Source organism: Lysobacter antibioticus HS124 (genome assembly GCF_000336385.2).
GTDB classification, from domain to species: Bacteria; Pseudomonadota; Gammaproteobacteria; order Xanthomonadales; family Xanthomonadaceae; genus Lysobacter; species Lysobacter firmicutimachus.
The window spans coordinates 1-47939 of record NZ_HG424474.1 but is presented as its reverse complement, the minus strand read 5'-3'; the positions used below and the strand labels follow the sequence as shown (position 1 = coordinate 47939).

Below are 47939 nucleotides of genomic sequence, written 5' to 3'. Positions count from 1 at the left end.
CCCTCCCCCCCCCCGCCGCCACACGCTCGCGTACAGTCGCCGGCCTCAGTTGACCGTGCAGCTCAGCGTGACCGTCACTGTCGCACCGTTGGCCAGGGCGCCCAGCGCCACGCCGCTTTCCAACTGCGCCAGGGTCAACCCGGCCGGACAGGCCGCACCGGTGCAGACCGGCGGCGCGGTGCAGCTCAGGCCGCTGCGGCTGCCGGGGGGGTCGACCAGGATCGCGCCGGCGACCGTGTCGGGGCCGTTGTTGGTGACGACGATCGTGTAGGTCGTGCTCGCGCCGCGGGTCAGGGTGTCGCCGGCCTGATCGTTCGGGCCCGAGCCGGGCGTGTTGGTCTTAGTGATCGACAGATCGGCGATCGGATTGCGGGTATTGGTGAACGTGCAGCTGAGATCGTCGCCGGCCGCGGCGGTCAGGTTGAACGTCGTGCCGCTGCCGCTCGGCGCCTGGCCGCCGGCCAGGGCATTGGTGCAGGCATAGGTGCCGGCGTAGTTGGCCAGATCGGCGCCGGCGGCGGCCGCTTCGGAGAAGGTGTAGGCCGCTCCGATCGCGCCGGGGTTCAACGTCGCCGCGCCGGTCGCGGTGGTCCCGCTGCCGGTGGTGGTGACGCTCGCCGGACCGCCGCTGCCGGCGATGCTCAACGCGAACTGGTCGGCGGCGACGAAGCGGCCCAGCGGCAACGCCTTCTGCAAGCGCAGGACCGGCAGGCGGCCGTTGGTGTAGGTGCAGGTGACCGTCTCGCCCGAGTCGATGTCGATCGTCGCCAGCCGATTGGTCAAGTCGACGACGGTGCCGTTGTCCGGATCGCTGCAGCTCAAGGCGGTCAGGCTCCAGCCGGCGGTCACGGCCTCGGTCACGCCGTAGCTGCCCGGTTCCAGCCCGGTGAACGTGCGCGTGTTCGGCAGGGTACCGTCGGCATCGTCGTCGAGGCTGAACGCGCTCAAGCCGGTGCCGGTGGTGGTGAAGGCGAAGTCTTGAGCGTCGTTGGGCACCGCGTCCTTGACGATCACGATCGTGCCGGTCGGCGTGTCGGTATCGGTGGCGCTGTTGTTGCCCGGCGTGGCGTCGCTGGTGCCGGCGCCGGCCGCGATGTTGGCGACGTTGGTCAGCGCGCCGGTCGCCCCGGCGGCGATGGTGCCGGTCACGGTGAAGGTGACGCTGCTCGACGTGTTGCTGCTGTACGGCAGCGACGGAATCACGATGCCGCCGCCCTGCATCAACGCCACGGTGGTGTTGGCTACGCTCGGGCAGACGCCGCCCCCGGTCGGGCTGCCGCAAGTCACCGAGCTCACCGTGAAGTTGGCGATCGCCGGATCGGTAAACACCGCATTGGCGGCGCCGAACGGTCCGGCGTTGGTGACCACGACGGTGTAGGTGCGCGCCGTGCCCGGCGTGTAGCGGTCGTTGGCCAGATCGTTCGGCCCCGAGGCGGGCGTGTTGGTCTTGGTGATCTGCAGGTCGGCGCCGAAGGTGATGTTGGCGGTCGGACAATTGGAGCCGTCGTTCGCGCTGGAGCCCGGCGCGCCGCTGATCAGCGTCGCCGCTCCGGTGGCCAGGTCGAACTTATAGAAACCGCTGGGCGGGTTGTTGCCCGAACCGTAGAGGCCGTTGGGCGCGCCGTAGATCGCGCCGAAGAAGCCGGCCGGCAGCCCGTTCGGCGCGCCGATGCTGGTCACCGCGCCGGTGGTCGGATTGACCGACACCAGTTGGCCGCCGTTGGTCACGCTATAGAGCAGGCCATTGACCCAAGCCCAGTCGGCAATGTTGATCGCCGTACTGAGAGGAATCGCGGTCGCGGTCAACGTGGTCACGTTGATCGCGTACATGGTCGTGCCGGCGGCGACGTTGTCCTTGACGTACAGGATGTTGCCGGCGGTACCGAACGCGCCGCTGATATAGGTCGCCACCGGCAGGCCGCTGACCGCGCCGAGGCTGATTGCGCTGCCGTCGGCGCCGATCTTGACCAGGGTGTTGGTGTTGGTCGTCACCAAGCCGTACTGATAGTTGTCGCTGGGGTTGTAGCCCACTGCGTTGTACAGCAAGTTGGCAGCGCCGATCGGCGTGAATGTCAGTGGATTGGCGTTGGTGTTGATCTGGTACAGCGTGGTCGGCGTCGGCGCGCCCGGCGACTGCTCCAGCCACAGCCGCGAGTCGCACACTCCGAAATTGGGCTGGGGAGTGTCGGTGTCGGACGCGGTATTATTGGCTGGAGTGCTGTCGACACCGCCGTTCGGCAACGCGATCTGCGCGGTATTGGTCAAATTGCCGGTCGCGTTGGAAGCCACGGTTCCGGAGACGGTGAAGGTAACGCTACCTCCCGTGGGCAGGGATGGAATGTTCACCCCGCTTCCTTGCATGTTCGCTATCGACAGCTGTCCGGGTGCGCCTCCTACCGCGGGGCAGACAGCACCGCCTACCGGGCTGGCGCAGGTCACGCCGGTGACGTTGAAGTTCGCGATGGCCGGATCGGCGAAGACCGCGTTCGTCACCGCTGCGGGACCGGCGTTGCTCGCAACCAGTACATAGCTGATCGACTGGCCGGGCGCATAGATCGTCTGATTGTTGGTCTTGCTGATGGCCAGATCGGCGCAAGCCACCGTAAAAACGGCGCTTGCGCTGTTGTTATTGACGTTGATATCGGAGAAGCCGTCCGTCGCGGAGAAGTCCGCCGTCGCCGTGTTGGTGACGGTCGCGCCGCAAGTTGCGGTGGCGGCAACCGTGCCCGTGATCGTGAATGTCAGTTGCCCGCCGGTGGCCAAGGTGTAGCCGCCTGCGATGGCGATGTTGCCGGTACCGCTGGCGGCGGGGCAGGTCGAGCCGGCGGAGGCGGCGCAGGTCCAACTGACGCTCTGCAACTGGGCCGGCAAGGCGTCGGAGATGTCCGGCGCGTTGGCGGCGTTGATCGGAGGCGACTGGTCTCCCGGATCGACGGGATTGATATCGTTGTTGCGCACGACCACAGTGTAGGTCTGCGTCTGGCCGCGAAACAGCGTGGCGGAAGCGACAGTCTTGGTGACGGCGATGTCCGCCGGCACCGAAGCCGTTACGTTGCGGATTTCGTGGATATTGGTTTCATCGCCGGTCGCACTGGCAAAGCCCATGCGCAGATTCGTCGGTGCTGCGTACGGAAAGTTCAGATTGCTCAGTACGTTGACGATGTTGGTCGCCGTCGTGCCTAGGCCGACGCTCACGCGATATCCCCCGGTACCGTTTGGAACCAAGGCGACCCGCACGCGATTGATGCTGGGGCGGGCCAAGACTCCGGGGTCGTCGATGCCCGCTGCGAGCGTTTGTCCACCGACATAGGGATTACCGCTGGAAACAGGGCCTCGTACCGCCACGCTATCTGGAACGTATCCAATGCCGGTAGCCGATGCGCACGAATTGCCGCCCGTGTTGGAATAGTTGCCCCATTCGTCCAGCCCGATGCCGAGATACCCGCCGGCTCCGGCGCAATAGCCCAAGGCCCCGCCGGTACCCGCGCCGGCCATGTTCGAAGCCGCATCGTAGAGGAAGAAACTCAGACCGTCGGCGCCGGTTCCGCCCCAACTGACGTAGTCGAACTCGGCGACAACGCCTTGCGTCGATGGAAAGGTGGCGCCGGTGTACAGCGCCGTACCGGATTGATTGACCTGGTTGGTCGAAAGGCGCAACCAGCCGTTCCCAACCGGGTCGTTGACATTGTTCGGAATCGCACCGTAGCCGCCGGTCAGGATGCCGCTGTCGTCGGTGCCTACGTTGTTGGTACCGGATATGGTCCAGCCAGGCTCGGTAGCGTTCCTGAAGGTCGCTCCTACCTTGAACTGGGCGTTCGCGTCGCCGACGAAAGCTAAGAAAAGCGCGGAGCAAATCGTTGCGAACGTCCGAATTCGGGACGGTGCCGCACCTTCGCCGATAAGTTGCTTCATAGGCACTTTTATCCCCCTGACCTTCAAAGTGCTTTGCCCAAAGAACTGCGATTGGCTAGTCGTCGATTCCGTTCGTCTTGGCGTGCGTTGGCCGCGATAATGATCTCAAGCACACTAGCGCACGCCGTGGTGAATAGCAGACCGGAGCGGGACAATCGCGAGTCAAACGGCTTTCCGATCGGATCTCCGCCTGCTTTTTATGCGACTGAACTCTAATCATAAATGTGATTGATATCACGATTTTTTACAAAGTAACCCAAAAAGACTCCGGATAGATCTCAGTCCGGCCGGGCACCCGATGTGAGGTACCGTGAGTCCCGACGGGCGGTAAACGGACTCAGCGGGCCTTCTCTCTTGTTCTTGCCTGTATTCCTATCGAATAAGGCTTTTGAGCCAACTCCAAACCACTCTCATACGCCAACGAACCCAGAGCGCGCTAATCGGCCCACAGGAACCGCGTAGGATCGGTCGTCGGCGTTCGATCACGAGCAGTGTGCTTTTCCGGCTTGATGAGTGACGAATCGACAGGTGACCGCTACATCGCCCTGTCCAAGTTAGGCCGACTTCGGCATGCAGTTGCGCCTGCGGCCTGCGGGACTATCAGTTCCGCAGCCTACGGCCGCGCCGGCCGCAGAGTGTCGCCTGCGTCTTGCCGGCCTTCGCTCAGGCCAGCCCCAGTGCCCGGTCCCACTCGGGTTCTTCGCCGAAACGTTCGACCAGGAAGTCGAGGAAGGCGCGCACGATCAGCGGCATCTGCCGGCGCGACAGGTACACGCCGAACACGCCCATCTCGTCGGGTGCATAGTCCGGCAGCACCCGCACCAGTTCGCCGGCCCGCAGCATCGGCGCGACCAGATAGGTCGGCAGCAGGCCGATGCCGGCGCCGGCGCGCACCGCCTGGGCGATCAGGGTGGCGTCGTTGGCGCTGATCGAACCTTCCACCGCGACCGCGTCGGTCTGGCCGTCGCGATGCAGCGACCACAGGCTCTTGCCGACGTAGTGATGGGTGAGGCAATTGTGCGTGGCCAGATCGGCCGGCCGGTGCGGCAGGCCGCGGGCGGTCAGATAGGCCGGCGCGGCGCACAGCACCGAACGGCAGACGGTGATGCGGCGCGCGATCAGGCCCGGCTCCAGGCTGCGGCTGATGCGGATAGCGACGTCGATGCGCTCTTCGACCAGGTTGACCGCGCGGTCGGCCAGGACCACGTCGACCGCCGCGCCCGGATAGCGGCGGACGAAATCGGACACGGCGCCGGCGAGATGGCTGAGCCCGAGCGAGGTGCTGCAGGTCAGCCGCAGTTGTCCGTGCGGCACGCCTTCGGCATCGGTCAGCGCGCTCTTGAGTTCGTCCCCGACCGCGAGCATGCGCCGGCAGCGGTCCAGCGCCACCTCGCCGGCCGGGGTCAGGCTGAGCCGGCGGGTGGTGCGGTGCAGGACGCGTGCGCCCAGCCAGTCCTCGAGCGCGGCCAGATAGCGCGTGGCCATCGCCCGGGACATGTCCAGGGCCTCGGCGGCGGCGGTCAGGCTGCCGCGTTCGGCGACCTCGACGAAGACGGTCATGGCGGTGATCCGGTCCATATCTGCGCGATTCGATCAACAAATATTTCGCTTGTACGGCATTTTTTGCGCCGTTTCACTCAACTATCGTGCACTCCTGCCCGGCAGCGGCGACCCGCCGCCGCCCAAGCCGCCACGCGGCCGACATCCAGGATCTGCCATGACCACCGCCCCCGCCACGACCGCGCCGGTCGCCCGCCTGCACTACCTTTACGATCCGCTGTGCGGCTGGTGCTACGCCGTCGCCCCGCTGATCGCCACCGCTGCCCGTCTGCCCGGGCTGGCGATCGAACTGCACGCCGGCGGCATGATGGCCGGCGCGCAACGCCGGCACGTCGGCCGCGACTGGCGCGAGTACGTGCTGCCGCACGATCGCCGCATCGCCCAGCTCAGCGGCCAGCCGTTCGGCGAAGCCTACTTCGACGGGCTGCTGCTCGACGAAGCGGCGCTGCTCGACTCCGAACCGCCGATCGCCGCCGTGCTGGCGGCGCACACCCTGGGCGGGCGCGGCCTGGAATTGCTGCAGCGAATCCAGCGTGCGCACTACCAGCACGGCCGGCGCATCGCCGAGCCGGCGACCCTGCGCGCGCTCGCGCTCGAACTCGGCCTGGACGGGGACGCCTTCGATATCGCCTTCGCGGCGCAGCTCGGCGCGCCGAGCCAGGCCCACATCGAGGCCAGTCGCGGCCTGCTGCGCCGGCTGGGCGGTCACGGCTTCCCGACCGTGGCGCTGGAGGTCGGCGGCTCGACCGCCGCATCGCTCGACATCGGCCGGTATCTGGGCCAACCGGAGGCCTGGCGCGCACATCTGCTCGAACGCCTGGCCGGCCTGCGCGCCGCGGCGCCGGCCGCGTTCGGCTGCGCCGCCGACGGCTGCGCCCTGCCCGCCTGACCTTCGCTGCCCGCTGCATCGCCATCGAGGAAACGCCATGCCCACCGCTCATGCCCGAATCGCCAGCGCCCAGGCGCGCAAGCTGTTGCGCACGCTGTGCAATCACTGGCGGCACAAGTTCGCGGTCGAGTACGCCGACGACCGCGCCCGCATCGTGTTCGACGCCGACGCCCGCCTGGACGCCACCGCCGCCGATGAGCGCCTCGAGCTCGAACTCGCCGCCGCCGATGCGGCGCGCCTGATTTCATTGCAAGGCGTGGTGCTGGAGCACCTGCAGCGCTTCGCGCGCGAGGAGGCGCTCACTGCCGAATGGCGGTAGCGGCGCGGATGACGGCGGGTGGGTAAAGCGGCGCGTCCCCAAGCCGTGATGCCCGCGAAGTCGGGCATCCAGGGAATGCCGGGCCATGCCGCGATACGCCCTCGACCGGCCCAACGCCGCGATGATTCAACGCGGGCCGGCAGGTGCGGTCCGGGCGGCCGGGCCCTGCGCCGCCGGGGCCGGGCCGGCCTGGCTGCGGCTGGCCAACAGCGCGGCGACCACCGCCAAGGCAGTGGCGCAGACCAAAGCGATCACCGAGGCGCGCGAGGGTTTGCGCCCGCCTTCGTCGTCGTCCGGCTTTTTGGAGGTCCATCGGCCCACCGGGGGCCTCGCTGCGAGCATTATTCAGTGACAATGGTCACAAAAATCATGCCATCTGCGGAAGCCTTGCAAACCGGGGCCCAGGGCCGGCACGGGCAGATGAAACACTGACGCAGAGCGAACAGGGGCACACTTCTGCGTCACATCCTGTCGTGTGCCGACAGGCACAACGCTACGGATTCAGGCCATCGGTTCAGCCCGTTGCGGCAGCGCTTCGCACGGCCGGCTCAACCGCGCCGGGACGAACGCCGGCGGGTCGAAGCCGGCAGGCGCAACTCGGCGACCTTGCGCTCGCGGCGCCAGGCTTGCAGTCCCGGCTGGCGCAACAAGCCCTTGCTGTTGAAGCCGTGGCTGCGCACTTCGACCACCAGGCGCGGGTTGCACCACACCGCGTCCTCGATCGGATCGACGTCAGGGCCGAAGGTGACCCGTCGCCGCGCCGCCGCGACCAGCCGCGGCAATAGTTCGCGTTCGAATTCGCTGCCGGCCTCGACCGCGACCCGGCCGACATAGCGCCAACCGGTCTGGCCCTTGGGCCGGCCGAGCAGCAACGTGGCCGGCCGCCGCGCCGCCGGGTCGGCCGGCGTGTAGCCGACGATCGCGAACTGGCCGAACTGGAGCAAGCCGATCCGCCGCCAGTCCGGGCTCGGCCCCTGCACGTGACGACCGAACGCGCGCTTGCAGATCACCCCTTCCAGGTGCTGGCTCAGCGCCAATGCCAGGGCGGCCTTGCCGCTGCCGAGGATGTGGGTGCCGTATTCCAGCCCGCGCGGGGCCTGGCGCAGCATCAGCTCGAGCACGGTCTTGCGGTCGACCAGGGGCGACTGCTCGATGTCGACCCCGTCCACATGCAGCAGGTCGAACAGGATCAGGGTCGCCGCCGGCCGCCGTTCCAAGCCCGCCGTTGGAGCGGCGGTGCGGTAGCGCTCGCGCAGGCCCGGATCGGCGATCAGCACGCCGTCCAGGTGCGCCTGCTGCAAGCCCAATTGCTGCAGGGTCAGGACGATGCCCGGGTAAGCGTCGCTGCGTTCCTCGCCGTTTTCGGCCCACAGCCGGGCTTCGCCGTCGACGATCAGCGCGCTCAGGCGCTGCCCTTTCCACAGGATCTCGTGCAGCCAGCGCGGCCCCGTCGGCATCGCCCGGCCGAGCACTGCCTGCTGCGCCGGCGCCGGCGGCCAGATCAGGCCGGCGCGGCGCGCGCCGAGCAGGGTCGCGGCGATTTCGCTCCATTCGACTTCGCCGCGAGAACGCGCCAACGGCGCCGGTCGGGCACCGGCCACGCGCCGCGGCACGGCCTGGGTACGCAGGCGGCTTTGCGCCGCGGCCCGCGCGCGCGGCGGCGGTGAGTGGGTTTCGAAATCGGCAGGCCGTCCGTCGCCGTCGCCGGCGGTCTGGCGCGGGTCGTCCGGTTCCAGTCGGTCCAGTGCTCTGCGCAAGCAACGCCCCCGGATGCTTGTCTCTTGCGGCCGCATCGACCGCAGTCCGTCGGCTACACAATGCAGCGCCGGCGAGCTTGCGTTCGTGACGGCAATCGCAAGGCGGCGCAGCGGTGGGCGAGCCGGACGCGGGCAGCCAAGCTGACTCGTTCAGCTCGGGGCGGCCGTGCGGACCACGCGTCGATCACGTTCGGAATCGAAAGGGTTTTCACGCTTCACCCACATCGCCGGCCCGATGGACCTCACTGGCCGAAGCCGTGTTTGTCGGCCAGCCGGCTCAGGCCGACCGCGCTGCGCAGGCCGAGCTTGCGATAGGCGCGCGAGCGCACCGTGCGCACCGTGCTCTCGTCGACGCCGAGCAGTTCGGCGATGCCGCGGGTGCTGTAGTCCTGCACGGTCAGCAAGGCGACTTCGCGTTCGCGTGCGCTCAAGCGCCGGAACGGCGACAGACCGAGCAGCACGCTGCGCGGCAGCGAGGCGTCGATGTGGTCGTGGCCGCCGGCGACACGACGCAGGGCGTAGACCAGGGTGCGCGCATCGCAACCGCGCGCGAGGTAGCCGTGCACGCCGGCATCCAGCAGCGCCGCAGGCACCGCCACGTCGGCGGCGGCGAAATAGACGATGCGCAGATTCGCGCGCAATTGCAGCAATCGGCGCACCGCGCGCACGCCGTCGCTGTCGCCGCGCTCCAGCGCGCACAGCGCCAGGTCGGCGTCGATCTGCGCCGGAATCAACGCATTCAACCGTTCCGGCGCGATTTCCGCGGTCGCGGTCAGGTCCGGTTCGCGGTCGAGAATCGAGCGCAGGCCACTGCCGAGCAAGGGCAGGTCGACGACGATGAGGACTCGGATCATGGCTGGTTCGCTGCGCGATGCTCGGATGGAGCGAAGCGGTCGCGTTGCCGTCTCGCCGCGGCGGATGCCGCATCCGTGTCGCGTGTTGGGGCGCGGATTGTGGGCCGACAGCGCGCAGGAATCAAAATGTTTATCGCCGCACATTCGTTGAGCGCGGTGACGGCATGCACGCGCGCGAAACCTGCAGTAGCGCTATCGGCGCGAACGGCCACGCGCGTGGACGCGTGCGTGCGGTCCGCGCTTGCGCGCGCGGCCGCAGTGCGCGCCGCACGTGCGATAGTCGTGCGCAGCGTCGCCGCATCGGCAACGACCTACCAGCGCCTTGCGCATCGAAAGGAATCGCCATGCCTGCTTCCGCACGCCCCGTTCGCCGCCGTCTTGCTCGCCTGCTGCTCGTCGCGTCCGCGGCATCGTGCGCTCACACCGCGACGGCGCAGATGCTGGTCAGCGACCCCGGCAACCTCAGCGCCCAGATCCAGCAGACCGGCAAGGACGCGATCGAGTTCGGCAAACAGGCGCAGCGCTGGCGCGAGACCGTCGCGCATTTCCGCCAGCAACTGATCGGCCTGCGCCGGCTGAATTTCGCTCCGGCGCAGATGCGCGACGACTTCGCCGCGCGTCCGGACGACTACGGCCTGGAGGATTTGTGTCCGAGCCGCAGCGGCGAAGTGCGCGAACGCCTGCCGAGCGTGCTGCGCCAGGCCGCGCCCGACTTGAACGGACCGATCGCGCGCCAGCAGCTGGCGATCTGCCAGCGCCTGGTGCTGGCCGAGAACGCGCGCTACAACGAGTCGGTGCGCATGCTCAAGACCCTGATCGAACGCGGCCGGCAGTTCCAGGACATCGAGCTGCAACGCGCCGGCGTGCGCGACAGCCCCGGCGATCTCGCCGCCAATGACAACGAGGCGCAGCGTTTCCTGGTCCGCAGCGCGATGGAGCTGGATTACTGGCAGGCGCGGATGAAGGCTTACGAGGACTACATCGCGGCACTGAAGTGGGACCAATCGCGATTGGCGCGACGGGCGATGCGCGGCCCGCCGGACACGGGTCCGGGCGGTCGCGCCGTGCAGGCGGTCGCGCTCAGTCTGGCGTTGCGTCGCTGAGCGGCGCTGCGCTCAGCGACAGGCGGTCGCCGTGCAGACGGGCCCGGTAGGCGGCGCCGTCGGCGAGGAAGTCCCACACCGGCCGCAGCACCGCCTCGGCCTTGAGCAAGACCTCGTCGAACTCGGCCTGCGCGTCGGACAGGTAGGTGATCGCGCCGCCGGCGCCGAACGCGGCCTCGCGGCCGTCGTAGGACAGGGTGCGGATGCCGATGTTGAGGTCGGCGACGCGGTGGTAGCCCAGGTAGCCGATCGAACCGCAGTACACCCCGCGCGGGCTGCGTTCGAGCCGGTCGATGATCTGCAGGGTACGCAGCTTGGGCGCGCCGCTGATCGAGCCGCCCGGGAAGGTCGCGCGCACCAGGTCGATCAGGCTGCGGTCCGGGCGCAGTTGCGCTTCGACCGTGCTGACCAGCTGGTGCACGGTGCGATAGCTCTCGACCACGCGCAGCTTGGGCACTTCGACCGAGCCGGGCTGCGCCACCCGGTTGAGATCGTTGCGCATCAGGTCGACGATCATCAGGTTCTCGGCCCGGTCCTTGGGCGAGTCGGCCAGCTTGCGCGCGTACTCGGCGTCGCGCTGCGGGTCGGCGGCGCGGCGGATCGTGCCCTTGATCGGCTTGGTCTGGATCCGGCCCTCGCGGTCGACGCGCAGGAAGCGCTCCGGCGAGGTGCTCAGCACGCTGTACGCGCCGCTGCGCAGGAAGGCGCCGAACGGCGCGGCATTGCCGCGGCGCATGCGCCGGTACAGGGCATAGGGATCGAACGCGGCGGCGAAGCGGAAGTGATTGGTCAGGCACACCTGGTACGACTCGCCGTCGACGATGGCGGCACGGCACTCGCCGATCGCCGCCAGGTAGTCGTCCCGGCCGAGGTCCATTGCGACGTCCAGCTGCGTCGTCGTGGCGGCGGCAGACTCGGCGACGGCCGCACCGCGCGTGGCTTCCGCCGCGCGCGCGGTCGCGTCCAGCCAGGCCTCGGCGTCGGCCGGATCTTCGCCGGCGTCGGCGACCGCCACCGCCCAGGCGGCGCCGCCGGCGTGGTCGAAGGCGACGAAGCGGCGCACCCGCATCCACAGGGCGTCGGGCGCTGCGGTGCCGGCGCGGCGCTCGCCGCCGAACAATGCCTGCATCTCGTAGCCGAAATAGCCGACGAAGCCGCCGCAGAACGCGAACGGCAAAGTTTGCGCGCCGTCGACGCGGGTGCGTTCGAGCTCCTCGTCCAGCCGCGCCAGCCAGGCCTGGCCGGCGCTGCCGGCCGCGTCGTCGTCGGCCACGCGGTAGGCGTAGACCTCGCCGGCCTCGGCTGCGCCCATGAACGAATGCTCGGCGGCTTCGTCGGCGCTCTGGCTGTCGAGCCAGAACGCATGCGGGCGCGCGGCGTACAGTGCGCCGAACACCGACTGCGGATCCAGCCCCGGCGCCAGCGCGCGCCAGCGCAGTTGCGCGGCGGGCTCGGGCGCGGCGCGCGCCTGCGGCTCGGCGGTTCCGTGTGTGGCGCCAGCTTGCGACTCGACGGTTTCGTGCGTGGAGCGCGCGCCGGGCGCGCTCCACGCACGACCGCGCGCGCGCGCGGCCAGGTCGCGGAAGTTGCCGATCATCGCCAGACCGTGTTCGGTCAGGATCGACTCGGGATGGAACTGCACGCCCCACTGCGGCCGCTGCCGGTGGCGCAGGGCCATGATCAGGCCGTCTTCGGTGTGCGCGGTGGCGATCAGCGCCGGCGGCAGCGGCGCGGCCGCGATCAGCGAGTGGTAGCGGATGGCCTGGAACGGCGTGGGCAATCCGGCGAACAGTCCGTCGCCGTCGTGATGCACGGCGCAGGCGCGGCCATGGAAGGGCTCGGGCGCGTGCACGATGCGGCCGCCGGCGGCGTGGGCGATGCCCTGGAAGCCCAGGCAGACGCCCAGCAGGGGCAGCTCGGTTTCGGCGATGGCCTGGGCCGAAACGTGGAAATCGGCTTCGTGGGTCGGGCTGCCGGGGCCGGGCGAGATCACCGCGCAATCGAAGCCGCGCGCACGCAGCTCGGGCCAGCGGTACTCGTCGTTGCGCACCACGACCGGGGCTTCGCCGAACGCCCTGCCGATCAGATCGGCCAGGTTCCAGGTGAAAGAGTCGTAGTTGTCGATCAACAGGCAACGCATCCGCCCATTGTCGTACAGATCGGCGCCGCCGGGCCGGGACCGGCCGGCGGCGGGCCCTCAGCCGCGGCGCAGCACGCAGGCCACGGTGCGCACGTCCTCGCCGTCGAGCAGATAGTCGACCGCGAACCGGTCGCCCTCGCGCACCGTCGCCGCCAGGGTCTGGGTAGCGGCGAACTCGATCCGTCCCGGCTGCAGCCCGGCGATGCGCATGGCCTCGAAGCCGAAGAACTCGCCGACCTGCGGGAACAAGGCCTTGAACAGGCTTTCCTTGGCCGAGAACACGGTCGCCAGGCCCTGCACCGGGTCGGCGAAATGGGTCTCGATCGCCGCCGACTCGGCCGCGTCGACGACCTCGTTGCGGATGTCGGCGGCCATGCCCGGCGGCAGCCGGCCCTCGATGTCGATGCCCAGGCCGACGACCTGCGGGTCGGCGCTGGCCAGGCAGACGGCGCGGTCGCCGGCGTGCGAGATCGAGGCGATCACCCCGGCCGGCCACACCGGCTCGCGGTCCGGCCCGATCGGCACGTCGACCGCGCCCAGGCCGAGCGCAATCAGCGCGCGCCGTGCGCAGATCCGCCCGGCGAGGTAGTCGCTGCGCCGCTTGACCACGGCGCGGTCGAGCTGAGACGGCCAGGCGATCGCATAGGCGGCGAACAGATCGTCGCGGTAGCCGTCGCTGCGGAAGCGGCAGGCGTAACCGGTGAGGTCGCGGCCGGCGGCGACGCAGGCGAAGGCGCCGGCGTCGAACACGAAGCCGTCGTCGCCGGAGCGCGGATCGGCCGCGTCCACGGCGGGCTCCAGCGCGGCGGCATCGGCGCTCATCGCCGCCCTCCCATCGTGCGGCGGCGCTCGGCGGGCGGACAGGGCGAACGGAAAGCGGGCGGACAGGGCTGGCTCATGCGGGTCGGTTCGTTCGCGCCGGGGGTCGCGTCGGATCGGCCCGGCAGGATCGCATAGCGCAACACCGGCTGCAGCGTCTGCGCCGGGTTTCGCGCTTACGGACCGCGACCGCGCGCACGCTTGCGGCGCCGCGCAAGGTTTCCGTCGCCGCACGGCGGCCCGCCGCAGCGGGCCGCCGCATCCTCGGCGGGGTCGCGGCTCAGTTGACCGCGGCCGCGCTCCAGGCCCGCGCCACCGCGGTCTGTTCGGCCGAACCGGCGCCGTACAGCTCGGCCGCGGCGGCCAGGGTCGCCGCCCGCGCCTGCGGGTAGCTGGTGCTGGAGGTGAACTTAGTGGTCAGCGCGCGATACCAGATCTTGCCGGCCTTATCGCGGCCGATGCCGGCGATCGCGGTGTCGCCGTTGCACACCAGCTGGGCCGGGGTCAGGCCGGAGCCGGCCGGCACCACCGCGCCTTCGGCGAGCAGATAGAAGAAGCGGTTGCCGACCCCGGACGTGTAGTGCGGGTCGTGCGCGCCGCCGGCGCCCTGGCTGGGATCGAAGCCGCCGGGGATGTAGCAGTTGAACGACTTGCCGTCGGCGCCCTGGTTGTACATGTCGCGGAAGGCCAGCCCGCCGCTGCGCATGATTTCGCCGATGCGGTAGTCGCCCGGGTCGTTGGGGTGGTTGGCGTAGAACTCGACCAGGGTGCCGAAGATGTCGGAGTTGGCCTCGTTGAGGCCGCCGGCGTCGCCGGAATAGGCCAGGTTGGCGGTGGCGGCGTTGACCCCGTGCGACATCTCGTGGCCGGCGACGTCGATGCCCACGATCGGGCCGAAGCCGCGCGCGGCGTCGCCGTCGCCGTAGAACATCACCTTGGTCAGGGCGAAATACGCGGCGTTGACCCCGGTGGTGCTGCCGTCGGCGCGCTTGAAGTTGGTGTGGGCGTAGCTCTTGATGCCGACGCCGTCGTTGTACAGGCCGTTGCGGCCGTGCACGTTCTTGAAATAGTCCCAGGTGGCGCCGACGCCGTAGTGGATGTCGGTAGCGACGGTGGCGCGGTCGCTGAGCGCGTTGTTGCCCCAGGTGTTGTCGGTGTCGGTGAACAGGGTCGCGCCCCAGGTCGCGAACAGGATGTCGAACAGGTTCGAGATCGCCGCGCCCTTGGCGTCGTAGACCGCGCCGTTGCCGCGGGTGGTGTCGATCAGGTCGAACCTGGTCGCGCTCTTCTGGTCGGTGGCGATGCTGAGGTTGCCGTAGTAGTAGGTCTTGCCGGTGCCGACCGCGGCCGCGGTCTGCAACTGGTCCTGGGCGTCCAGCACCTTGCCGCTCGTGGCGTCGACGTAATAAGTGACGAAGCCGGAGTGCTTGCGGGTGTCCTCGCCCTGCAGGGTGACCTCGTACGCCAGCACCGGCTGCGCGCCGCGCGCGTAGATCACCAGTTCGTTGCGGTGGACCTGGACCAGCTTGCCGTCGAAGCGCGCGCCGGCCTCGACCGCGGCGGCCTCGCGGCCGATCCGCGCGACCAGCGACGGCCGCTGCGCGCTGCGCAGGGTCAGTTGGGCCGCGCGCAGTTGCCCGCGCTGGGTCTTGGCGACGACGTCGCCGCCGATCACGCGCAGGCCGCGGTAGCTGCGCTCGAAGCGCACGTGCCCGGTGCCGTCGCGGTCGACCACGGTGTCGCGCACCTGGAAAACGTCGCCGGCGTCGGCCTGGAGCGTCGCCAGGTGCTGGCCGATCAGGCCGCGCGCCTGCGCTGCGGTGGCGGACTTGAGGTCGGCGGCCTGGGCGCTGCCGGCGACGCTCAGGGCAGCGGCGATCGCGAGGGCCGTCGCGAGGGGGGTCGGCTTGGATTCGAGTCGCATAGCTTCCTTACTCCCGAGATTAGAATCGAGGCGCCGGTCCGCGATGCGGACGCGGGCGGGCCGCCCGGCCCGCTCTGGGATCATCGATACATCCAGGGATCGCGGCCCGGGCTTTCACGGGCGCAATCACGGCCAAACTGGGCCGCAGTGCGGAATTCGCTCAATCCACGCGCCGGCGTATGGACGGCCGCGAGGCGGCCGTCCCATGCCGCGCCGAAGCGCTCAGTCTTCGACGATCGCGTGCGGCAGGAAGCGCGAGCTGTCCTGGGTGATCGGGCCGGCGTCCTCGCGCAGGCCCATGCCGGCGGCGACGTCGGCCACCACCCAGCTGCCGATCAGCGGGTAGTTCGGCGCACCGTCGGCGCCGTCGAAGCGCGGCAGGGCGTGGTGCGCCTGGCGGACGGTCGGGCCGTCCCGATAGGGGCCGTCGCTGCTCAGGCGCTGGCCGTCGGCGATGACCAGCTCGATGTTGGCGCCCTCGCGCGAGAACAGCGGCTTGCGCACCCAGCCGGCCGGCAACGGCGCCGCGGCATCGTCCTCGAAATGCGCCTCGAGCAGGTTGGGATGGCCGCGGTGGCGCTCCCACAACAGCGGCAGTACGCCCTTGTTGCTGAGGATCGCCTTCCACGCCGGCTCGATCAGTTGCACCTGCGAGCCGGCGAGCTTGGCCCCGTACTCCTCGGCGAACATCCATTCCAGCGGATACAGCTTGAACAGGGTGCGGATGACCCGGTCGTCGGCGTCGGTGAACCACCCCTCGGCGCTCAGGCCGATGCCTTCGATGCTCAGCTCCAGGGTGTCGACGCCGGCCTGCTCGGCGCAATCGCGCAGATAGCGCACCGTGCCCTGGTCCTCGGCCGAGCCCTCGACCGCGGCGAAATGCACCGGGGTGACGATGCGCTTGTCGCGGGCCAGGCTGCCGAAGGTTTCGATCAGCAGTTCCTGGATGCGGTTGTACTGGTCGGCGCCGGCGCCGAGCGTGCCGGCGGCGATGCCCTGTTCCAGCCACAGCCACTGGAAGTAGGCCGCCTCGTACAGCGAGGTCGGGGTGTCGTAGTTGAGCTCGTACAGCTTGGCCGGGCCGCGGCCGTCGTAGGCCAGGTCCATGCGCCCGTACAGATGCGGCTCGCGGCGTTGCCAGGACTGGGCGATCCAGTCCCAGTACTGCGGCGGAATCGCCAGCCGTTGCAACAGTTCTTCCGAGCCGACCACCTCGTCGACCAGGCCCATCGCCAGGTCGTGCAGGTCCTGGGTCGGCTGCTCGATGTCGTCCTCGATCTGGCGCAGGCTGAAGGCGTAGTACGCCGACTCGTCCCAGTACGGCGCGCCGTCGATGGTATGGAAATGGAAGCCCAGCGACTGGGCCTGCTCGCGCCAGTCCGGGCGCGGGGTCGCGGCGATGCGCTTCATTCGGTGCGGTCGTCCGTGGTCGGTCGGATGCGGTTCGAGATGGGGGCAGCGCTCAGCCGCCCCAACCGCGCGAGCTGCCGCTGCTGCGGCTGCCGCCGAAGCCGCCGCGCGCGGCGGCGCTGGAGCCGAAGCCGGCGCGCGACACGGTCACCGCGCGGGTCGGCAGGGCGGTGTCGCCGTACTTGCCGCGGACCATGCCGCTGCTCTTGCCGACGTATTCGCCGCCGGGGCGCAGGTAGCCGCCGCCGCGGTAGTCGCGGTACAGCGGCGAGACGCCGCGCACGCCATAGTAATAGCCGCCCCCGCCGCTGTTCATCGCCTGCGAGACGGCGTAGCCGATCAGGAACCCGGCCATCGGCGGCATGAAGCTGTTCTGGTTGCCGTTGGCGTACTGCGGCGGCACCGGCTGGCAGGCGCCGAACTGGTCGTTGCACTCGCGCTCGCTCTCGAAGCGCGGCGCCAGCTTGGCGTGGTCGGCCAGCGCCTTCTCGTAGGCGGCCTGGCAGTCGGCGACCGAGATTTCGGTCTGCACCGCGCATTCTTCGCGCGCGGTCAGGATCTTGCCGCTGGGTTCGTCCTCGCAGCCGGTCAGCGCGGCCGGCACGGCCACCGCCATCAACACCAGCCGCAGCTGGCGCGAACGCTTGCTCTGGGTCGGATTCATGGCATCGCTCACGGGGTCATCGCGGCGGCGTTGATCAGGCCGACGCTGATCGACACGCCGGCGGAGAAGATGCCGGCGGCGGCCTGGTTCAGGCTGATCTGCTGCGACAGCTTGGGCAGGACCAGGCGCGCGAGCAGGAAGGCGAGCAGTTGCACCACCACCGACACCGCGCCCCAGATCGCCGCGTCGATCAGGCTGACCGAGTTGGAAATCGCCGAATGCAGCGGCAGCGCCAGGCCGATCAGGGTGCCGGAGAACGCGGTCGCGGCGGCGACGTTGCCTTCGCGGATCAGGCTCAGCTCGCGATGCGGGGTGATCAGCAGCACGGCCACCGCGGCGGCGATCAGCACGCCGATGCCGGTGCCGGCGTAGGCGAGGAAGTTGAGGAAGCTGTGGGCGGTGATCGGGGCGTCCATGGTGATCCTTGAGGCGAAAGAACGAGCGGCGCGGCGCTCAGGTGATGTCGAGGTCGGCCGTGGTCAGGTCCAGGCCGATCGCGTAGGTGACGACGAATTCGCTGGGGCCGTAGTCCTCGGCGGTGACCAGCAGGAATTCCTCGCGCTCCGGCTCGGCCACCTCGCGGCGGTAGAGCATGGCGTAATGGGTCAGGTCGTCGTCGCGGCGCGGCGGGTCGTGGCGGTACAGGACCTCGTCGTAGACCACCGCCGGCACCTTGGCCGCGGCCTCGCCATCGCCGAACTCGCGGTACCAGGTGCGGCCGGCGTATTCGATCCGGTCCGCGCCCAGGTGCGGATGTTCGTGGATGAAACGCTGGAACGCGGCCTGGTTGGGCGGGTTCACCGTTTCCTGGAACATGAAGGCCTTGATGCCCTCGATCTGGCCGCTGGCGGTGCTGACCTGCAGGTAGGCGTCGTCGTCGAGGTAGAAGCGGTGCAGCGCATGGCCGCCGCCGAGGTCGATGTGACCGTAGCAGGGAATCCCCTGGTGGCCCTCGGGCAGCTGCGCGCTCCAGGCCTGCGGGTGGGCGCGGTACATCATGGTGTCGAACGCGACCCGGCCGTTGATCCGCAGCCCCAACGGCAGTTCGTGCGCGAACGGCAGCGCCGGCTTCGCGGGCGCCTTGTCGTTGCCGCCGAACAATCCCTTCAACCAACTCATCGCCTGCCCTCGTCTCGCATGGCCCGGTATCGCCGCACTCGCCTCAGCCGGCCGCCAGCGCGGCCCAGGGCACGCGGCGTCCGTCGATGCGGGCGTCGGCAAGGTAATACAACAATGTGCCGGGCGCGATCTCGACATGATCGGGCGGGTTGAGCACCGGCGCCGCGCTGCGGCCGTCGCGGTAGCCGACCCACAACGCAGCCTGGGCGCGGAACGCGCCGGCCAGCTTGCCGGCCTGGACCGGCGCGGCGTCGGCCGGCACCTGCAGGCTGAACTGGGTCGGGCCGCCGGCGCCGAGCCATTCGCCGGCGACCAGCGAACTGCCGGCGTCCTGCGCTGCGCGCGCGATCACGTCGACGTGCAGCGGGCGCGTGCACTCGATGTGCGGGTAATGGCTGCGCACCAGATCGGCCGCGGCGGCGGCGTCGAAATGCGCGACCACGTGCGCCGCCGGTCGGTGCGACATGACCGCGAACACCGCCGCCAGCGAGCGGTCGTCGTCGGCCGCGTGCACGATCACCCGTGCCGCGCCGGCCAAGGCGGCGCGCGTGTACTCCCCGCAGTCGGCATAGGAGTCGACCGCGACGAAGCGGATCTGGTCCGGCATCGGGTTCTCGGTCAGGCCTTCGGCGAGCAGCACGATGCCCTCGTCGTCGGTGTGGGTGTCGGCCAGCAGCAGTCGCACCAGGCGCTCGGATTCGCGCCCATGCCAGCCGATCAGCACGGTGTGGCCTTGCAGGTCGTCGTAACTCATCTTGCCCATTTGGTGGCGTTTCCAGAAATGCAGCAGGCTGGCGCTGGTCTTGGCCAGCACCGAGGCGAACAGGGCGATCGCGCCCGGCATCACGAACAAGGCCACGACGTAGCGGCCGGCGGTCGAGCCCGGCGACAGGTCGCCGTAGCCGATCGTGCTGGCCGTGGTCATGTAGTAGTAGAGGAAGGCGTCGGCTGCGATCAGCTTGGCTTCGCCGGCCCAGGCCAGCAGCAGCCAGGTCAGGCCCATGTGCAGCACCAGCGCAGTCGCGACCACGCCCCAGCTGATCCGACGCAGGTGGCCGCGGACGAGGCGGTAGAGCTTGCCGATGACGATCATTCTGAGCGGGTGCCTGGTGACGTCCGTGTGGGGCGGTGCGGAACGGGGGGCGGGAAGCGGTTGGCCGCGGGCCGGTCGCGGCAGCTGCGGCGAAGACTACAGCTATCGCGACGGCGGAGACGAATGCTCGGACGCGCCGCCTCCTTTGCGTCGGTCGTCTTCGCGCGGGCGCAGATCCGGAGACTTCACAGCCCCTGCCGCGATGCCGCCCGCCATTCCCGCCTGCGCGGGAACGACGGGCAAGAGCCTGGAATCCGGAGACTGCGCACTCGTGCCGCTGCGCAGTCCCGGCCCCGCGTTGGCAGAAATGGCGAGCGCCGGGGCGCGTGGATCGCGAACCCTCGCCGTACCGCGTGCCGCCCCCGCCTGCACGGGGACGACGCGCGGCGGTCTCAGTTCTTGCGCTCGACCTGCTCGGCGTCCTTGATCTCCATCGCCGGCAGCGACAGCGGCTCGTGGGTCAGCTGCTGCACCGGCTTCTCGCGGAAGCGTTCGAGGATGTTGTCGACGCTGGTCGATTCCGGCAGCAGGCCGGCGTTGGCCAGCTTGGCGTTGAGGTCGCCGTCGCCGCTCTCGGCTTCCAGCTGCGCCGCCGCCTGCAGGCGCGCGCCGCGTTCGGCCTGGCGCTGCTGGATGCGCTCCAGCGAGTCCAGCGCGGTGGTGACCTTGCCGGTGGCGCCGGAATGGCGCGCGGCGACCGCGGTCTGGGCCCGCTGCACCGCCTCGGTGGCCTTGACCGTGTCGACCTGCTGCTTGACCCGGGCCAGCTTGCGCTCGGTCGCGGTGATCGCGGTCTTGAGCTGGTTGATGCTGGCGTCGTAGCTGGCGATGGCCTGCTCGTCGTTCTTGAGGTCGGTTTCGACGGTCGCCAGGCGCTCGGCGACTTCGCGCGCGAGCTGCTCGTTGCCCTGGCGCAGGGCCCCGGCGATGTAGGTCTCGTACTCGGCCTTCTTGGCGAAGCGGTCCTTGCTGCGGTTGGCCTGCAGCTGGCGCTGGGCCATGACCTTGGTCAACTCCTCCTTGGAGCGGATCAGCTCGTTGCCGGCGTCGCGGATCTCCTGGTCGAGGATCTTCAGCGCGTTGGCGTCGACCACGGCCTGGCCGGCCTCGTGCGCGGTGCCGCGGAACAGGGTCAGGATTTTCTGCAGCAGGCTCATGCGCTCACCAGATAGGACTTGAGGGCCTCGACCGCGTCGATCGCGTTGTCGGCCAGGGTGCGGATTTCCAGCTCGACCTGCTCGGCGGTCGAGTCCGGCGCCATTTCGCCGAACACGATATAGACGTCGCGGTCGTTGATCGTGGTCAGGCCGAGGTTGGACAGCGGGTTGATCGGGTTCAGGCGCAGGCAGGCTTCGTTGAAGCCGGCCGCGTCGCGGACCTGGGCGGCCTCGACCAGCGGGGTGGAGACGAAGATCTCGCGGTCGGTCAGCGCGATGGTGACGCCGAGGTCGCCGGCTTCCGGCAGGGTGACCTGGATCGCCGAATCGGCGGTCGGCACTTCTTCGACGTTGTCGGCGCCGAAGCTGGCGGCCAGTCGGGTCAACAGTTCTTGCGTGGTCCAACGGGACATAGGGGGTCCTTGTGGGGGTGGCGTACGGGCGCGGCGCGCGTCCGGGTCGCGGGCGGCGCGGGCGCCGGCGGCGGCCCGACCCTGGCCCTGCGATCATCGTCCGTGACCGTGCTCGTGGATCGGGAACGGTTATAGGGGCGGGCGATGACCGACGCAAGGCGCACAAGTCCCGTGCGCCGGCCGCGCCTGCGAGTGGGATGCGCGTCGCGGCGGGGCTTTGCGGCCCCTGCGGCGCCCGGTCGCAGGCCGCCGCGATTGGGCTAAACTGTCCGGCGGAACTACCCGACCGGCATTCCCGGCCCGCGATCTCTGTCCGCAAGGCAGCGCTCGGCGGGTTCGTCATGGGGCGGGTCCGCAGCGGCCGCGCCGATCCCCGGTACGGCCACGTCGATGGCTCAGGTGCGCCCTCGCGGTCGCACGCAATAGGTGGATCGTGCGCAATTACGACCTAGAATTCCTGAAGAAATTCTCGATGGTGATCGGCTTCCTGATGCTGGTCACCCTCGGCCTGATGATCGCCGCCTACTTCGTCCACAAGCAGCTGCCGGCGGAAATCGATCCGCGCGCGGCGCAGCGCACCGAGAACCGCATCGGTCCGGTCGGCGCGGTCTACGCCGGCTCGACCGGCGCCGCCGCGCAGCAGGCGGCGGTCGCCGCGGCCGCGGCCAAGGCCGCCTCGCAGGTCGCCTACGGCGGCACGCTCGACGGCCAGGTGATCTACGACAGCCTGTGCGCGGGCTGTCACAAGTCCGGCGCCGGCGGCGCCCCGACCCTGGACAGCGCGCACTGGGGCGCGCGCATCGCCAAGGGCAAGGACACCTTGCACAAGCACGCCATCGAAGGCTTCACCGGCAGCGCCGGGGTGATGCCGCCGAAGGGCGGCAACCCGGCCCTGACCAACGAGCAGGTCTCGGCCACGGTCGACTGGATGCTGTCCAACATCAAGTAAGCCGGCCGCCGATCGCGTCCAGCCGAACGCCGCCTCCGGGCGGCGTTTCGCTTTATGCGGGCGGCGTTCTCGAGCCCCGGCTGCGGAGGCGAACCGCCCGGACGCGACCGCAGCGCCGCCCGCCGGCACACGACGCGCGGCCGCGGCGCTGCCGATAATGCCGGCTGTCCCGGCCCGACCCGAGTTCCGCCATGCCGCGTTTTGGTTCCGTCTGCGCCCTTGCCCCCTGCCTGCTGCTCGCCGCTTGCGCCGGTGCGCCCACGCGCACGCCCGGCCCGCCGCGGAGCCCGGACGCGGTCGCGGTCGGCACGGTCCAGGGCCGCGAAGCCGCCAGCGCCTGGGTCGGGCGCGAAGCGACGGTCGAAGGCCGCATCACCGCCTCCCTGCGCGGCGCCGACGGCGCGCCCGGCTGGCTGCTGCAGGATGCCGGCGACGGCGAGGAAGCCACCTCCGACGCGATCTGGATCACCGGACCGGCCGCGGCTTCGCTGGCGCTCGGTCACGCCGTGCGCGTGCACGGCCGGGTCTACGAAGCGCCGCACGGCCGCGGCTCGTCGCTGACCGCGCTCGACGCGCAGCGCAGCGAGGCCTTGCCGGCGCGCGCCGGCAAGGCGTTGGGGCGACTGATGCCGGTCGCGGTGGCGCAGCCGCCGCAATGGAGCCGGCTGGAAGGCATGCGCGTGCGCATCGCCGCTCCGCTGACCCTGGCCGAACGCGACCGCAAGCGCGGTCGCTTGCTGGTGTCGTTCGACGGTCCGCTGTGGCAGCCGACCGAGCGCGCCGAACCCGGCAGCGAGGCGGCGCGCGCGATCGCCGCCGACAACGCCCGCCGGCGCCTGTCGCTGAGCGGCGGCGAAGCCGCGCTCGGCGCGACCGCCTTCGTCGCGCGCAGCGGCAGCCGGCTGGACAGCGTCGAAGGCGTGGTCGTGCCGGGCGAAGACGGCTACGTGCTGCACCCGGATGCCGCGCCGACGCTGCACGCGGCGCCGCGCCCGGCGCCGCCGCAGGTCGCCGGCGATCTGCGCATCGCCGCGTTCAACCTGGAGAACCTGTTCAACGGCGACGGCCGCGGCGGCGGTTTCCCGACCCTGCGCGGCGCGCGCACTCCGGCCGAGTACCAGGCCCAGTTGGACAAGCTGGTCGCGACCATCCACGCCTTGAACCCCGACGTCGCCGCGCTGATGGAACTGGAGAACGACGGCTATGGCCCCGAGTCCACCCTCGCCGCCTTGGTCTCGGCGCTCGACCGCGCCGACGCCGCGGTCGGCGGCGCCCAGGACTGGCGCTTCGCGGCGCCATGCAAGCAGCCCTGCGCGCAATCGCAACGCGGCCCGGGCGACAACCCGATCCGGGTCGGCCTGATCTACCGCAGCCAGCGGGTGGCCGCGCAGGGCGTCGCCGCGGTCTTGCAGCAAGACCCGTTCGGCCCGCTGGCGCGGGTGCCGATGGCGCAGGCGTTCCAGGCCCTGGGCCCCGGCGGCGCGCGCGGCCCGGCCTTCGTGGTCGCCGCCAATCACTTCAAGTCCAAGGGCTGCGGCAACGCCGAAGGCGCCGACCGCGACCAGGGCGACGGCGCTTCGTGCTGGAACGCCTCGCGGGTCGACGCCGCGCGCCGGCTGGACGCCTGGCTGCGGCGCGACCCCACCGCCAGCGGCAGCGCCATGAACCTGATCGTCGGCGACCTCAACGCGCATGCGCAGGAAGCGCCGCTGCGCACGCTGTACGCGGCCGGCTGGCGCGACGCGTTCGCGGTCGCCGGCGTCCAGGCGCCTTACAGCTATGTGTACCGCGGCGAACTCGGCCGGCTCGACCATGCGCTGCTGTCGCCGGCGCTGGCGCCGCGCCTGCGCGGCGCGGCCGAATGGCACGTCAACGCCGACGAACCCGAAGAGGCCGGCTACCGCGACGGCGGCGGCGGTCCGTGGCGCAGCTCCGATCACGACCCGCTGCTGCTCGGCTTCGATCTGCAGGCGCACTGAGCGCCGGCCGCGACGAGAGGGCCGGCCGCACACGGCTGTGCCCGGTCTGCCCGCAGACCGCCGCGCGTGCGATGCGCGGCGCGGACTACACAGCGGCGTAACACCTCGCCGACGGCGGCCCGTATCATGCGCCCCATGAACCTTCCCGCCTTCCCCGGCGACGCAGCCGCGACGCTGACCCTGCCCGGCCCCGCCGGCGCGCTCGAGCTGATCGTCGAAGCGGCCGAATCCGCGCCGCGGCCGATCGTCGCCATCGTCTGCCATCCGCTGCCGACCGAAGGCGGCACCATGCACAACAAGGTCGTGACCATGACCGCGCGCGCCTTGCGCGAGTCGGGCGCGGCCACGGTGCGCTTCAACTTCCGCGGCGTCGGCGGCTCGGAAGGCGAGTTCGACCAGGGCGAAGGCGAAGGCGACGACCTGCGTGCGGTCGCCGCCTGGGTCCGCGCGACCCGGCCCGACGCGCAACTGTGGCTGGCCGGTTTCAGCTTCGGCGCCTATGTCTCGCTGCGCATGGCCGACGAGCTGCAGCCCAAGCTGCTGATCTCGATCGCGCCGCCGGCCGGGCGCTGGGATTTCGACCGCATCGCTCCGCCCAGCGGCTATCCATGGCTGGTAATCCAGGGCGAGGCCGACGAGATCGTCGATCCGCAGGCCGTATACGCCTGGATCGACGGCCTGCGCCAGCCGCCCGAGTTGGTGCGCATGCCCGACACCGGGCATTTCTTCCATCGCCGCCTGATCGACCTGCGCGGCGCGATCAAGAACGGCGTGCGCCCGCACCTGCCGCCGGAACTTCCCGGCGCTTCCGCGCCGGCCCCGAACTGACCGGAACGCGGCCCATGTTCCCCGACCGGCCCTGCGGGACGCGCCGCGCCTGCGCCGCGTCCGCCGACGCCGCGGCGGCATGAGCCGGCCCGACGAGCCCTACTGCGCATGACCGCTCTGTCCCCTTCACAAGCCTATGCCGCCGGCGTCGCCCGCGGCGACTGGAGCGACGACCCGGCGCAGCGCCCGGCGTTGCGCGAACTCGACCGCATCCATGCCGCCCTGCAGGCACCGCCGCGCCAGGGCCTGTTCGACCGCCTGCGCGGCAAGCCGCGCGAAGGCGTGCGCGGCCTGTACCTGTGGGGCGGCGTCGGTCGCGGCAAGACCTTCCTGATCGACCTGTTCTACGAGCAGTTGCCGATCGCCGAGAAGCGCCGCACCCATTTCCACCGCTTCATGCGCGAAATCCACGCCCAGCTGCGCGAACACGCCGGCGAGAGCGACCCCCTGGCGCGGATCGCCCGGCAATGGCGCGAGAACCTGCGGGTGCTGGTGCTGGACGAGTTCTTCGTCATCGACATCGGCGACGCGATGCTGCTCGGCCGGCTGATGGAACGCCTGTTCGCCGAGGGCGTGACCCTGGTGACCACCTCCAACACCGCGCCGCCCAACCTCTATGCCGACGGCCTGCAGCGCGACCGCTTCAAGCCGGCGATCGCGCAGCTCCAGGCCCACTGCGAAGTGCTGCTGCTGGACAGCGCGCAGGACTACCGGTTGCGCGCGCTGACCCGCTCGCCGGTGTACCGGGCGCCGCTGGACGCCGATTCCGACCTGTGGCTGAGCGGGCGCTGGAAGGAGCTGACCGCCGCCTGCATCGCCGAAACCGGCCCGCTGCGCATCGACGGCCGCGATATCCCGGTGCGCGCGCTGGCCGACGGCCACGGCTGGTTCGACTTCGCCGCCCTGTGCGAGGGCCCGCGCGCGGCCAGCGATTACATCGAGATCGCGACCGAGTACCACACCGTGCTGGTCGGCGGCATCCCGCTGTTCGACGGCCTCAACGACGACCCGGCGCGGCGTTTCATCAATCTGATCGACGAGTTCTACGACCGCCATGTGAATCTGGTGTGCACGGCCGCCGAGCTCCCGACCGCGCTGTACCGCGGCCAACGCCTGGCCGGCGCGTTCGAACGCACCGCCTCGCGCCTGATCGAAATGCAGTCGGCCGAGTACCTCGCGCTGGAACATCGCGGCTGAGCCGGCGAAACCGCGCCGCGCCGTCCCGCGGCATGTGTGCCGAGCGTGCCCGCCCGCACCGCGACTGAACGCCCGTACCGGCGCCGCGGCGCGCGACGACGCCGCGCGCCGCATGCGCGCAAACCGTCGCTGCGCCGCCGCAGGAATGCGCGAAGTCCGGGTTTTTCCGCTTCTTGCGTGGCCTGCGGCCGCTGCGCACGCGGTCGCAAAACGCCTCGCCGGACGGGGGTTTTGCCCGCGTCGGAACCGACCCACGCCGAGGCGGCACTGAAAAACAGCTAATTTTTGCTCGAAAACTCTTGGCGGCGCGTCGGGCATGCCCTACATTCCGCCTTGCCGAGGGGTTATCCAGGCAACCCATCCATCCAACGAGTACTACCGGAAGAAACTATGGCTACCAAGAAAACCGCTGCAAAGAAGAAGGCCGCGCCGAAGGCCGCCGCCAAGCCGGCCGCTCCGAAGCCGATCAAGGAAGTGCTGAGCAAGTCGGGTCTGGTCGCGCACCTGGCGGAAGCCACCGGCGTGGTCGCCAAGGACATCCGCGCGGTGCTCGGCGCGCTCGAGGGCGCGGTGCATGCCTCGATCAACAAGAAGGGCGCCGGTGCGTTCACCCTGCCGGGCCTTCTGAAGATCACCGCCGTCAACGTTCCGGCCAAGCCGAAGCGCAAGGGCATCAACCCGTTCACCAAGGAAGAGCAGTGGTTCGCCGCCAAGCCGGCCACGGTGAAGGTCAAGGTCCGTCCGCTGAAGAAGCTGAAGGACGCCGCGGCCTGAGGTCGCTGATGCGGCGCACCGCGCGTCGCATCGCCCGCTTTGCCGGAACGCCGCCTTCGGGCGGCGTTCCTTTTGCGGTGCCGCCGCCGCGCCGGGGCGAGGTTCCTTTTTGTATCGCCGCCGCCCTCGCAACGAGGTTGCGGCGCCATCGATCCCCGCGGCTGACGCCTCCTTCGCTGAATACGAACTCATTCAGCACACTTCGACCGCCGTGGCATAGTGCGCGCAATCGCGCCGTCGCACAGGAGCGCCGCATGGACCCGATCAGTCTCGAAGAACTGGCCCTGTTGGACGTGCTCCAGCGCATCGATGCCGGGCACGCGCCGGGAGCGCATTCGCTCGCCCTGCGCGAACGCCTGATCGAAGCCGCCCTGGTCGAAGCCGGCGACGACGACGGTCTGCGTCTCACCGACGCTGGCGTGGAACGCTGCAAATCGCTGCGCCATCGCGTCGCCGCCGACGCCGAAGCGGCGCTGGTGTTGCAGGAACGCGAAGCGGCGGCAGCCGCACAGGCGGACGCCTCGAGCGACTGAGCGCCGCGCGATCGGCCGTCGCCGCAACGCCGTCGCAACACCGAGGCCGCGGCGTCCGCTCCGATACCCCGCAGGCGGTCGCGCGAGTCCGTCCCCCCACCGCCGTCCAAGCCGGCATGGTCCGACGCAGCCGCCATGGCGGATGGATGCGATGCGCGGCACGAAACGCGTCGCGGCCATGCCGCCGGCGCTTGCGCAACTCCGGGGCGGTCCCGATATCGGCATCATCGCCTCTCGCCTGCGCGCCCATGACTTCGCCCTTCGACCGCCACCTCGCCGACTGGAACCTGACTCCCGACGGCAGTCCGATCCGCACCCACAGCAGCGATCTGCTGCCGGTCCGCCACGCCGGCGCGCCGGCGATGCTCAAGCTCGCGCGCGAAACCGAGGAACGCCACGGCCGCCTGCTGATGCAGTGGTGGAACGGCGACGGCGCCGCGCGGGTGCTGGCCAGCGACGCCGACGCCTTGCTGCTGGAACGCGCCTGCGGCCCGCGTTCGCTGGCGCAGATGGCGCGCGACGGCCGCGACGACGAAGCCACCGCGATCCTGTGCGACACCGCCGCGCGCCTGCATGCGCCGCGCACGACGCCGGTGCCGCAGGACCTGGTGCCGCTGCGCCCCTGGTTCGCCGATCTGGAAACCTACGCCCGCAGCCATGGCGGCCTGCTCGCGCGCGGCTGGGACATCGCCCAGGGCCTGCTCGCCGAGCCGCGCGAAGTCGTGCCCCTGCACGCCGACCTGCATCACGAGAACGTGCTCGACGCCGGCCCCGAACGCGGCTGGATCGCCATCGACCCCAAGCGGGTGATCGGCGAGCGCGGCTTCGAGTACGCGGTGTTGTTCACCGATCCCGACCAAGAAACCGCGTTGGCGCCGGGCCGTTTCGAACGGCGCGTGGGCATCGTGGTCGAGCGCGCCGGCCTGGAGCGGCGGCGCCTGCTGCAGTGGATCGCCGCCTTCCAGGCGTTGTCGGCGGCCTGGTTCCTCAGCGACGAGGACGAGGCCGACAAGGAATTCGCAGCGATCGAGCTGGCGTTGGCGGAGTTGGATCGGGGTTGAACCGGCACGGCCGTTGCCCGCTGTTGAAGCGGCAGGCCAATGGGAGCCGCGCTTCGCGTCTAAGGCCCCGCCGCCGCGCCCCACCCGCCGCCCAGCGCCTTGTACAGATTCACCTCCGCCGCCAGCGCCTCGCCGCGCAGTTGCAGCACGGTCAGCTCGGCATTGAACAGATTGCGCTGCGCGTCCAGCTCTTCCAGGTACGAGGCATAGCCCTCGTTGTAACGGTTGTGGGCGATGCGCAAAGCCTCGGCCAGCGCCTGGCGCTGCTGCTCGGCCTGTTCGCCCTGCTCGCGCAGGCGCGCGATCGCGGCCAGCGCGTCCTCGACCTCGGCGAACGCGGTCAAGACGGTCTTCTGGTAGCCCAGCACCGCCTGGTCGCGCCGGGCCGCGCTCGCATCGACCTGGGCGCGCAGGCGGCCGCGATTGAACAACGGCGCCAGCACGCTGCCGCCGACGCTCCACAGGCGGATCGGGTCGTTGTGCAGCAAGCTCGATTCCAACTGCCCCAGCGAACCGGTCAGGCGCAGCGTCGGCAGCAACTGCGCGCGCGCCGCGGCGAGTCCGGCGTCGGCCGCAGCGACCTGCGCCTCGGCCTGGGCGATGTCCGGGCGGCGGCGCAGCAACTGCGAGGGCATGCCCGCATCGGGCAGCGCCGGCGCGGCGATGTCGCCCAGCGCCAGGCCGCGCGGCACCGCCTGCGGCGCACGGCCGAGCAGCACCGACAACGCGTCTTCCTGGCGCCGTATCGCCAACTGCAGCTGCGGCACGACTTGAGCGGTCGCACGATATTCGGCCTGCGCCTGGGCCAGCTCCAGGCGCGAGCTGTAGCCGGTATCGAAACGCCGCTGCGCGACCTTGAGCGCACCTTCGCGCGATGCCAGGGTACGCTGCGCCACCGCCAAACGCGCATCGCCAGCGCGCAGTCCCAGATAGGCCTGGGCCACCGCCGCGGCGATGCCGAGCCGGACCGCGTCGGCACCGGTTTCGCTGGCCAGCAGATTGGCCCGCGCCGCATCGGTCAGCGCATCGAGCCGACCCCACAGATCGACTTCGAACGCGGCCTGGAACTGCGGCTGGGTCACCTCCGACACCACGGCGCGGCCGCTGGCGGCAAGGCTGCGCGAGCGCGTCGCGCTCACCGCCAGGTCCAGGCTCGGCCATTGCGCCGCCCCCTGCGCCGCGAGCAAGGCGCGCGCTTCGGCGACGCGGGCCGCGGCGACACGCAGATCGGTGTTGTCGCGCAGGGCGCGTTCGACCAGCTCGGCCAGCACCGGGTCGTTGTAGCCGCGCCACCAGTCGCGCTGCACCGCGATGCCGGCACCGGGCGCGTCGCGCCAGGCGGCGGGCGGCTCGGGCCGTTCCGGCGGCGCCGGCACACCAGCGCAGGCACTCAACAGCGCGACCCCGGCCGCCAGGCCGAACCAGCGCCGCCGGGCCGGCGCCGTCGGACGCGCCTGCATTGGGGTCATCGCCGCGGCTCCGGTTGCGCCGGCACGGGCCCACCCGCCGCCTGGACAGCGCCTTCCGAGCGACCGTCCTGCACGCGGCGCGCCGGCATCGATGCGGCATCGAGTTCCGCCACCGGCACCGCCGCATCGCGCGCGGCTTCGGCGGCGGCGGCCTGTTCGGCGCGACGCACCGCCGCTTCGTCGATCGCGCTGGCGGTATCGACGGTGGCTTCCACCGACAGGCCCGGCCGCAGCCGCTGCGCCAGCTCCTGGTCCGGATCGATCGCGATCCGCACCGGCAAGCGCTGCGCGACCTTGGTGAAATTGCCGGTCGCGTTGTCGGTCTTGATCACGCTGAACTCCGAACCGGTCGCCGGCGACAAGCGTTCGACCCGCCCCTTGAGCACCGCGCCGTCCAGCGCGTCGACCCGGAACCAGGCCGCCTGTCCGGCGCGGATGCGCGCGGTCTGCGATTCCTTGAAGTTGGCCACCACCCACAGACGCCGCGGCACCAGTTGCATCAGCTGCGTGCCGGGGGTGACGTACTGGCCCAGGCGCACGCCGATCTCGCCGAGCTGGCCGGCCTGCGGCGCGTGGATGCGGGTGTTGGCGAGGTCGATTTCCGCCAGCCGCAGCGCCGCCTTGGCGTTGCCGACCGCGGCGCTCAGCGCTTCGCGGTTGACGATCACCGAACGCACGTCCTCCCCGGCCGAACGCCGCGCGGCCTGGGCCTGACCGAGTGCGGCCTCGGCTTGGCGCAACGCGGCCAGGGTCTGGTCGCGTTCGCGCTGCGACAGCGAGCCGTCGCCGACCAGGGCGTTGGCGCGGCGCATGTCGGCCTGGGCGCGGGCCAGGTTGGCCTGGGCCGCGGCCAGTTGCGCCTCGACGTTGGCGATCGCCGCTTCGCGCACGCGCTGGGCCTGGGTCGAATTGGCCAGATTGGCTTCCTGCGCGGCCAGATTGGCCCGCGCCTGTTCGACCCGCTGGCGGTAGTTGCGGTCGTCCAGCTCGACCAGCACCTGGCCGGCCTCGACCCGCATGTAGTCCTGCACCCGCACTTGGGCGACGTAGCCGTCGACCTTGGGCGCGATCACGGTGACGCTGCCGCGCACGTAGGCGTTCTCGGTGGTCTGGCGCGCGCTGGAGAACGGCGGCAAGCGCCAGGCGTAGAGGATCAGCAGCACGCCGACCACGGCGATCAGGATCACCGGGATCGAGGCTTTGGAGCGGAAGGGCGTCTTCAGCGGCATGGGGCGTCCTTCGCGGATCAGGAGGTGGATGCGGGGGAAGCGGGTAAGGGGGCGACGGTTGCAGCGGATTGGACGCCGTCGGGCGTGGGCGCGGCGAACGGTCCGGGCACCTGCGAGGCGAAACTGACCACGGTGTGGCCGCGCCGCCACAGTTGCCACTTCAGCAACCCGACCCAGACCAGCACCGCCAGCGCCAGCCAGGCCACCGCCAGGAACACGTCGTTGTAGGCCAGCACCCAGGACTCGCGCAGCACCTGCTGGCTCAGGCTGGCCAGCGCCTGCTGGCTGCGCGCGGCGCCGTCGCCGACCACCCGCGCGACCGCGCCGCCGAGCTGTTGGGTGCGCAGCACCACCTGCGGATCGCCCAGCGTCATCGGCTGCATCAGGTGCTGGTAATGCGCGGTCTGGCGCTGCGCCAGGTAGGTGCCGAGCACCGCCGAGCCAAGCAGGCCGCCGAGCGCGTTGGTGGTGGTGAACAAGACAATGAAGGTCACCAGGTTGCGCACCCCGTCGGCGACCACCCGCACCAGGGCGAGCAGGATCGAGCTGGCCAGGAACATCGACGCCGCCATCGCGATCACGGTCTGGGTGAGGTAGAGCTGGGCCGGCCGGGTCAGGTTGCTGGCGTGCGAATCGACGTAGGCGCACACCCCGACCAAGGCCACCGCGATCAGGCCGAGCATGTCGAAGCGCCGGCCCGGCAGGAACGGCAGGGTCACCACGAAGCCGGCGACGGTGCCGGCCAGCACCAGCCAGAACATCGTGTGCATCTGGTCGTTGTTGAGGCCGAGCACGTTGAGCAGGCCGACCGCGCCGACCGACTGTTCCGACAGCACGATGCGCGACAGCACGATCGCCAGCCCCAGCCGCACCATGTAGCCGCCGTGCAACAACCAGCGCAGGTTGACCATCGGCTTGGAACGGTTGATCTCGATCAGCACGAACGCGCCGGCGCAGACCGCCGCCCAGGCCAGGCACTCGCCCAGCCAGGGCGTGTCCAGCCACCAGCGCAGGCGGCCCTGGGTCAACACCACCGTGACCAGGCCTATGGCCGCCGAATACAGCGGAAAACTGACGATGTCGAGGCGGTCGAACATCGGCTGGCGCGGCACCGGGGTGACCCGCAACAGGTTGATCGCGGCCAGGCAGATCAAGGCCAGGCCGAGCTCGAAGTAGACGATGCCGTGCCACTGGCCGTTGAGGAACAAGCTTTCGGCGACGATCCGCGACACCGGCGCGCCGGTCTGCAGCGCGGCGAAGCCGAACATCAGCCCGAGCACCTTCTTCGGCCCGTCGAACACTTCGGCCATGTACAGCACGGTCAGCGAACTCAGCGGCGCGGCGGCGATGCCCAGCGCGGCGCGCGCGGCCAGCGCCGATTGGAGGTCCTTCGCCAGCAGGTGCACCACGGCCGCGACCACGAACAGGCCGATGCCGAGGTCGGCGAACAGACGCAAGCCGTAATGCAGGCGGAACTTGGTCAACAGCAGGCTGGCCGGGATGTTGGTGGCGAAGTACACGGTCAGCAGCCAGGTCGCCTCGGCGCCGGTCGCGCCGAGCGCGCCCTGCACCTGCGGCAGGTTCGAGGCGACCAGGTTCATGCCCAGGCTCTGGGTCAGGCCGAGCAACAGCGAGATCGCGACGAAGGCGGCAGCGCGCCAACGCGGCATCGGCGCCGCCGATCCGGGCGGTCCCGCGGGCGGAGCGCCGGCCGGCGGCACGGCGCCGGCGTCCGCAGCGGCGGTCGGTAGCGAAGATCCGGCGGGCGAACCGGCAGGCACGGAAGCGGCGGCGGCGGACGACGCCGTGGCGTGCGGCAGGGCGGAATCGGACGCGGCGGTGGCGGCGGTGCTGGCCATCTGCAAGCGCACGGCTCCCGCATGCGTCGGCGTTACGATGGAAGAGTAGGCCTCAGCGGCCGGTCAACGATCAAGCGCGCGCGAGGCGATTGGCCTGTCCGTTCGAGTCCGCTTTCCCCTGCCGGCCATGGTGCCGATCCGGCGTCGCGGGAATGTGATGCTTCAGCGCGCCCCGCGCCGGCGCAGCGCCAACAGCCCGTACACGCCGACCAGGGCCAGCAGCGACACCGCGATCGCCGCCCATTGCGCCGCACTCATCGTCGCCAGCACCGCGGCCATGATCGCCGTCGCCAGCGCAGGCACCGGCCAGCGTCCGCCGGGCAGGCGGAAGGGCGCGCCCGCGCCGCGCAGGTCCAGGGTTTCGGCGCGCCAGGCCGCCACCGACACCGCCAGGAACAACAGGCAGATCGCGCCGCCGGAGATCAGCGCCAGGGTCTCGAAGGTACCGGCCAGGGCCAAGGCCAATGCGATCCCGGCATGCGCCGCCAGCGCTGTGCGCGGCACGTGATAGCGCGCGTCGACGCGGCCGAAAGCGTCGGGCAGGTAGCCGTCGCGGCCCAGCGCGAACAACAGGCGCGAGGACGAAAACAGATTGCCCATCAGGAAGCCCGCCATCGACACCCCGGCGGCGACCAGCAGCGGCGCCTGCGCCGGCGGCCACACCGCACCGGCCGCGGCCGCCACAGGCGCGGTGCTGTCGCGCAGGGCGGACCCGAGCAGGCCCTGGCAGGCGACCTGGATGCCCAGGTACAGCAGCACCACCAGCGCGATCGCCGTCATCGTCGCGCGCGGCACGTGACGCGCGGGATCGCGCACTTCGCCGGTGGGCACCAGCGCGGTTTCCATGCCCGAGTAGGCGAACACCACCAGCACCATCGACGAACCCAGCGCACTCCAGGAGGGCGGCGCGACCCCCAGGCCGATCCGGCTCCAGTCGACGAACCAGATCCCGACCGCGACCAGCAGCACCAGCGGGGTCAGCTTCAACGTCGCCAGGGCCACGATCGCGCGCGCCCCGAGCTTGACTCCGAAGGCGTTGAGCGCGAACAGCAGCGCATACGCCGCGGCCAGGAACGTCCCCCGCGGCACGGGATCGCGCAACGCCGGCCAGGCATGCGCCGCCTGCTCGGCCAGCGCCGCGGCGACGCCGGCGCTGGAGGCGGTGTTGCAGACCCACATGAGCGCACCGGCGAGGAAGCCGGCGAACGGCCCGAACGCGGCGCCGACGAAGGTGTAAGGCCCGCCCGTCGCCGCCGCGCGGCTGCCGATCGCGGAGAAGCACAGCGCGATCGGCACGATCGCCAGCGCACCGGCCACGAACACCAGCGGCGCGCCCGGTCCCAGCCGTCCGTACAGCAACGCCGGCAACATGAAGATGCCGGCGCCGACGATGATGTTGATGATCGAAGCGCCGAGCTGGAACGGCCCCAGCGCACGCACCAGCGCGGCCTCGCCGCGCAAGGCGCCGGCGCCTTGTACGGGCGCGGGCGGGTCGGACGGAACGGCAGCGGTCATGGCGGCTCCCCGGCGGATCGAGGCAGCCTCGCACGCCGCGGCAACGCAGAGAAGGGAGCGGATCGAAGCCGGAACCGCAGAATGAGAAGTGCGGCGCGGAACAAGGTGCGGGCGCAGGCCGCCGCGCAAATCGACTCGGCGACACTCGCAACGCGTTGCCGCCGCGCCGGCCGGTGCGTTCCCGGAGGGCGACCAACCAGTCTTTTTACGAAGAGAGAAACAGCCGGCTTGTGAGGCGGGGAGTGGGCAGCGACGGATACGGTGTAAGCCGGCTCGCCCTGCCCTACCCCAACGCCTCGCGCAGGAAATCCACGAACACCCGCAGCTTCGGCGGCAGTTGCCGGCGCGCCGGATAATAGACGTAGAAGCCCGGGAACGGCGGCAGGTAGTCCTGCAATACCTCGACCAGGCGCCCTGCGCGCAGGTCCTGCCGCGCGATCGGCTCGAACAACTGGGCCAGGCCGAGCCCGGCGCGGGCGGCGTCCAGGATCGCGCCGCCCTCGTTGAGAATCAGCCGGCCCTGCACTTCGACGGCGACATCGCGACCGTCGCTGTGGAATTCGAACGGATGCAAGCGGCGGCTGCCCGGCAGGCGCAAGCGGATGCAGTCGTGGCCGACCAGATCCTGCGGCGTGCGCGGCGCCGGCCGCCGGGCGAAGTAACCGGGCGCGGCCACCACCACCTGCCGCTGCGCGCCGCCGACCGGCACCGCGACCATGTCGCGGGCCAGGGTTTCGCCGAGCCGGATGCCGGCGTCGAAGCCGCCCTCGACCAGATCGGCCAAGGTGTCGTCGACGAAGAGCTCGACCTCCAGCTCCGGATAGCGCGCCAGGAACGCCGGCAGATGCGGCTCGACCAGGATCTTCAGCGCAGTGCGGCCGGTATTGATCCGCAAGCGCCCGGTCGGGCGATCGCGCACCGCGTCGAGGTCGTCGAAGGCGGCTTCGATCTGGGCCAACGCCGGAGCGATCTGCCCGAGAAAGCGCGCGCCGTGCTCGGTCAGCCCGACCCGCCGGGTGGTGCGGTTGAGCAGGCGCACGCCCAGCCGTGCCTCCAGCGCGCGGACGGTCTGCGACAAGGCCGAGGGCGAGACTTCGAGTTCGGCCGCGGCCCGGGTGAAGCTGCCGCAGTGGGCGACGCGGGCGAAGGCCAGGACCGCGGGCAGGGGATGGGCGGACATGCGGCGGGCGGCACGGACGAGGGCTCGATTATGAAGCAACACTTCATAAGGCGTAAGGATAGAGCCGGTTTTTCGCGCAATCGCACCGGCCTAGAGTGCCGCTCACGCCCCGGGGACGCGATTTTCGGCGTCGTCCCGGACCGGCGCATCGCTTTACCTCCCCCTCATCCGCAAGGAGCTTCCGCATGAGCACGCTTCCGACCCGCCGCCTCGGCCCCGCCGGCCCCGCCGTGTCCGCCCTCGGCCTGGGCTGCATGGGCATGAGTTTCGCCTACGGCGCCGCCGACGAAACCGAATCGCTGGCCACCCTGGAGCGCGCCCTGGAACTGGGCGTGGGCTTCCTGGATACGGCCGACATCTACGGCCCGCACGCCAATGAGGAACTGCTGGGCCGCTTCCTGCAGGGCCGCCGCGAGCGGGTGTTCCTGGCGACCAAGTTCGGCTTCGTGCCGGACCCCGTCGACCCCAACCTGCGCACCCTCAGCGGCCGTCCCGAGTACGTGCGCAGCGCGGTCGAAGGCAGCCTGAAGCGGCTGCGCACCGACCGTATCGATTTGTACTACCAGCACCGCGTCGACCCGACCGTGCCGATCGAAGACACCGTCGGCGCGATGGCGGAACTGGTCGCGCAGGGCAAGGTGCGTTATCTCGGCTTGTCCGAGCCGTCGGCGCAGACCCTGGAGCGCGCCCAGGCGGTGCACCCGATCGCCGCGGTGCAAAGCGAATACTCGCTGTGGACGCGCGACCCCGAACGCAACGGCGTGCTCGAGGCCTGCGCGCGCCTGGGCATCGGCTTCGTGCCCTACAGCCCGCTCGGCCGCGGCTTCCTGACCGGCGCCATCACCGACGCCGGCGCGCTCGCCCGCGACGACTTCCGCCTCAGCACGCCGCGGTTCCAGGGCGAGAACTTCGACCGCAACCTGGCGCTGGCGCGACAGGTGCAAGCGCTGGCCGCCGCCAAGGGCTGCACCCCGGCGCAGTTGGCCCTGGCCTGGGTGCTGGCGCAAGGCGAGCACATCGTGCCGATCCCGGGCACCAAGCGGCGCAAGTACCTGGAGGACAACGTCGGCGCAGTGAACGTGAGCCTGTCGCCGGCGGAACTGACGCAACTGGACGCGTGGTTCCGCCCGGAAGCGATCGCCGGCGCTCGCTACACCGAAGCGGGCATGGCCTTGATCGGGCGGTGACGCAGGCAGCGTGGTTTCTTGCTGGGGAAGAGCGGAAGCAAATCCCCCTACGCCCCTTTTTCAAAGGGTGGAACAGCCCAGCGGTCTGAGAGCGGGGAACAGTAAAGCGCGCAAGCGTTGTTGCTCTGAAGGGAGTCCAGCACATGGCGGGTGGGCCCGCAAAGGTGCAGGCCCTGTTGCCGCCCTGGGAAAAGGGGCGCGCGCCGGACGCCGGTACGCAGTCGGCCCTGCAGCGACGCGAGGGGATTTGCTTTACGCCCTGGCACTCCCCGCGCACGCCAGGCCATCGTCCCTGCGCGCCCAGACGGTGTTGTGCGCCGATCGCGCACCCACCAAAGTCGCGCAGCCGCGGCGGCGGGCTTGGGCTAGGATCGGGGTCTTCCCGCCCGGAGTTGCGTCGATGAAGCGTCCGCTGACCCTCGCGCTGAGCTGCGCCCTCGGCTGTACCGCCCTCGCCGCGCTGTCTCCGGCCGCCGCCGCGGAGCGTCCCGAAGTCACCGCCGCGGCGGCCAAGCTCAAGGCCGACGTGGTGCGCTGGCGGCGCGATTTCCACCAGCATCCGGAACTGTCCAACCGCGAACAGCGCACCGCGGCCAAGGTCGCCGAACACCTGCGCGCGCTCGGGCTCAAGCCGCGCACCGGCATCGCCCGGCACGGCGTGGTGGCGATCGTCGAGGGCGGCAAGCCCGGGCCGAAGATCGCCCTGCGCGCCGACATGGATGCGCTGCCGGTGACCGAGCAGGTCGACCTGCCGTTCGCGTCCAAGGCCACCGCCAGCTTCCGCGGCGAAACCGTCGGGGTCATGCACGCCTGCGGCCACGACGCCCATACCGGCATCCTGCTCGGCGTCGCCGACGCGCTGGTGGCGATGAAGCAAGACCTGCCCGGCCAGGTCATGCTGGTGTTCCAGCCGGCCGAGGAAGGCCCGCCCGCGGACGAGGCCGGCGGCGCGCCGCTGATGCTCGAGGAAGGCCTGTTCAAGGACTTCAAGCCCGAGGCCATGTTCGGCCTGCACGTGTTCTCGACCCTGCAGGCCGGCCAGATCGGCGTGCGCCAGGGCCCGCTGATGGCGGCCTCGGACCGCTTCTCGATCAAGATCAAGGGCCGCCAGACCCACGGCTCGCGCCCCTGGGGCGGCATCGACCCGATCGTCGCCGCGGCCGACGTGATCGGCAGCGCGCAGACCATCGTCAGCCGCCGCAGCGACATCGCCAAACTGCCGGCGGTGGTCAGCTTCGGCGCGATCAAGGGCGGCATCCGCTACAACATCATCCCCGACGAGGTGGAGATGATCGGCACCATCCGCACCTTCGACGAAGGCATGCGCCAGGCGATCTTCAAGGACCTCAGGAACGTCGCCGAGCACGTCAGCGCCGCGCACGGCGCGCGCGCCGAATCCAAGGTGCCCGACCAGGACGGCAACCCGGTGACCTACAACGACCCGGCGCTGACCGCGCGCATGCTGCCCAGCCTCAAGGCGGCGGCCGGCGCGGACAAGGTGGTGGAGATGTCGCTGGTGATGGGCGCGGAGGACTTCTCCTACTACGCCAAGCAGGTGCCGGCGATGTTCTTCTTCGTCGGCTCGACCGAGGCCGGGGTCGACCCGGCGACCGCGCCGAGCAACCACTCGCCGCAATTCAAGCTCGACGAGAGTTCGCTCGACCTCGGCCTGCGCGCGATGCTGCAGGTGACGCTGGACTACCTGCACGGACAGCCGGCGGCGGGGTAAGTCGCGGCGGGCAGGGCGCTAAGCGAGATCGAATCCCCGCTCGTCCCCTTTTTTCAAAGGGGGGGGAAGCTCGCCGGAGCTCAACGGCGGCCGGACGGCCGGTTGGGGCCGGGACCGGCCGCAGCGGCTAAAATATCGCCATGACCTCCCATGACCTGCCCCTCGGCCGCCACGTCGACTACCCGCGCGAGTACGACCCCTCGCTGCTGTTCCCCATCGCCCGCTCGCTCGGCCGCGCCCATATCGGCCTGTCCGACCAGGCGCTGCCCTTCGTCGGGGTCGATCGCTGGCATGCCTACGAGCTGAGCTGGCTCGACGGCCGCGGCAAGCCGCGGGTCGGCACGGCCACCATTTCGGTGCCGGCCGCTTCGCCGCAGTTGATCGAATCCAAGTCGCTCAAGCTCTACCTGAATTCGTTCAACGCCACGCGTTTCGAACGCGAGGACGAGGTGCTGGCGCGCATCGTCGCCGACCTCTCCCGCGCGGCCGGTGCGCCGGTCGAGGTCGCTTTCGGCCTGCCGCCGATCGACGAGCGCGGCGATGGAACCGCAGCGGTTGCCGACTCGATCGACGAGCTCGATGTCGCCATCGACGACTATGGCCCGCCCAATGCCGAACATCTGCTCGCCGACGCCGGCACCGTGGTCGAAGAAACCCTGTGCAGCGCGCTGCTGAAGTCCAATTGCCCGGTCACCGGCCAGCCGGACTGGGCGCGGGTCAGCATCGCCTACCGCGGCCCGCGCCTGGACCGACCGGCGCTGCTGCGCTATCTGATCTCGTTCCGCGACCACGCCGAATTCCACGAGCAGTGCGTGGAACGCATCTATGCCGACCTGTGGCAACGCGGGCAGCCGCAATGGCTGTCGGTGGAAGCGCGCTACACCCGCCGCGGCGGGCTCGACATCAATCCCTGGCGCGGCAGTCCGGGGCGCGACCGGCCGACGCCGGGGCGCGACTTGCGCCAGTAAGCGGGCGCGGCGGTCGCACCGCCGCACCTCGCGATAACACTGTTTATTTAGTGTGCCACCTGGTCCGCCGAGGGCCGGGCGGCGCCTGCGCGTTCGACCGACCGCGGCCTACTGAATACCGGCAATCGGATTATTCAGATTTGTAATGTGAGTTCACGCCGGCGCTATGCATTTTTAACAATCTTCGTGTCATGTTGCCTGCGCCACTTCGGCAGGAGCCCTCAACCCATGACTACCCCGGATAAGAAAGCCGATTTCTCCGACGTGAACGTCAACGTCGACACCACCGCGGACAAGGTCCAGAAGGCCGACTTCAGCGACGTGTCGGTCAGTGTCGATACCACTGCGGAAAAGGTCGGCGAACAGACCTACACGGTCGAAAAGGGCGACACGCTCTCGCACATCGCCAAGCAGTTCTACGGCAAGGCGAGCAAGTGGAACGCGATCTTCGAGGCCAACCGCGACCAGCTCGACGATCCGGACAAGATCCAGCCCGGTCAGATCCTCAAGATCCCGACCCTCAACGACTGACGTCGACGGCGTTCCACCTCACTACCCGGCCTTTCCCAGGAGATCCACCATGCTGATCCGCAATCGCACGCACTACGCCGTCGCCGCCGCCCTGGTCGCCGCTCTGGCGCTGGCGGGCTGCAAGAAGAAGGAAGAACCGGCTCCGACTCCGCCCCCGGCCGCCGAAACCCCGGCTCCGGCGCCCGAACCCGCTCCGGCTGCGACCCCGGCTCCGGCCGCGCTGAGCGTCACTTCGGTCACCCTCGGCACGACCGCCGGCGCGGACAAGAAGATCACCGCTCCGACCACCTCGTTCAAGCCGACCGACACGATCGTCGCCTCGGTCGCCACCGACGGCGCCGCGACCAACGCCAGCCTGAGCGCCAAGCTGACCTACCAGGACGGCCAGGTGGCGGGCGAAGAGACCCAGACCCTCAACACCGCCGGCGCCGAAACCACCAACTTCAACTTCTCCAAGAAGTCGCCGTGGCCGGCCGGCAAGTACAAGGTCGAAGTCAGCGCCAACGGCGCGATCGCCAACACTGCCGAACTGGAAGTGAAGTAACCCTCTCTCTCCGCCTCTCGTGGGCGGGCAAGCCCGGGCGCGGCTCACTGCCGCGCCCTTTTTTTGTCCGCGGCTCGGGGCCGGCGATGCGCTTGCCCAGTGCTCCGCCTGTCGCCGCAGGCGCGGCGGGCGCGGCCGTACCGAGGGGGCGCTCATCCCTGCGGGAAGGTCCCGTCCAGGTAACGCCAGCCGCCGTCGACCCGCGCGAAACGGCTGATTTCGTGCAGACGCACCGCCGAACCGCCGCCGACTCGATAGCGGGCGACGAACTCGACCGTCGCTGTGTCCGCGCCGTCCTGGCGATGCCGCTTCACCTCCAGTCCCAGCCAGCGCACGGCCGGATCGAACTCCAGTTCGTCCGGGCAGGTCGTGGGGTGCCAGCTGGTCCGCAGATACGCCAGATCGCCCAGCACGTAGGCGCTGTAGCGCGAACGCATCAAGGCCTCGGCGCTCTCGGCCGGGTCGCCCCGGTGCAGGCGGCCGCAGCAGGCGGCGTAGCGGCGGGCGGGGTCGCAGGGGCAGGCGGCGGGCAGGGCGATGCGGGCGGTCATGGCGCCATTTTCGGCGCGAACACGCCGCAGCGACTACCATGCGCGTCCCCTCTCGTCCGCAGAACCCGATCATGAAAGCGCCCGCCTACCTCGACGACGACCAGATCGAACGCCTGGCCGACCTGCTCGATCAGCGCGCCGTGCCCTACAAGGGCTTCAACCTGGAGGCCCTGGACGGGTTCGTCTCGGCCCTGGTGGTCGGTCCGGAACAGCCGCCGGCGACGGAATGGCAGCCGCCGGTGTGGGGCGGCAAGGCACCGCGCTGGAACGACGAGGCCGAGGCGGCCGAGGTGGCCGCCCTGCTGCAGGGCCACTGGAACATGGTCAGCGCCCGCGTGCGCCACGGCGACGACGACCTGCCCGATCACCTGGCGCCGCTGCTGTGGCTGCCGGAAGAGCCCGACACCGAGCAACCGGACGAGCTCGACGTCGGCCGCGACTGGGCGTTCGGCTTCTTCCGCGGCGTCGAACTGCGCGAAGCCGGCTGGGACCGTTGGCTGGACGAGAACGACTGGATCGACGAGATCTTCGGCCTGCTCGACCGCCTCGCCAGCGGCGAGGTGCTGGGCGAAGACCCGACCGCGCCGGCGACCCCGATCAGCTACCGCGAGCGGCTGGAAATCGTCGCCGGCCTGCCGGGCATGCTGGCCGACCTGCACCACCACCGGATCGACGCGCTGACCCCGCGCGAACCGCTGCGCCGCGCCGACACCCCGGACCGCAACGACCCCTGCCCCTGCGGCAGCGGCAAGAAGTACAAGAAGTGCTGCGGGGCCTGAGGATCGCCGTCCCGGCGACGGACGCTTCCCGTCCGTCGTGGTTCAGTGGTTGCGCCTAAAAGGGGCAGGGATTCGCTCTCGCTCCGCTCCAGCGCGCCGAAAGCCGATCCCCCATGCCGCCGGCCGCGTCGGACTTCGTGCCCGGTGTTTGGCTGTTCCTGCTTTCAAAAAGCGAGAGCATGCGCTTGCGGGCCGCAGGTTCGCGCGCGATCGAACGCCCGCAGGCCATGCCTGTTGGCCGGACGGGCCGGGGATTCGCTGCGGCTCTTCTTCGCACCCCGGCCTTGCCGGACAATACCGCTCCCCTCCCGGCCGCCGATCGGCGTATGTCCTCCCATCCGTGCCTGCGCTGCGGCGCCTGCTGCGCCTTTTTCCGCGTCGCCTTCCACTGGAGCGAGACCGACGCCTGCGCGGGCGGGCTGACGCCGCAGGGCCTGACCGAGCCCCTGGATCCGCACCGGGTGGTCATGCGCGGCACCTACGGCGGAACGGCGGTACGTTGCGAGCAATTGCGCGGCCAGATCGGCCGCGACGCGCATTGCGGGATCTATGCGCTGCGGCCTTCGCCCTGCCATGCGTTGCAGCCGGCCTGGGAACAGGGCGCGCCGAGTCCGCAATGCGACAAGGCACGGGTCGCCCATGGCCTGGCGCCGCTGACGCCGGCGGATTGGCCCGCCGGTGCGGGCGCTGCCTGAGCTGCCGCCGAATCGCGGCCGGCCGCAGCGGCGCCAACGCACGCCACCGCCGCACCCGTGCATGCGGGTGGACGGAGCTCGTCGAAACTCAGTGCGCGGTACGCCGCAGCAGTTGCAGTTCGTCGGCGTCGAGGTAGTGGACCAGGCCGCCGAAATCGGTGTCGACCATGATGCCCTCGCCGAGATACAGCCACTGCTCGTAGCCGTCCAGATAGCGGCCGGTATCGATGCAGGCCACGACCGTGCCGCGGTAGCGGTCGGCGATGCGCACGCGATCGCCGGGCTGGATGCGCTGGCCGTCGGGATATTGCAGCAGCTGCATATCGGCAGACCTCCTGTCGCTGTCCGCTCGCACGGCCCGGAACCGGCTGCGAGGGCGCGGCCACGAGTATCCATCAAAGCGACGAGCGCGGAACCGCGATCCGGCGTCCGGCGCCGGCCGCCCGATCAACGGCAAGCGCCTGCGGGCGCAACGGGGCGTTCCGCGGCGCGGCCGGCTCGCGCACAGCCGTGCGCTTTGCCTCGTCCGGCCCGAACCGCGACAATGGCGGGCCGGGTCGGCTCGCCACCACGACCCGCAGGCACCCTGCACCGTCCATGCGCACGCGCACGGCGGCCCCACTGGAGATCGTAATGACCGAGTTCGTAGCGACGCCGCCCGCAGGCGGCGCCAAGATCACCAAGACCCCGACCGGCCTCAACGTGCCGGATCGCCCGATCATCCCGTTCATCGAAGGCGACGGCACCGGCCCGGACATCTGGCGCGCGTCCGTGCGCGTGCTCGATGCGGCGGTCGCCAAAGCCTACGGCGGCCAGAAGAAGATCGAGTGGATGGAGGTCTACGCCGGCGAGAAGGCCAACAACACCTACGGCACCTGGCTGCCGGACGGCACCGTGCAGGCCTGCCGCGACTACCTGGTCAGCATCAAGGGTCCGCTCACCACGCCGGTCGGCGGCGGCATCCGCTCGCTCAACGTCGCGCTGCGCCAGATGCTCGATCTGTACGTCTGCCTGCGCCCGGTGCGCTGGTTCGAAGGCGTGCCCTCGCCGGTCAAGAAGCCGGGCGATGTCGACATGGTGATCTTCCGCGAGAACACCGAGGACATCTACGCCGGCATCGAATGGGCCGGCGGCAGCGCCGAGGCGCAGAAGGTGCTGGATTTCCTGAGCAAGGAATTCCCCCAGGCCGCCGACAAGATCCGCTTCGGCACCGCCGAGAAGAACGCGGCGTGGCTGAAGGAACTGCAGGCCATCGGCGCCCCGGCGCGCGAGCTGCCGGTCGAAGTCGGCATCGGCATCAAGCCGGTCAGCCGCCTCGGCACCGAGCGCCTGGTGCACAGCGCCATCGCCTACGCGATCGAGAACAAGCGCAAGTCGGTGACCCTGGTCCACAAGGGCAACATCATGAAGTTCACCGAAGGTGGCTTCCGTGATTGGGGCTATCAGGTGGCGCGCGACTACTTCGGCGCGGTCGAGCTCGACGGCGGCCCGTGGCACGTGATTCCGGAAGGCAAGCCGGGCGCCGGCATCGTCATCAAGGACGCGATCGCCGACGCCTTCCTGCAGCAGATCCTGCTGCGGCCGAAGGAATACGACGTCTCCGCGACCCTGAACCTCAACGGCGACTACCTGTCCGACGCGCTCGCCGCGCAGGTCGGCGGCATCGGCATCGCCCCGGGCGCGAACATCAACTACGTGACCGGCCACGCCGTGTTCGAAGCGACCCACGGCACCGCGCCGAAGTACGCCGACCTGGACAAGGTCAACCCGGGTTCGGTGATCCTGTCCGGCGAGATGATGCTGCGCTACATGGGCTGGACCGAAGCGGCCGACGCGATCATCGCCGCGATGGACAAGGCCATCGGCAGCAAGCGCGTGACCTACGACTTCGCCCGTCTGATGGACGGCGCGACCGAGGTCAAGTGCTCGGAGTTCGCCGACGAGATCATCAAGCATCTCTGAGGCGCGCGACGCGCACCGCGATACCGGCACGGGGCGCTTCGGCGCCCCGTGTTTTTTTTGCGCGCGTCCGCCGCTCGCGGCCGCTACCATGCAGGCCAGTGCCGGTGCGTCCGCCGGCACCGAGACCGGGGACCGCCGATGAGCACGCGATTTCAGCGCACCGCGCTCGGATTCATCCGATCGGCTATGCCGGCAGGGCGAGGATTCGCTGCCGCGCTGCCGGTGTTGGCGGCGGCCTGCGCGCATGCGCCGCCGCCCGCGACCGGCCGCGGCGTTATCGACGTGTTGCAGGTGGAAGCGGCCGTGTTCGACGACCCCGCGGGCCGCGACGCCGCGCTGCGGCCGGCCTGCCGCGCCTGGCGACTGAGCGAAGGCCAGATCGCCGCGTTCTTCGCCGCCAGCCGCGAGCTGCGCGAGGGCGGCCGCCACGACTTCTACTGGCTGCCCTGCACGATCGGCGGCCGCCTGCGCGCCGACGGTCGCGAGTGGTCGTTCTCGATCAACGCCGCCGCGACCGCGACCTGGCGCGACGGCGACACGGTGCGCGAATGGGGCTGCGACGCCGCAGCCTGCGAGCCGCTGGTGCTGCTGATGCCCGACGGGCACGAGCCCTGAGTCGCCGCCTGCTCCTGCAGAAGCGGCGTGAGCCGCGACCAAACGAAGCAATGTACGCAAGCGAGGCAACCGAAGCCCTGACCTACGTGCCTTGAGCAACCGGGCTTCGGACGCGACGCGTTGTTCATCGCTTCGTTCGGTCGCGGCTTGCGCCGCTCCTACACAGGCCGTGCGATACCGGCGCCCGTTCGCGCTCAGCGCATGTACGGCGCCTGACTGTTCTCGACCTGCTTCTGCTGGATCTCGGCGATCTTGGCCGCTTCCTCTTCGCGGGTCATGCGGTGCTTGGGCGCGATGTTCGGCTCGATCAGGCGCATCCAGTTGCGGGTGATCTGCTTGCTTTCCTCTTCGCAGCGCAGCGCGCGCGCCTCCGGCAGGCGGCCGCTGGTGACGATGCGCAGGTACTTGCCGGGGTTGTTGCCGTAGATCATGCACTGCAGATTGAAGAAACGCTGTGCGCCGACCGAGTGCTCGTCGGCGTAGGTCGCCATGTCGTGGTTGCCGTCGTCGGTCATCAGGAAGAAGTTCGACGCCAACTGCAGCTTCTGCGCGATATCGCCCTGCGACTCGTCGGCGCTGACCAGCGACAGCATCAGGGTGGTGGCGAGCTGGTCGACCGCGTCCTCTTCGCGCCCGGTGGAGGGCAAGTCGAGCATGTCCACCAGGGCATGGCCGGTCTCGTGCAGCATCAGGAAACGCAGGTTCGCCATCAGGTATTCGAGCTGATCGCGGGTGCCGCCGCCGCTGGCCTGGGCCATCGCCCCGCCCTGGCGCACCAGCAGCTCGAGCATCTCGTAGCACAGCACGATGTCGCCCTTGTCCTTGGCGTAGAAGGCGTTGGTCGTGCCGCATTCGGCGGCGATGAAATTGATCGGCCGCGGCAGGGTCAGCCAACCGTCGAGCTGTTTGATCTCCGGCAATTGCTTGAGCACGTCGATCTCGCGCGCCATGTTGTACATGGCCAACAGCTCGGGGTTGCGCGGCGAGACGTACTGGTAGGTGAAGTGGGTGCCGTCGGCCTTCTCCGCCGCCGGTACTTCGGCCACGGTCGGCGCCAGTTCGGTTTCGGCCTTCACCGGTTCCGGCGGCTTGACCGGCGCGGGCGCGACCGCCGCCACGGGCGCGGCGACCTGACGCTTCTGCCATTCGGTGTAGCCCCAAATCGAGCAGACTGCGATCAGGGCCGTCGCCAGAATGCCGATGATGATTTTCTGTACCATGTCTGTGGCTCTTGTCTGCTGCGTTGCGGGACACGACGATCCCGGTTCCGAGCGCACAAGACGCGGTCGACGACTGGATTGCCTCCGACCGGAAGGCCGGCCGTTCCAATCGGCGCCAGCAGCGTCCATGCACCGTCGGGCGGATGGTACTCCGTTCGTTCCGAGGATGGCATCGAATTTCTGACAGTTGCGCGGCAACCCCGAGGCCGTCCGCGCCGGCCGCCGAACGTCCTGGACCGGATGCCATGACCGCCGCCCCGCCCGACCGTCCCGCCGCCTTCGCCGCCGACGGCCCCTACGCCGGACTGGACCCGAATCTTCTGGCGCCCGAGCTGCGACGCTGCCTGGGTGAAGCCGGCGAGGACTACCTCGATGCGCTGGCCGGCCGCGCGCCGCGCCACGCTGCGCTGGAGACGGACGCGCCGATGCTCAGCGACGGCGGCAGCCTGTCCTATCTCGGTCGCGGCTATCGCCTGTTCGTGCTCAAGCGCCTGGCCCGGCTCGGCGGCGTCGACGGTCTGGTCTACGGGCCCGAATTGCGCTTCGACCCGACCATCGCGCCGCAGGTGCCGGCGCTGAGCGCCACCCGCTTCTACGCTGGCGACGCCTTGCGCACGCTGTTGGGGCATCGGGCATGAGCCGCCTGTTGTTGCGCTGCCTGTGGTACTTGGCCGCCAGCGTCGTGGTCCCGGCAAACGCACTGTGGCTGGACGTGGTCGACGAGCTCGACGCGGCCTGGATGCGGATCCTGACGCCGGAGGTGTTCCTCGGCGAGCTGGCCCTGCTGAGCCTGGCGCTGATGGCGACGACGCTGCTGCCGGGGTCGCTGTTGTTGCTTTGGCGCCAGCGCCGGCGCGGCCCGCGCCGCCACGATCGTTTTGCGTTCGCGGCGATCTCGGCCGCGTCCCTGCTGCTGGCGCTGCACGCCAATCTCACCGATTACGCGCGCTTCTACGGAAACACCTGGGGCCTGTTGGAACCGACCTTCGGCTTCTTCCTGCCGCAGTGGCCGTGGATCACGGCTTGCGTGGCGGTCGCGGTGGCGTTGGAGCTACGCGGCGGGGCCGCGAAACCGGCGCCGGCGGACGCCGACGTCGACGCCCTCCGCCAAGCGCCGGAGCGATGACCCACCCTGCGCAGGGATAGGAGCGGCACGAGCCGCGACGGCCATCCTTCAATCTCGCCGCGTCTTTGTCCTGCGCCTTTGTAGGAGCGGCGTGAGCCGCGACCAAAGGACGCGCAGAGGAATCAACGCCTCCGCCATCGATCGAAGCCCGAAACCATCGCCCCGATCTCGCCGCGCCTTCGTCTTGCATCACTGTAGGAGCGGCGTAAGCCGCGACCACCATCTCGCCCGTTCGCCGCGTCTTTGTCCCGCGTCCCCTGTAGGAGCGGCGTAAGCCGCGACCGCCATCTCGCCCGTTCGCCGCGTCTTTGTCCTACGCCCCTGTA

At 70.3% G+C, this 47939-nt stretch carries 44 protein-coding genes; 22 read left to right on the top strand and 22 right to left on the bottom strand.

Annotation, left to right across the window (positions count from 1 at the left end):
• Window positions 1-45: 45 nt before the first annotated feature.
• Both TX83_RS07920 and TX83_RS07915 read right to left on the bottom strand, forming a co-directional pair.
• The gene (locus TX83_RS07920; RefSeq protein WP_141233406.1) at window positions 46-3657 is read right to left on the bottom strand and encodes a DUF6923 family protein; all 3612 of its coding nucleotides are present in this window, start codon (window positions 3655-3657) and stop codon (window positions 46-48) included.
• Window positions 3658-4575: 918 nt separating this feature from the next.
• Entirely contained in the window at window positions 4576-5472 is an 897-nt protein-coding gene (locus tag TX83_RS07915) for a LysR family transcriptional regulator (protein WP_315851255.1), read from the bottom strand.
• A gap of 157 nt (window positions 5473-5629) precedes the next feature.
• Between TX83_RS07915 and TX83_RS07910 the strand changes: the two genes are divergently transcribed.
• The 3 genes from TX83_RS07910 to TX83_RS22625 all read left to right on the top strand — a co-directional run bounded on the left by TX83_RS07910 (window position 5630) and on the right by TX83_RS22625 (window position 7032).
• Window positions 5630-6361, top strand: a complete 732-nt coding sequence (locus tag TX83_RS07910) for a DsbA family protein (RefSeq protein WP_064747397.1) — start codon at window positions 5630-5632, stop codon at window positions 6359-6361.
• A 37-nt stretch (window positions 6362-6398) separates the two neighbouring features.
• On the top strand, window positions 6399-6680 hold the full coding sequence (locus tag TX83_RS07905) for a DUF2218 domain-containing protein (RefSeq protein ID WP_064747396.1): 282 nt from the start codon (window positions 6399-6401) through the stop codon (window positions 6678-6680).
• 85 nt (window positions 6681-6765) lie between these two features.
• Window positions 6766-7032 (top strand): hypothetical protein, encoded by a 267-nt coding sequence (locus TX83_RS22625; RefSeq protein WP_141233405.1) that lies wholly within the window; start codon window positions 6766-6768, stop codon window positions 7030-7032.
• 196 nt (window positions 7033-7228) lie between these two features.
• On the opposite strand, the gene TX83_RS07895 is transcribed toward TX83_RS22625, so the two are convergent.
• Entirely contained in the window at window positions 7229-8437 is a 1209-nt protein-coding gene (locus tag TX83_RS07895) for a hypothetical protein (RefSeq protein WP_064747394.1), read from the bottom strand.
• 242 nt (window positions 8438-8679) lie between these two features.
• Window positions 8680-9291, bottom strand: coding sequence for a LuxR C-terminal-related transcriptional regulator (locus TX83_RS07890; protein ID WP_064747393.1), 612 nt, complete (start codon window positions 9289-9291; stop codon window positions 8680-8682).
• A 437-nt stretch (window positions 9292-9728) separates the two neighbouring features.
• Here TX83_RS07890 and TX83_RS07885 point away from each other — a divergent pair, with 437 nt between their 5' ends.
• Window positions 9729-10394, top strand: a complete 666-nt coding sequence (locus TX83_RS07885) for a hypothetical protein (protein ID WP_261370060.1) — start codon at window positions 9729-9731, stop codon at window positions 10392-10394.
• On the opposite strand, the gene pabB is transcribed toward TX83_RS07885, so the two are convergent.
• The 10 genes from pabB to TX83_RS07835 form a co-directional block, all read right to left on the bottom strand.
• Complete coding sequence (pabB, locus tag TX83_RS07880) at window positions 10372-12534, bottom strand: aminodeoxychorismate synthase component I (RefSeq protein ID WP_064747392.1); 2163 nt, start codon at window positions 12532-12534, stop codon at window positions 10372-10374. The two genes, TX83_RS07885 and pabB, sit on opposite strands and share 23 nt — an antisense overlap.
• Window positions 12535-12591: 57 nt before the next feature.
• Window positions 12592-13356 carry a 4'-phosphopantetheinyl transferase family protein gene (locus TX83_RS07875; RefSeq protein WP_064747391.1) on the bottom strand — a complete coding sequence of 255 codons (765 nt, stop codon included), beginning with the start codon at window positions 13354-13356 and terminating at the stop codon, window positions 12592-12594.
• 277 nt (window positions 13357-13633) lie between these two features.
• Window positions 13634-15277, bottom strand: coding sequence for a M4 family metallopeptidase (locus TX83_RS07870; RefSeq protein WP_064747390.1), 1644 nt, complete (start codon window positions 15275-15277; stop codon window positions 13634-13636).
• 222 nt (window positions 15278-15499) lie between these two features.
• The gene (locus TX83_RS07865) at window positions 15500-16687 is read right to left on the bottom strand and encodes a glutathionylspermidine synthase family protein (protein ID WP_064747389.1); all 1188 of its coding nucleotides are present in this window, start codon (window positions 16685-16687) and stop codon (window positions 15500-15502) included.
• 52 nt (window positions 16688-16739) lie between these two features.
• Window positions 16740-17351: a DUF1190 domain-containing protein gene (locus tag TX83_RS07860; protein ID WP_064747388.1), complete on the bottom strand. Its 612-nt coding sequence runs from the start codon at window positions 17349-17351 to the stop codon at window positions 16740-16742.
• A gap of 8 nt (window positions 17352-17359) precedes the next feature.
• A complete protein-coding gene (locus TX83_RS07855; protein ID WP_064747387.1) occupies window positions 17360-17767 on the bottom strand; it encodes a DUF350 domain-containing protein in 408 nt (135 codons plus the stop codon).
• Window positions 17768-17804: 37 nt separating this feature from the next.
• Window positions 17805-18470, bottom strand: coding sequence for a DUF2491 family protein (locus TX83_RS07850; protein ID WP_064747386.1), 666 nt, complete (start codon window positions 18468-18470; stop codon window positions 17805-17807).
• 43 nt (window positions 18471-18513) lie between these two features.
• The gene (locus TX83_RS07845; protein WP_064747385.1) at window positions 18514-19563 is read right to left on the bottom strand and encodes a potassium channel family protein; all 1050 of its coding nucleotides are present in this window, start codon (window positions 19561-19563) and stop codon (window positions 18514-18516) included.
• Between the two features lie 392 nt (window positions 19564-19955).
• Window positions 19956-20720, bottom strand: coding sequence for a PspA/IM30 family protein (locus TX83_RS07840; protein WP_064747384.1), 765 nt, complete (start codon window positions 20718-20720; stop codon window positions 19956-19958).
• Window positions 20717-21133, bottom strand: coding sequence for a YjfI family protein (locus tag TX83_RS07835; protein ID WP_064747383.1), 417 nt, complete (start codon window positions 21131-21133; stop codon window positions 20717-20719). The genes TX83_RS07840 and TX83_RS07835 overlap by 4 nt, the downstream gene beginning before the upstream one ends.
• 433 nt (window positions 21134-21566) lie before the next feature.
• Between TX83_RS07835 and TX83_RS07830 the strand changes: the two genes are divergently transcribed.
• The 7 genes from TX83_RS07830 (at window position 21567) to TX83_RS07800 (ending at window position 28454) form a co-directional block, all read left to right on the top strand.
• Window positions 21567-22082: a c-type cytochrome gene (locus TX83_RS07830; RefSeq protein WP_064747382.1), complete on the top strand. Its 516-nt coding sequence runs from the start codon at window positions 21567-21569 to the stop codon at window positions 22080-22082.
• Window positions 22083-22273: 191 nt separating this feature from the next.
• Window positions 22274-24061, top strand: a complete 1788-nt coding sequence (locus TX83_RS07825; protein ID WP_064747381.1) for an ExeM/NucH family extracellular endonuclease — start codon at window positions 22274-22276, stop codon at window positions 24059-24061.
• A gap of 135 nt (window positions 24062-24196) precedes the next feature.
• On the top strand, window positions 24197-24889 hold the full coding sequence (locus tag TX83_RS07820; protein WP_064747380.1) for an alpha/beta hydrolase: 693 nt from the start codon (window positions 24197-24199) through the stop codon (window positions 24887-24889).
• A gap of 108 nt (window positions 24890-24997) precedes the next feature.
• Window positions 24998-26086: a cell division protein ZapE gene (gene zapE, locus TX83_RS07815; protein ID WP_064747379.1), complete on the top strand. Its 1089-nt coding sequence runs from the start codon at window positions 24998-25000 to the stop codon at window positions 26084-26086.
• A gap of 390 nt (window positions 26087-26476) precedes the next feature.
• Window positions 26477-26860 (top strand): HU family DNA-binding protein, encoded by a 384-nt coding sequence (locus TX83_RS07810; RefSeq protein ID WP_064747378.1) that lies wholly within the window; start codon window positions 26477-26479, stop codon window positions 26858-26860.
• A 254-nt stretch (window positions 26861-27114) separates the two neighbouring features.
• On the top strand, window positions 27115-27393 hold the full coding sequence (locus TX83_RS07805; protein ID WP_064747377.1) for a hypothetical protein: 279 nt from the start codon (window positions 27115-27117) through the stop codon (window positions 27391-27393).
• Between the two features lie 248 nt (window positions 27394-27641).
• Entirely contained in the window at window positions 27642-28454 is an 813-nt protein-coding gene (locus tag TX83_RS07800; protein WP_064747376.1) for an aminoglycoside phosphotransferase family protein, read from the top strand.
• Window positions 28455-28513: 59 nt separating this feature from the next.
• On the opposite strand, the gene TX83_RS07795 is transcribed toward TX83_RS07800, so the two are convergent.
• The 5 genes from TX83_RS07795 to TX83_RS07775 all read right to left on the bottom strand — a co-directional run bounded on the left by TX83_RS07795 (window position 28514) and on the right by TX83_RS07775 (window position 35706).
• Window positions 28514-29923, bottom strand: a complete 1410-nt coding sequence (locus TX83_RS07795) for an efflux transporter outer membrane subunit (protein WP_222423734.1) — start codon at window positions 29921-29923, stop codon at window positions 28514-28516.
• The gene (locus TX83_RS07790; protein WP_064747374.1) at window positions 29920-31152 is read right to left on the bottom strand and encodes an HlyD family secretion protein; all 1233 of its coding nucleotides are present in this window, start codon (window positions 31150-31152) and stop codon (window positions 29920-29922) included. Before TX83_RS07790 ends, TX83_RS07795 begins: the two co-directional genes overlap by 4 nt.
• Window positions 31153-31169: 17 nt before the next feature.
• Window positions 31170-32822 (bottom strand): MFS transporter, encoded by a 1653-nt coding sequence (locus tag TX83_RS07785; RefSeq protein ID WP_186442545.1) that lies wholly within the window; start codon window positions 32820-32822, stop codon window positions 31170-31172.
• 351 nt (window positions 32823-33173) lie between these two features.
• Entirely contained in the window at window positions 33174-34526 is a 1353-nt protein-coding gene (locus tag TX83_RS07780) for an APC family permease (protein ID WP_064747372.1), read from the bottom strand.
• Between the two features lie 283 nt (window positions 34527-34809).
• Window positions 34810-35706 (bottom strand): LysR family transcriptional regulator, encoded by an 897-nt coding sequence (locus tag TX83_RS07775; protein WP_064747371.1) that lies wholly within the window; start codon window positions 35704-35706, stop codon window positions 34810-34812.
• Window positions 35707-35891: 185 nt separating this feature from the next.
• Between TX83_RS07775 and TX83_RS07770 the strand changes: the two genes are divergently transcribed.
• The 5 genes from TX83_RS07770 to TX83_RS07750 all read left to right on the top strand — a co-directional run bounded on the left by TX83_RS07770 (window position 35892) and on the right by TX83_RS07750 (window position 40665).
• On the top strand, window positions 35892-36893 hold the full coding sequence (locus tag TX83_RS07770) for an aldo/keto reductase (RefSeq protein ID WP_064747370.1): 1002 nt from the start codon (window positions 35892-35894) through the stop codon (window positions 36891-36893).
• A 400-nt stretch (window positions 36894-37293) separates the two neighbouring features.
• Complete coding sequence (locus TX83_RS07765; RefSeq protein WP_064747369.1) at window positions 37294-38622, top strand: M20 family metallopeptidase; 1329 nt, start codon at window positions 37294-37296, stop codon at window positions 38620-38622.
• A 140-nt stretch (window positions 38623-38762) separates the two neighbouring features.
• The gene (queF, locus tag TX83_RS07760; RefSeq protein WP_064747368.1) at window positions 38763-39590 is read left to right on the top strand and encodes an NADPH-dependent 7-cyano-7-deazaguanine reductase QueF; all 828 of its coding nucleotides are present in this window, start codon (window positions 38763-38765) and stop codon (window positions 39588-39590) included.
• A 228-nt stretch (window positions 39591-39818) separates the two neighbouring features.
• Window positions 39819-40121, top strand: coding sequence for a LysM peptidoglycan-binding domain-containing protein (locus TX83_RS07755; RefSeq protein WP_064747367.1), 303 nt, complete (start codon window positions 39819-39821; stop codon window positions 40119-40121).
• 49 nt (window positions 40122-40170) lie between these two features.
• Complete coding sequence (locus TX83_RS07750; protein WP_064747366.1) at window positions 40171-40665, top strand: hypothetical protein; 495 nt, start codon at window positions 40171-40173, stop codon at window positions 40663-40665.
• 152 nt (window positions 40666-40817) lie between these two features.
• On the opposite strand, the gene TX83_RS07745 is transcribed toward TX83_RS07750, so the two are convergent.
• A complete protein-coding gene (locus TX83_RS07745; RefSeq protein ID WP_064747365.1) occupies window positions 40818-41216 on the bottom strand; it encodes a YchJ family protein in 399 nt (132 codons plus the stop codon).
• A gap of 71 nt (window positions 41217-41287) precedes the next feature.
• Here TX83_RS07745 and TX83_RS07740 point away from each other — a divergent pair, with 71 nt between their 5' ends.
• Entirely contained in the window at window positions 41288-41995 is a 708-nt protein-coding gene (locus tag TX83_RS07740) for a UPF0149 family protein (protein ID WP_064747364.1), read from the top strand.
• A 113-nt stretch (window positions 41996-42108) separates the two neighbouring features.
• A complete protein-coding gene (locus tag TX83_RS23790) occupies window positions 42109-42690 on the top strand; it encodes a YkgJ family cysteine cluster protein (RefSeq protein ID WP_261370058.1) in 582 nt (193 codons plus the stop codon).
• An 88-nt stretch (window positions 42691-42778) separates the two neighbouring features.
• On the opposite strand, the gene TX83_RS07730 is transcribed toward TX83_RS23790, so the two are convergent.
• Window positions 42779-43012: a hypothetical protein gene (locus tag TX83_RS07730; protein ID WP_087960689.1), complete on the bottom strand. Its 234-nt coding sequence runs from the start codon at window positions 43010-43012 to the stop codon at window positions 42779-42781.
• 311 nt (window positions 43013-43323) lie between these two features.
• Here TX83_RS07730 and icd point away from each other — a divergent pair, with 311 nt between their 5' ends.
• A complete protein-coding gene (icd, locus tag TX83_RS07725; RefSeq protein ID WP_064747362.1) occupies window positions 43324-44652 on the top strand; it encodes an isocitrate dehydrogenase (NADP(+)) in 1329 nt (442 codons plus the stop codon).
• 138 nt (window positions 44653-44790) lie between these two features.
• Window positions 44791-45267, top strand: coding sequence for a hypothetical protein (locus TX83_RS07720; RefSeq protein WP_141233403.1), 477 nt, complete (start codon window positions 44791-44793; stop codon window positions 45265-45267).
• Between the two features lie 194 nt (window positions 45268-45461).
• On the opposite strand, the gene TX83_RS07715 is transcribed toward TX83_RS07720, so the two are convergent.
• Window positions 45462-46487, bottom strand: a complete 1026-nt coding sequence (locus TX83_RS07715; RefSeq protein WP_064747360.1) for a DUF4344 domain-containing metallopeptidase — start codon at window positions 46485-46487, stop codon at window positions 45462-45464.
• Window positions 46488-46732: 245 nt separating this feature from the next.
• Between TX83_RS07715 and TX83_RS07710 the strand changes: the two genes are divergently transcribed.
• Together TX83_RS07710 and TX83_RS07705 are read left to right on the top strand one after the other, a co-directional pair.
• On the top strand, window positions 46733-47125 hold the full coding sequence (locus TX83_RS07710) for a hypothetical protein (RefSeq protein ID WP_064747359.1): 393 nt from the start codon (window positions 46733-46735) through the stop codon (window positions 47123-47125).
• The gene (locus tag TX83_RS07705) at window positions 47122-47613 is read left to right on the top strand and encodes a hypothetical protein (protein WP_064747358.1); all 492 of its coding nucleotides are present in this window, start codon (window positions 47122-47124) and stop codon (window positions 47611-47613) included. Before TX83_RS07710 ends, TX83_RS07705 begins: the two co-directional genes overlap by 4 nt.
• The last annotated feature ends 326 nt before the right edge of the window (window positions 47614-47939 follow it).

Excerpts from the sequence above, each read along its gene's own strand:
- TX83_RS07915 (WP_315851255.1), bottom strand. The coding sequence starts at position 5,472 with ATGACCGTCTTCGTCGAGGTCGCCGAACGCGGCAGCCTGACCGCCGCC.
- TX83_RS07910 (WP_064747397.1), top strand. The coding sequence starts at position 5,630 with ATGACCACCGCCCCCGCCACGACCGCGCCGGTCGCCCGCCTGCACTAC.
- TX83_RS07905 (WP_064747396.1), top strand. The coding sequence starts at position 6,399 with ATGCCCACCGCTCATGCCCGAATCGCCAGCGCCCAGGCGCGCAAGCTG.
- TX83_RS22625 (WP_141233405.1), top strand. The coding sequence starts at position 6,766 with ATGCCGCGATACGCCCTCGACCGGCCCAACGCCGCGATGATTCAACGC.
- TX83_RS07890 (WP_064747393.1), bottom strand. The coding sequence starts at position 9,291 with ATGATCCGAGTCCTCATCGTCGTCGACCTGCCCTTGCTCGGCAGTGGC.
- TX83_RS07885 (WP_261370060.1), top strand. The coding sequence starts at position 9,729 with ATGCTGGTCAGCGACCCCGGCAACCTCAGCGCCCAGATCCAGCAGACC.
- pabB (WP_064747392.1), bottom strand. The coding sequence starts at position 12,534 with ATGCGTTGCCTGTTGATCGACAACTACGACTCTTTCACCTGGAACCTG.
- TX83_RS07875 (WP_064747391.1), bottom strand. The coding sequence starts at position 13,356 with ATGAGCGCCGATGCCGCCGCGCTGGAGCCCGCCGTGGACGCGGCCGAT.
- TX83_RS07870 (WP_064747390.1), bottom strand. The coding sequence starts at position 15,277 with ATGCGACTCGAATCCAAGCCGACCCCCCTCGCGACGGCCCTCGCGATC.
- TX83_RS07865 (WP_064747389.1), bottom strand. The coding sequence starts at position 16,687 with ATGAAGCGCATCGCCGCGACCCCGCGCCCGGACTGGCGCGAGCAGGCC.
- TX83_RS07860 (WP_064747388.1), bottom strand. The coding sequence starts at position 17,351 with ATGAATCCGACCCAGAGCAAGCGTTCGCGCCAGCTGCGGCTGGTGTTG.
- TX83_RS07855 (WP_064747387.1), bottom strand. The coding sequence starts at position 17,767 with ATGGACGCCCCGATCACCGCCCACAGCTTCCTCAACTTCCTCGCCTAC.
- TX83_RS07850 (WP_064747386.1), bottom strand. The coding sequence starts at position 18,470 with ATGAGTTGGTTGAAGGGATTGTTCGGCGGCAACGACAAGGCGCCCGCG.
- TX83_RS07845 (WP_064747385.1), bottom strand. The coding sequence starts at position 19,563 with ATGATCGTCATCGGCAAGCTCTACCGCCTCGTCCGCGGCCACCTGCGT.
- TX83_RS07840 (WP_064747384.1), bottom strand. The coding sequence starts at position 20,720 with ATGAGCCTGCTGCAGAAAATCCTGACCCTGTTCCGCGGCACCGCGCAC.
- TX83_RS07835 (WP_064747383.1), bottom strand. The coding sequence starts at position 21,133 with ATGTCCCGTTGGACCACGCAAGAACTGTTGACCCGACTGGCCGCCAGC.
- TX83_RS07825 (WP_064747381.1), top strand. The coding sequence starts at position 22,274 with ATGCCGCGTTTTGGTTCCGTCTGCGCCCTTGCCCCCTGCCTGCTGCTC.
- TX83_RS07820 (WP_064747380.1), top strand. The coding sequence starts at position 24,197 with ATGAACCTTCCCGCCTTCCCCGGCGACGCAGCCGCGACGCTGACCCTG.
- zapE (WP_064747379.1), top strand. The coding sequence starts at position 24,998 with ATGACCGCTCTGTCCCCTTCACAAGCCTATGCCGCCGGCGTCGCCCGC.
- TX83_RS07810 (WP_064747378.1), top strand. The coding sequence starts at position 26,477 with ATGGCTACCAAGAAAACCGCTGCAAAGAAGAAGGCCGCGCCGAAGGCC.
- TX83_RS07805 (WP_064747377.1), top strand. The coding sequence starts at position 27,115 with ATGGACCCGATCAGTCTCGAAGAACTGGCCCTGTTGGACGTGCTCCAG.
- TX83_RS07800 (WP_064747376.1), top strand. The coding sequence starts at position 27,642 with ATGACTTCGCCCTTCGACCGCCACCTCGCCGACTGGAACCTGACTCCC.
- TX83_RS07795 (WP_222423734.1), bottom strand. The coding sequence starts at position 29,923 with ATGACCCCAATGCAGGCGCGTCCGACGGCGCCGGCCCGGCGGCGCTGG.
- TX83_RS07790 (WP_064747374.1), bottom strand. The coding sequence starts at position 31,152 with ATGCCGCTGAAGACGCCCTTCCGCTCCAAAGCCTCGATCCCGGTGATC.
- TX83_RS07785 (WP_186442545.1), bottom strand. The coding sequence starts at position 32,822 with ATGCCGCGTTGGCGCGCTGCCGCCTTCGTCGCGATCTCGCTGTTGCTC.
- TX83_RS07780 (WP_064747372.1), bottom strand. The coding sequence starts at position 34,526 with ATGACCGCTGCCGTTCCGTCCGACCCGCCCGCGCCCGTACAAGGCGCC.
- TX83_RS07775 (WP_064747371.1), bottom strand. The coding sequence starts at position 35,706 with ATGTCCGCCCATCCCCTGCCCGCGGTCCTGGCCTTCGCCCGCGTCGCC.
- TX83_RS07770 (WP_064747370.1), top strand. The coding sequence starts at position 35,892 with ATGAGCACGCTTCCGACCCGCCGCCTCGGCCCCGCCGGCCCCGCCGTG.
- TX83_RS07765 (WP_064747369.1), top strand. The coding sequence starts at position 37,294 with ATGAAGCGTCCGCTGACCCTCGCGCTGAGCTGCGCCCTCGGCTGTACC.
- queF (WP_064747368.1), top strand. The coding sequence starts at position 38,763 with ATGACCTCCCATGACCTGCCCCTCGGCCGCCACGTCGACTACCCGCGC.
- TX83_RS07755 (WP_064747367.1), top strand. The coding sequence starts at position 39,819 with ATGACTACCCCGGATAAGAAAGCCGATTTCTCCGACGTGAACGTCAAC.
- TX83_RS07750 (WP_064747366.1), top strand. The coding sequence starts at position 40,171 with ATGCTGATCCGCAATCGCACGCACTACGCCGTCGCCGCCGCCCTGGTC.
- TX83_RS07745 (WP_064747365.1), bottom strand. The coding sequence starts at position 41,216 with ATGACCGCCCGCATCGCCCTGCCCGCCGCCTGCCCCTGCGACCCCGCC.
- TX83_RS07740 (WP_064747364.1), top strand. The coding sequence starts at position 41,288 with ATGAAAGCGCCCGCCTACCTCGACGACGACCAGATCGAACGCCTGGCC.
- TX83_RS23790 (WP_261370058.1), top strand. The coding sequence starts at position 42,109 with ATGCCGCCGGCCGCGTCGGACTTCGTGCCCGGTGTTTGGCTGTTCCTG.
- TX83_RS07730 (WP_087960689.1), bottom strand. The coding sequence starts at position 43,012 with ATGCAGCTGCTGCAATATCCCGACGGCCAGCGCATCCAGCCCGGCGAT.
- icd (WP_064747362.1), top strand. The coding sequence starts at position 43,324 with ATGACCGAGTTCGTAGCGACGCCGCCCGCAGGCGGCGCCAAGATCACC.
- TX83_RS07720 (WP_141233403.1), top strand. The coding sequence starts at position 44,791 with ATGAGCACGCGATTTCAGCGCACCGCGCTCGGATTCATCCGATCGGCT.
- TX83_RS07715 (WP_064747360.1), bottom strand. The coding sequence starts at position 46,487 with ATGGTACAGAAAATCATCATCGGCATTCTGGCGACGGCCCTGATCGCA.
- TX83_RS07710 (WP_064747359.1), top strand. The coding sequence starts at position 46,733 with ATGACCGCCGCCCCGCCCGACCGTCCCGCCGCCTTCGCCGCCGACGGC.
- TX83_RS07705 (WP_064747358.1), top strand. The coding sequence starts at position 47,122 with ATGAGCCGCCTGTTGTTGCGCTGCCTGTGGTACTTGGCCGCCAGCGTC.